Below are 55,516 nucleotides of genomic sequence, written 5' to 3' on the forward strand. Positions count from 1 at the left end.
GGGTCCAGCTTATCGTGGCGATCTGGGTCTCATAATCGACGATCGCCTTGGCGCGGCCCTCGGCATTGGGCTCGCCGGCGAGCGTGAGCATCTTGGCGATGTGCGTCTGATACGCGGCTTTGGCCTCGGCGAGTTTGGCATCCTTGCTCAGATAATAATCGCGATCGGGCAGGCCCAGCCCCGATTGCTGAAGGCCCAGCGCATAGACTTCGGGGTTCTTGTCGTCCTGATTGACGCCGCTCGCGAACGGACCGTCGATGCCGGCGCGGGCGGCCTCGGCGACCAGTGCCGCATAGCCGCCGCGCGTGGCGAGCGCCTTGATCTTGCCGAGCCACGGCTGGATCGGGGCGAGGCCCTTGGCGTCGATCGCGGGCCGATCGAGGAAGGTGGCGTAGGCGGTGCCGATCTTCGAGGCCGGGTCTTTCGCGGCAGCTTCGAGGATGCCGCGCGTGCGCGCCTCGGACAGGTCGGAGAGCAGGTTGAACGACCCGTAGTTCGATTTGTCGGCCGGGATCGGCGTGGTCTTGGCCCAGGTGCCGTTGCCGTAGCGGTAGAAATCGTCGCCGGGCGCGACCGAGCGGTCCATCCCCGCCTCATCGAAGCCGAAGGTGCCGAACTGCGGCTTGGCGGCCGGCGCGGCGGCGGGTGCGGCAGTCTGACTGGCGACCGGGCTGAGCGCGAAGCCGGCCAGGATCGTGGCGGACAGCAGCGCCGCGAGGGTAGAGGATCTGAACATGACGCACCCCGAAAAACCGTTTGGATGCGGTGTTCTACGCGAATGTTACAGAGCTGGTCCAGCCCGGCGCAGCGCGCGGGCGCGCCACTTGCGCACGATCCACCAGCGCCAGCCGAGCGCGCTCGCGGCGAAGCCCGTCACCGCGAAGACGGCGGTGATGGTGAGCAACCCGACGACCAGCGAAGGGCCCGCCTGCGAGACCAGCCAGTGCAGCCAGCCCTCGCCGGCGCGTACGCTCGCCCCCTCGTAGCGGAGCAGGCGGCTGCCGATCCAATAGGCCGCGACCCACAATGGCGGCGTGGTGAGCGGGTTGGTGATGAAGGTGGTGAGCGCCGCGGTCGGAATGTTCGCGCGCACCGGCAGCGCGAGCAGCGCCGACAGCGGCACCTGCGCGACCGGGAACAAGATGCCCGTCACCATGCCGAGCGCGACGCCGCGCGGCACCGAGCGGCGGGTGAACCGCCACAAAGCGGGCGCGAGCACCCGGTGCGCGACCGGGCGGAGCAGGCGATTGCGCTCGAGGGTGTCGCGGGTCGGCAGGTTGCGGTGCGCCCAGGCGGCGGCCCTCGCGAACATCGTCAGCCGCGATCCCGCATCAGGCGGCCCTGCTCGCGCTTCCAGTCGCGCTCCTTGGTCGCCTCGCGCTTGTCGTGATCCTTCTTGCCCTTGGCGAGCGCGAGTTCGACCTTCGCGCGGCCCTTCGAGTTGAAGTAGATCATCAGCGGCACGAGCGTCATGCCCTGGCGCGCGACCGCGCCGTGCATCTTGTTGATCTCGCGCTCATGGAGCAGCAATTTGCGCGGGCGCTTCGGCTCATGGTTGAAGCGGTTGCCGTGGCTGAACTCGGGCACGTTCGAGTTGATGAGCCAGACCTGCCCGTCGCTCACCTCGGCATAGCTCTCCGCGATCGATCCGGTGCCCGAGCGCAGCGATTTCACCTCGGTGCCGGTCAGCGCGATGCCGGCCTCGTACACCGTCTCGATAGAATAATCGTACCGCGCGCGCCGGTTCTCGGCGACGATCTTGGTCTTTTCGAAAGCGGGGGGTTTGGGACGGGCCATAAGAGACGGGCATGTAGGGCGCGGTGCCGGCGATGGGAAGGCCGGAGTTGGTGCGCCTTCAGTCCGTAAGCCGTGCGCCATGTCGGATGCTGAGGATATAGACCTCATCGCCGCTTACGTCGTAGCGGATGACACAGGGCGGAATAATCGTGAGTTCGCGACAGTCACCCGACACTCACCGCCCTCGGTTGGGAAACGCCTGCAAGCTGTCGCAAGCCCGGATCAACCGGAGCGCCATGCGACGCGCGGCTTCGGGATCGAACTGCTGGATATAGCGGCGAATCGGATCGAGATTGGCAACCTCTTCCTGCGTCCAGACTATTTGAACCATTCGGGCGGCGCGGGCACTTCTTGGGGTGTGCCCCACTTGGACAACCAGGCCATGACCTCAGCATGATCAATCACGCGGCCGGCAGCGATATCCGCTCTCGCACGCGCATCCGCCGCGGCTTCGGCGTCTGTGTCCGGGCGTTCATAAATGGCGCGCTCGACGTTCATGCCTCGCTGGTTATCATGAGGTCGTCGATCGGGCCAGCCTCCTCAGGCGATCCCAGCCGCCGCCATCGCCGCATCCACTGCCGCCCGTGCCGCTTCGCTGGGCCAGGTCATCGGCAGGCGCAGGGCGGTGGGGAAGCCGGGGATGACCTTCGACACCGCGTATTTCACCGGCCCAGGCGAGGCGTCTGTAAACATCGCCAGATGCAGCGCGAACAGCCGGTCGTGCAGGCCGAGCGCGGCGGTGTAATCCTCGTCGTCGGTGGCGGCCTGAAACTCGGCGCACAGACGCGGCGCTACGTTGGCGGTCACCGAAATGCAGCCCACCCCGCCCATCGCGTTGAAGGCGAGCGCGGTCTCGTCGTTGCCCGAGAGTTGCGCGAAGGCAGGGCCGCAGGCCGCGCGCTGCTGCGAGACCCGGGCGAGCGCACCGGTCGCATCCTTGACGCCGACGATGCTGTCGGGAAACGCCTTGGCGAGCCGCCCCATCGTCTCGGGCAGGATATCGGTGACGGTGCGGCCGGGCACGTTGTAGAGCAGCACCGGCAGATCGCACGCGTCTACGATCGCGGCGAAGTGGCGGAAGATGCCGTCCTGGCTCGGGCGATTGTAATAGGGCGGCACCATCAGCGCGCAATCGGCGCCGGCGTCCTTGGCGGCGCGTATGTTGCGGATCGCGACGCGGGTATCGTTGCTGCCCGCGCCCGCGATGACCCGCACGCGGCCCCGCGCCTGATCGACGCAGACCTTCACGACGCGGAAATGCTCCTCGAAATCCATCGTCGCGGATTCCCCGGTGGTGCCGCACGGTACCAGCGCGGCGGAGCCTTCCGCGATCTGCCATTCGACGAAGTCGCGGAACGCCCCCTCCACGAAGCCGCCGTCTTCGGCGAAGGGGGTGACGAGCGCTGGGATCGAGCCTGTGAACATCGCGCCGCCCTAGCCGCGCGGACGCCGAAACGAAAGCCTTTAGGCGGTGAAGCGCTTGGTGAAGCCCTTCGGCGCGCGCTCGGTATCGGCGCGGGCCTCGACATTGTCGATCCGCGCCTTCTCCGGCCCCTCGCGGACCGCTTCGATCATGCCGTCCACCGCGGCTTCCTCACCGGCGACGAGCAGTTCGACCCGACCATCGCGCAGGTTGCGCACCCAGCCCGAGACTCCGAAATCGCGCGCGCGGCGCACCGACCAATCACGGAACCCGATATTCTGAACCTTGCCACTCACGAAAACGCGCTGAACGACTTGCATTACGACCTGACTTCCCTTGCACTGGGCCCGCGCACCGCACGCGCCGCCGGCGACGCGTAGCACGCGCCGCCGGCAAGACCATAGAGCCTCGAGCGGCTTGTCGCAAAGCGGGGTACGCCGGTCGCTTGGGTGGAGGCACTGTGCCCGCTCGCCGGACAAGGCGTCCCGCGAAGCCGTATTTGTCGGTGCGTTGCGGATTACCACGCAAGGCCTCTCGCCCTCCATTACCTTCCTAACGAGGCGTTACCTGCCCCGCTCGAGAAAGGCTGTCGAGTACGGTAGCGTTGATCCGATCTATTGCTGTCTTTAGCACAAAAACCGGGTCCGGATGCAGGGCGCAAAGTTTGCAAGAGCCATTTGCCAAAAATCAGGTGTCCCGCAAAATAACTCTACTCCATCGTCAACCATTCGAACCCACGTTGGCAGCATAGCATTAGCAGCATAGGATTCGATCTGCTCTAGTTCGCTTACGGAAGGCACATGACGAACAGATGGTACGGAGATAACGTCGATCCCGCCCCCCACCTGCATAGCTTCTAATTCAATTGCCCGCTCGAACCCTTCCTGTATTGCTCTTAGCGAGCCGTCGAATATCGGCAGGGACGGCCGCCATTCCATCGGCTCGTCCGCTCTCAATGGTGAGTAGATGTACCCGATACCGGCATCTTCAACCAGACATCCGACCACCGCGACCCCCGTAGCGAGGAACCGTTACTGGAGTAGGCCCACTGCGTCATGCCACTTTTACGATCAGCGAGTTGCTGCTCACTAAAAGCCTGCCCTCCGAAGACTGTCCCATGCCATGACACCTGTGTGATAACCGTAGCAATGACCTCGCGGGCAACAGTTAGCGATGACAGCAAATCCGCCCACTTGCCCTGACACATAAATGCCGTCGAACAGTTGCATGAACGCGCGCGCAAAGCGGCTCTCATCCTCAAATCGGCTTGGCACGATGGGGATCGGCACCCTCGCTTCTTCTTCGAGCAATCGGGCCTGCAATGCCCGGTCTCCAATACACGTGCCATGAAGATTAGCCGATATAGTTCCCTCCCAGATCCGCTTGAGCGCGACGCCATCGACGTGAGACGCAACAATAAACTCAAGACCAACCCCGTACGAAGCATATCTTTCTGTCGCCCTTCTGAGGATTTCCTCAACCCCGGAGAGCAACCCACCCGTCAAAATAAGTCTCCTAACCTCCCTGATCGCATCTATGCTTTGGTTGATCAGACCAGCGAACGCGATTGTGACCTTGGAGCTAACGATCACGATCTTTAACCGGCCAGGAAGCATGTCGTGCGACGCACCCGCAGGACGCGAGATCATGGTGTCGGAAGCAATGACGATACTTTCGCCAAAGCACTTTGCAGCGACAAACGTCATTGAATCACGTCCTGAATTGAACGTCAGCCCTCACGCCCGGCCCCATCCCGTCTACAATAGCGAGAACTGAGCAGCGCTCGAAACAAATTGCAAGGAAGCGACAAGACACTTCCTCGCTGATGACATCCTGTTTGCCGTGTGTAGATGGCCGACACTTGTCCAACTGCCTATATCTCGATATTCGCCGGACCGGAGATTGGTTTGTAAGCTACGAAGCGACTTTTTTGTTGCCATTCACGGTTACGATCAACGCTTAACCAGATCGGATAACACCCTCCCTTTCAACCGCTTCCGGATACGAAATCGCGAGCACCTCATACTCGCGCTCGCCCGCCGGCAGCAGCACGCGGCGCAGGTCACCGACCGCCGCGCCCCGTAAAGCGCGGGCGAGCGGCGCGTTCCAGCCGATCCGCCCTGCCCCTGCGTCGGTCTCGTCGTCTCCCACCAGCGTCAACACGCGCTCGACATCGTCCTCATCGACGATGGTGGCGGTCGCGCCGAACCAGATGCGGGTGCGGTCGGCTTGTGCCGAAGGATCCACGATCTTCGCGGCCTTCATACGCCGTGCGAGGAAGCCGAGCCGCCGGTCGATCTCGCGCATGCGCTTGCGGCCATAGATATAGTCGCCGTTTTCCGAACGGTCGCCATTGCCCGCCGCCCAGGCGATGACATCGACCAGTTTGGGGCGCTCGTCGCCGAGCAGCGCGTCATATTCCGCGCGCAGCACCGCATAGCCGGCGGGGGTGATGTAATTGGGTCGATCGGTCATAGGCGCGGCGTGATAGCGCGCGCCGCCCACACTGTCATCGCCCGCGGCCCGGCGGCGTGGATCAGCCGGGCCGGCTCTTGCCGAGATACCAGCTTATCCGGTTCACCCCGCGCGAGCGCGCGTGCTGCGGGTTCATCAGATCATACACCACCGCGTTTTCGAGCACGCGCTGGACGTAATTGCGCGTCTCGTAGATCGGGATCGCCTCGATCCAATCGACGATATCGACGCTGCCGGTGCGCGGATCGCCATTGGCGCGCAGCCATTTGTTCACGTTGCCCGGCCCGGCGTTATACGCTGCGACGGCGAGCGGATAGCTGCCGAACAGATTGTAGATCCGCGCGAAATAGGCCGATCCGACCATGATGTTGTAATCGGTATCGGCCGTGAGGTTGTTCGCATCATAGCCGACGCCGAGCTTGGTCGCGGTTTCGCGCGCGGTGCCGGGCATCAACTGCATCAGCCCGCGCGCGCCGGCATGGCTGATCGCCGCGCGATCGAACTGGCTTTCCTGCCGGGCGATGGCGTGGACCATCACCCAATCGTCGTTCGCGCTGGCGGGCACGCGCACGGTCGGGAAGCCGACCGTCGAATAATCGCTGAGCCCGTTCTGGAGCGCGCTGCGGCCGACCATCACGCCGAGATCGGGGCGGCCGAGCGTACGCGAGAGTTCCGTGGCGAGGACGTGATCGCTGTCGGTCTTGGCGTCGGTGGCGATCTGGCGGACGAACGCGCTCTGATCCTGCCAATTGCCGGCGGTGCCGAGATATTGCGCGGCGCGCACCGTCTCGCGGCTGTAGAAGGCCGCGCGCACGGCCGGATCGACCGGGCGCATCACCGGCGCGGCCGGCGCGGCGAGGACGCGACCGAGCCGTTCGGTGGCGAGCTGGCCGTAGAACATGTCCGGGAAACCGGCGGCCTGATTGTAATAGCCCGTGGCGACGTCGCGCTGGCCGGCGGCTTCGGCGGCGCGACCCGCCCAATAATAGCCCTTCGACTGGGTGGTCGGCGATTTCGAGGCGTGCGCGTAGCGCGCGAACAGCGAGCTCGCATCGGCGGCGCGGCCGAGCTGCTTGAGCGCGGTCTGGCCGGCGAGCCAGACGAGGCTCGTGTAATCGTCGCGCTCTCCGTAGGGGCGTTCGCTGACGTCGGTGCCGGCGGGGTACGCGTCATCGACCTGGCGGGCGATGTCATAGGCGGTGGCATATTGCGCGTCCGCCGCCGCGCCGCGCGCGTTGGTGAGCAGCGCCTCGTACCACGCCTCGACATTGGCCGGGCGCGTCGCGAGCGCGGGCCGCCGGGCGAGCAGTTCGCGCGCGCCGAAGCCGCCGTTGTTGCGCAGCCACGCCGCGCGATCGGCGAGCCAGCCCGGATCGGCCATGCCCCAGCTTTGCGTCGATGCGGCCTGTGCGGCGGCGTCGGGCGCATTGGTGCGGAACGCGAGCCGCGCCGCGAACACCGGCCGCCGCCCCGCACTGGTGAGCGCGAGCTGGCGCTGCGCGGCCGAGGTGGCGCCCTGCCACAACAGCATGTCCATGCGGGTGTCTTGATCGGCCTGGGTCAGCGCGCCCGAAAAGCCGGTGATGATCTTCGCCTCGTCGGTGACGGCGAGATTGCCCGACACCCAGGCGTTGCGCGCGGCGAGATTCGCCTCGTCACGATAGCCCGATGCGGCGAGCGCCTCGGCGAAGCGGACCTTGCCCGCGCCGGTGAGCGGCGCGAAGCGGCGGAAGAACGCGACCGCCGTGGTCGGCGAGACCGGGGTGGTGCCGTCGATCGCGCGCTCGGCGGCGCGGCGCAGCGACATTTCGGCGGGCCAACCGGGGTGCGCGATCAGGAAATTGGCGTAGCTTTCGAACGGGTAGCCGCTGGTCTGCTGAAGCGATTTCCACTGCGCAATCGCGGCGGACAGCGCAGCACCCCGCGCCGGGTCCTGCTGGCTCAACGCCTGGGTGGCGCGCCCCCAGCCGAGTTGCTCCTGCGCGACACCGGCAACGGCGAAGGCGCCGGATGCGCCGGCGGCAAGCAACGCGAATTTCACCACGGCTGGAACCATGTCGTCACTATAAGGAAGCGACGCTAAGTTGTCTCGTATCAAAAGTGAAAATGCGGCGGGCGGTTGGTCGGGCGTGCGACCGGATCGGTGCGGCGTGGCGCGCGATAACACGCCGCGCCACGGCGCAGGATTTCAGCACCGGTCCGCAGCAAGGCGAAGACGGGCTGGCGATCGAGACGAACACGCTCCGACCGCCAGCCCGCGCGCTCAGCGCGTCAGCTTCTTGTACGCCAGGCGGGTCGGGCGATCGGCCGCGTCACCAAGCCGGCGGCGCTTGTCTTCCTCGTAGCTTTCGAAATTGCCCTCGAACCATTCGACATGGCTGTTGCCCTCGAACGCGAGAATGTGCGTGGCAAGGCGATCGAGGAAGAAGCGATCGTGGCTGATGACCACAGCGCAACCAGCGAAACTCTCCAGCGCCTCTTCAAGCGCACGCAGCGTCTCGACGTCGAGATCGTTGGTCGGTTCGTCGAGCAGCAGGACGTTGCCGCCCTCCTTGAGCATCTTGGCCATGTGGACGCGGTTGCGTTCACCGCCCGAGAGCTGACCGACCTTCTTCTGCTGGTCCTGCCCCTTGAAGTTGAAGGCGCCGACATAGGCGCGCGTGCCGAGTTCCTGCTTGCCGAAGCGGAACACGTCGAGACCGTCCGAGATTTCCTCCCAGACGTTCTTGTTCGGATCGAGATCGTCGCGTGACTGATCGACATAGCCGAGCCGCACGGTCGAACCGACTTCCAGCGTACCCTCATCGGGCTGTTCCTGCCCGGTGATGAGCTTGAACAGGGTCGATTTGCCCGCGCCGTTGGGGCCGATCACGCCGACGATGCCGCCGGGCGGCAGCGTGAAATCGAGGTTCTCGAACAGCAACTTGTCGCCGTACGATTTGGTCAGCCCCTTGGCCTCGATCACCTTGCCGCCAAGCCGCTCGGGGATCTGGATGAGGATCTGCGCCTTGCCGATCGAACGGTTCTCCTGCGCCGCCATCAGCTCGTCGAACGCACGGATACGCGCCTTGGACTTGGTCTGACGGGCCTTGGGGGTCTGGCGCATCCAGGCCAGCTCGTCGGCGATCGCCTTCTGCTTGCCCTGCTCCTCACGCTCTTCCTGCGCCAGACGCTGAGATTTCTTTTCGAGATAGCCCGAATAGTTGCTCTCGTAGGTGTAATAGCGGCCGCGATCGAGTTCGAGCACCCAGTTGACGACGTTGTCGAGGAAGTAACGATCGTGGGTGACGAGGATGACGTTGCCGGTGTAATCCTTGAGGAAGTTCTCAAGCCACTGCACGCTCTCGGCGTCGAGGTGGTTGGTCGGCTCGTCGAGCAGCAGGATGTCGGGCTTTTCGAGCAGCAGCTTGCACAAAGCGACGCGGCGCTTCTCGCCGCCAGAGAGATTGGTGACCGGGCTGTCGCCGGGCGGGCAACGCAACGCCTCCATCGCCTGTTCGAGCTGGCTGTCGAGGCTCCAGCCGTCCGCCGCATCGATCTTGGCCTGGAGTTCGCCCATCTCCTCCATCAGCGCGTCGAAATCGGTATCGTCCTTGGGATCGCCCATTTCGGCCGAGATCGCGTTGAAGCGCGCCAGCATGTCCGCGATCGGACCGGCGCCGTCGCGCACGTTGCCGATCACGTCCTTCGTGGGATCGAGCTGCGGCTCCTGCGGCAGATAGCCGACCTTGATGCCTTCGGCGGCCCAAGCCTCGCCGGTGTAATCCTGATCGATCCCGCCCATGATCTTCATGAGCGTCGACTTGCCCGAGCCGTTGGGGCCGATGATCGCGATCTTGGCGTCGGGCAGGAACTGGAGGTGGATGTTGTTGAGAACGGGCTTGGCTGCGCCCGGGAAGGTCTTGGTCAGGCCCTTCATGACATAGGAATATTGGACGGCCATTCGGGGTCGTGCTCCGGGGCTGAAGATTGCGGGATTTGGCTGAGCATTTAGGGATGTCGGGGCCGATTGGCAACGGACGCGCGGGGGGCTAGACTGGCACGATGGAGCGGCTCGAAATTCCGGTGAACGGCGAAAGCGAACCTTGGCTCGACGCGCTGGAGCGCGGCGACGAGGTGGTGTTCGTGCGCGATGGCAAACCGGCTGCGGAGTTGACGGCGTTGCGGGCCCGCAAACGAGGGCCGATCGACCTCGAAGTCCTCGCCGCCGCGCGCGCTGCGATGGCGCCGATCCGAGTTCACGACGCGGCCGCGCTGATCCGGGGCTTGCGCGACGCGGCCGATCATTGAGCGGTACCACGTTGTACTTGGATGCCGGCGTCATTGCTGGCCTCGTTCTCGGCGATATCGATGTCGATCCGATTCTCGCAGCCGTGACCGATGACACATCGCTGATGTACAGCGCGTTCGGCTTCGGTGAAGCCGTGTCAGCCATCTCCGCGCGAACCCGCGCCAAGCACTAGCGACGACGACGCGGCCGAGCGCATCCGACACCTTCAGCGTGTGGTAGCCGATTGGAAGCGCGTCGATGTGATGCCTGGGGATCTGGATCGCGCGATCGTGCTGACCGGGCGCGCTTCGCTCGCATTGAAATTTCCAGATGCGATCCACATCGCGATTGCGGAGCGGCTCGATCATCCCTTACTGACTTCGGACCGCCAGCAGTATCGGGCGGCGCGTTCGCTCGGGCTTTCGCCCATTCTGCCTGCCATATCGGGATAATCCATGACCCCTTTGCGCCTCGCGTTGCTCTGCTGTGCCCTCACTTTCCCCGCCGCCGCGCTGGCGCAGCGCGTCATGCCGGCGCCCGTCGCGCCCGATGCCAAGGTGGCGGCGCTTCGCGATGCCGCGCTGAAGGACGATGTCGCATGGGACATCGTATCGGGGATCACCACCGAGATCGGCCCCCGCCCGGACGGTTCCGCGCAGGAAGCGCGGGCGCGTGACTGGGCGGTGGCGAAGCTCAAGAGCCTCGGTTTCAAGAACGTCCGCGTCGAGCCTTATGAACTCCACAACGTCTGGGAGCGCGGTGCGGAGAGCGCCGAGGTGGTCGCCCCCTTCCCGCAGCCGCTGCGCCTCACCGAGCTCGGCAATTCGGGCGCAACCCCGGCGTCCGGGCTGACCGCGCCGGTCGTGTATTTCGAGACGATCAACGATCTGCTGCTCGCGCCCGACGGCAGCCTCGCGGGCAAGATCGCCTTCGTGTCGAACGCGATGCAGCCGACGCAGGACGGATCGGGCTATGGCACCAACGGCATCGCCCGCTTCCTCGGCCCGACCGCCGCCGCCAAGAAGGGCGCGGCGGCGATCGTGATCCGCTCGATCGGTACCGATCACGGCCGTGGGCCGCATACCGGCACCACAAATTTCGCGGCCGGCGTCGCGCCGATCCCCGCCGCCGCGCTTTCGGTCGCCGACGCGGAGAATCTCGAACGGATGATCAAGCTCGGCAAGCCGGTGACGCTTCACCTGACGTTGACGCCGAAGTTCGTCGGCACGCGCACGTCGGGCAACGTCGTGGCCGAGGTGCCGGGCACCGACCCCAAGGCGGGCATCATCACGATCGGCGGGCATCTCGATAGCTGGGATCTCGGCACCGGCGCGATCGACGACGGCGCCGGCATCGCGATCACCGCGGCGGCGGCCAAGCGGCTGATGGAGGCGGGCAAGCACCGCCGCACGATCCGCGTGGTGTGGTTCGGCGATGAGGAGACCGGCGGGTTCGGCGGCATCGCCTATGCCAAGGCGCACGCCGACGAACGCCACGCGCTCGCCGCGGAATCGGATTCAGGATCGGACCAGGTGTGGAAGTTCAGCACCAGCTTCGCCGCCAGCGCCAAGCCGGTCGAGGATCGGCTCGCGGTCGCGCTCGCGCCGATCGGCGTGCTGCGCGGGCGCGACGCGGTGCATGGCGGCACCGATGTCGAGCCGACGCTCGCGCTCGGCGTAGCTGGAATCGACCTCCACCAATCGGCGCTGCGCTATTTCGACTGGCATCACACGCCCGAGGATACGCTCGACCGGATCGATCCCGAACAGTTGCGCCAGAACGTCGCCGCCTGGACTGCAATGCTCGCCGTCGTCGCGGATGCGCCGGAAGAGATTGCGCCAGCGCCCGCAGCGCAATAAAGCCAGCGCGCGCAAGACGTAACGCACCATAACCACGCTATCCCGATCCAGGGATATGAATGCGATATGGAACGTTACGGCTTCGCGTTGGTTACACTTCGCTTCGCGACGGCATCGGGCTGGCCGCGAAAATACAGACTGCTTTGGGAGCAACCGCATGAAGAAAATCGCCCTTGTTCTCGTCGCCGCCGGCCTGATGTCGCTCGCCGCCTGCAACAAGAACCCGGAAGCCGCCGCCATCGAGAACAACGCCGACATGGTCGCCGACAACATCGATTCGGCCGCCGACAACATGGACGCGATGGCTGACAACACCTCGAACGCTGCCGCTTCGGACATGCTCTCGAACGCAGCCGACAACGCGCACGACACGGCCGACAACGTCCGCGCCGAGGGCGACGCCAAGGCTGACAACGTTACCAAGTAACGATCGTCGGGGCCGCCCCGCGTGGCGGCCACGGTTATGAAGGGCGCTCCGGTTCGGGGCGCCCTTTTTACGGATAGGTTCTTTTCGCCGCTGGGGGGTACACGATGAAGACCATGATTGCCTTCGATCTCGACGGGACGCTCGCCGAGAGCAAGCAGCCGATCGGCGAGGAAATGTCCGTACTGCTCAAGAATCTGCTCGACGTGGCGCAGGTCGCGGTTATTTCCGGCGGCGACTGGCCGCAGTTCGAGAAGCAGGTGGTCGGGCGGATGCAGCCGGACGCCAAGCTCGAACGGCTGTTCATCATGCCGACGACGGGCACCAAGCTGTTCCGGTTCCAGGACGGTGTCTGGAACACGATTTATAACGACGCCTTCACCCCCGAGGAGCGCGACCAGGTGCTCGACGCGCTCAACAAGGCGTGGGATCAGGCCGGGTTCGGCGGCGAGCAGACCTGGGGCGAGCGGATCGAGGATCGCGGCAGCCAGATCACGCTCTCGGCGCTCGGCCAGCAGGCGCCGCTCGAGGCCAAGGAACATTGGGATCCCAAGCAGGAGAAGCGCCGCCAGTTGCAGGCGATTCTGCGCACGATGATCCCCGACCATTCGATCAACATTGGCGGCGCGACCTCGGTCGATATCACCCGCAAGGGCATCGACAAGGCCTATGGCATGCGCCGGCTGTGCGACAATGCCGGCATCGCGTTCGAGAACATCCTGTTCATGGGCGATGCGATCTATCCCGGCGGCAACGACGACCCCGTCCGCGCGGCGGGGATCGATTCGATCAAGGTGCGTGATGTTGCCGACACGTCGGTGGCGATCACGGCGGTGATCGCCTGCCTGAAGGCCTGACGCTTTGACCGTCGCCCTGGCCGACGCCGGGGCGACGTTGGCTCTGGAGGAACGCCGATGCCGCTTTACGCCTTCGAGGGGCAGCAGCCCAAGCTCGGCGAAGGTGTGTGGATCGCGCCTAGCGCGGAGGTGATCGGCGACGTTCGGCTCGGCGAACAGGTGAGCGTCTGGTTCGGGGCGGTGATCCGGGCCGACAACACCACCATCGACATCGGCGCGCGGAGCAACGTGCAGGAGGGGGCGATGCTCCACTCCGATCCTGGCGCGCCGTTGACGGTGGGGGCAGACTGCACGATCGGCCATCACGCGATCCTGCATGGCTGCACGATCGAGGATGGCGTGCTGATCGGCATGGGCGCGCGCGTCCTCAACCACGCGGTGATCGGCGCCGGATCGCTCGTCGGGGCCGGCGCGCTCGTTACCGAGGGCAAGAGCTTCCCGCCGCTTAGCCTGATCGTCGGCAGCCCCGCGCGGGCGGTGCGCGCGTTGAACGAAGAGCAGATCGCGGGGATCGGCGCATCGGCGGCGAGCTATGTCGAAAAGGCGCGGCGGTTCGCGGGCGCGCTGGTGCGGATCGACTGAGCGAGGCGGGTTGCTGCGCGGCGCAGTGCCGCGTATCTGCGCCGGGCCGATCGCGGCGGATGATGTGGGATTGGGATGAACGCGGCGGGCCTAGAAGCCGTCTTTCTGGCGAACCGCGCACTGCTGCTCGGCTTCCTGCGCGCGCATGGCGCCGGCGACGCGGCGGAGGATCTTTTGCAGGATCTGTGGCTGCGCGTGCGCGACGCGCCGGCCGGGCCGGTCGGCCAACCGCTCGCCTATCTATACCGCGCCGCCAACAACCTGATGCTCGACCGCTACCGGTCGCAGCGGCAGGCGACCGCACGCGAACGGAGTTGGAGCGAGGCGGTCGGGCCGACGATCGTCGGCCGATCGGACGATCCGGGCAGCGAGCGGATGCTGATCGGGCGCGAAACGCTCGAGGCGGCGCGCGCCGCGCTCGCGCCGTTGGGGCCGCGCGCCGAGCGGGTGCTGGTCCGCCACCGGGTCGAGGGCGTGCCGCAGCGTGTGATCGCCGAGGAACTCGGGGTGAGCCTCAGCACGGTCGAAAGCGACTTGCGCCGGGCGACGCGCGCACTGATCGAATTTCGTGCGACGCTGGATAAGGGTCCGGCATGACGACTCCGTCATAAGGGTGAGACGATGACCAGCGCACCCGATCCCGATCCGATATCCGAAGCGGCCATCGCCTGGGCGGTGCGCGTCAGCGACCCCGCGTTCGCCGACTGGGAGGCGTTCAGCGACTGGCTCGGCGCGGCTCCGGCGCACGCCGACGCCTATCACGAAGCCGAGACCGCGCTCGCCGATGGCAGCGAGGTGAAGCTCAACGGTGGCACACGGCTGATCGTCGGCGGGCGCGATGCGCGCGCGCTGTCGCTAGGACGCGGCGAGGCGTTGTTCACGGTGAAGCACGATGCCGCGCGGCCCTTCAGCGTGCGCGTCGGCACCGCGTGGGTCGTCGATATCGGCACGCGCTTCGATATCGTGCGCGAGAGCGACACGACCCGGGTCGCGGTTTCGGAAGGTGAGATCGACTGGCGGCGCGGCGGCGTGGCGGTGCGCGTCACCGCCGGCCGGAGCCTGCGCGCGCGTGACGGATCGAACGACGTGCGACTGGCGAACGTCGCCCAAGGCGCGGTCGGGGGCTGGTCGCAGGGGCAGCTTCAATATGACGGCACCGAATTGTCCGAAGTCGCGACCGACCTCGCGCGGACGCTTGGTGTGACGGTGAGCGTCGACGGCGCGATCGAGACGCGACCGGTGCGCGGCGTCGTCCAGCTCGAAGGCGGCGCGCGGGCGGTGTTCCCACGGCTGGCGGCGCTGATCGGGGTGCGCGCGAAGCGCGAAGGGGCGAAATGGCGGTTGCTCGCATCGCCTTGATCCGGGCCGGTCTCGCCGCGCTCGCGCTCACCTCCGCGTCGCCCGCGCTGGCGGCGCGCGCCCCCGTGCTCGATCTGCCTGCGGGGCGGCTCGCCGATGCACTCGCTGCGCTTGGGCGGCAGGCGAGCGTAAGCGTGAGCGTCGATGACGCGAGCCTGTGGCAACGTCATGTGCCCGCGCTGCGCGCCAGCGTTCCGGTCGCGTCGGCGCTGCGGCGGCTGCTGCGCGATACCGGTGCCGAGGCGGTCGAGGTCGTGCCCGGCGTCTGGCGGGTGCGGGTCGCGGCGCGGCCCAAGCCGAAGCCCCGCCCCCTGCCCCCGCGCGCGTCCCCGCCGGCCGAGGCCACCGAGCGCACGGTCATCGTCGTCGCCTCCAAGCGCGACCTGCGGCTGCGCGATTATGCCGGCGCGGTATCCGTGGTCGACGGCGCCGATCTCACGTTCGGCGGCGCGGGCGGTACCGACGCGGTGCTGTCGCGGCTGGCGACGGTGTCCTCGACTTATCTCGGCGCGGGGCGCAACAAGCTGTTCATCCGCGGCATCGCCGATTCGAGCTTCACCGGCCCGACCCAGGCGACGGTGGGGCAATATCTCGGCGACGCGCGGCTGAGCTACAACGCGCCCGATCCCGATCTTCGGCTGTACGATATCCAGTCGGTCGAAGTGCTGGAGGGGCCGCAGGGGACGCTGTACGGCGCCGGTTCGCTCGGCGGGATCATCCGCACGGTGCCGAACGCGCCGGTGCTCGGCGCGACCGGCGGTTCGATCCTGACCGGGGTATCGCTCACCGAGCATGGCGCGCCGAGCGGCGATCTCGCCGGGGCGCTCAACCTGCCGATCGCCGGCGAGCGCGCGGCGCTGCGGCTGGTCGGCTATGGCGTGAGCGATGGCGGCTATATCGACAATCCGCTGCGCCACCGCGACGACATCAACCGGACCAACATCGCGGGCGGCCGCGCGACGCTGCGGATCGATCTCGGCGGCGGCTGGACGACCGACCTCGGCGGCATCGTTCAGGACACGCACGGCGACGACAGCCAATATGCCGATGCCGGCGGCGCGCGGCTGGTGCGCAACAGTCCGGTGGCCGAGGGGTTCGACACCTCGTACCGGCTCGGGCAGGCGGTGATCGCCAAGGAGAGCGGCGCGCTCCGCTTCCGCGCGACCGGCGCGGTGATCGGCCAGCGGCTGACCGAGCGGTATGATGCCACGCCCCCAGGCGGTGACCCGCGCGTGTTCGTCCAGCGCAACACCACGAATCTCGTCACCGGCGAGGCGCGGGTCTGGCAGCCGCTGCACGACCGCTTCGGCTGGGTGATCGGCGCGAGCTATCTGCATAACGAGACGCGACTCGACCGCGCGTTCAACACCCCGGCCGGCAACCCGCGCGCGCCGCTGACCGGGGTCGACAACCGCGTTTCCGAGATGACGCTGTACGGCGAGGCGAGCTATCGGCTGACGCCGTGGCTTACCGCGACCGCGGGCGGACGAATCTCACGGACGCGGCTCGCGGGATCGGCGACCGATGCGCCGGTCGCGCTCACGCTGGTCGAGGCGGCCGAACGCGCGCGGATCGTCAGCGCGCGCGACGCGACCCGCGTCCTGCCCTCGCTCGCGCTGCTGGCCACGCCGCTGCCCGATGTCGCGCTCTACGCGAAATATCAGGAGGGCTTCCGGCCCGGCGGGCTTGCCATCGACAGCGGCTTCGTGCGCCGGTTCCGCGGCGACCGGGTGATGACGGCGGAGGCGGGGGTGCGCTACGGTGTGGCCGGCCGCAGCCCGTTCGACCTCGCGCTGGCGGTATCGCATACCGACTGGCGAGATATTCAGGCGGACTTTCTCGATAATTCCGGGCTCCCGTCGACCGACAATATCGGCAACGGGCGGATCTGGTCGGTGGCGGCGACGCTCGGCTGGCGGCCGGTGCCGGGGCTTCGGCTCGACGCCTCGGTCGCGTTCAATGACGGCCGCGTGACGGAACCGAGCGCGTCGTATCGCGCGCTGATCGCGCTGCTGACGCCGGGGCTGACCAGCACGACCGGCGGCCCGAACGCCACGCTGGTGAGCGGGTGGATCGGACCGGGCGGGATCGACCGTATCCCCAATGTCGCGCGGGTGACGGCGCGGCTCGGAATCGACTGGCAGCATCGTCTGCACGACGACCTCATGCTGCATCTGGGCGGCTGGGGGCGCTATGTCGGCCAGTCGCGGATCGGCGTCGGGCCCGTGCTGGGGGCGGAACAAGGCGACTATGCCGACAGCGCGGCGACGCTGCGTATCGGCACCTCGGCGATGGGGGTGACGCTCGGCGTCACCAACATCGGCGACGCGATCGGCAACCGCTTCGCGCTCGGCACCCCGTTCGCGACCGGACGGTCGCAGATCACGCCGCTGCGGCCGAGGACGGTGCGGCTGGGCTTCGACCTTTCGTTCTGACGCACTTGCATCCGTGTCCGGTGCGCGGGAGGCCGCGTGCGGGCACGGGGCTTCGACGCCGCCTTTCGAAAATTGACGATCGACCAAGGGTTCCGCCGCACGGGTCCGTCATGGGAGGAATACAGGAGTATCCCAATGACATTCTATGCCGAGGCGAAACGGCTCCGCGAGGATAGCCGGCCCGCCGAGACGACGCCCTTCCCGCTCCCGCCACGCGCAGCGCCCGAGGCCAAGACTCCCGACCCCGCGCCCGCCGCCCAGCCTTCGTGGTTCGGGCGGTTGCTACGGCGTCCGCTGTTCCTCGCGGCGGTGGTCGTGCCAAACGTGGCGTCCGTGTTGTATTTCGGGGTGATCGCGGCGCCGGTCTATACATCGACCGCCGCGCTGATGGTGCTCAATCCCAAGCAAAACGGGCCAAGCCTGTCCTCGCTCCTGTCCGGCGCATCTGGCGACAGTTCGGAACAGGGCGGGTATATCCTCAAGGAATATTTCGCCTCGTGGGACGCGTTCCGCAAGGTCGAGACGCCGCTCGCCCTCGCCGAGAATTTCGGCAAGGGCGATCCGATCGGCCGGTTCGGCGGGGTGGCGACGGGCTTCCGCACCAACGACGTGGCGCTATGGCGCTATTTCCAGAAGCAGGTCGATGTGAAGATCGACCAGAAGAGCGGGATCGTCGCGCTCAACGTCAGCGCATGGGACGCGGCCTATGCGACCCGGCTGACCAAGGTGCTGCTCGCCGCCGCGATCGCGCACATGGACGCGATGAACGCGCAGCAGCAGGGCGATTTCCTCAAGAGCGCGGTGGCGCGCAAGGCGGCGATCGAGGCGGCGTTGCGCAGCGATCTGGCCGCGCTGGCGCAGTTCCGCAACCAGACCGGCACCTATGACCCCAAGGAACTCTACCTCTCCAATCTCGCGCTGATGAACAGCCTGACGATGAAGGCGACCGAGCTGAAATCGCAAGGCCAGGCGCTTTCGGCGGCAACGCCCAACAACCCGCAGGTCGAGAATCTCGCGAGCGCGACGCGATCGGTACGGCAGGATATCGCCACCACCGCGAAGAGCTTCCCGGCGATGGCGCGCAGTTCGTCGCGCTACGAGAAGCTGCTCGTCAGCCGCGACAACAATATCACGCTGCTCGGGCAAGCCAACCTCGCGCTTCAGGAGGCGCAGGCGGCGGCGGAGAAGAACCGCTATTATCTCAACGTCATCAGCAGCCCGTCCGAGCCGCAGACGCCGGAGGGGCCGGAGCGGCTGATGTGGATCGGCGGCGTGCTGCTCGCGACCCTGCTGCTGTGGGGGCTGATCCGATGAGCGCGCGGTTGCGGACCGCCACCGTCGCGTCGCTGCTCGCGCTATCGGCCTGTTCGGCGCTGCCCGGCGGCGGTCCCTCGGCAGGGACGATGCGCAAGGCGCCCGAAGTCGACGTCGTCGCGGTGACGCCGGAACTCGCCGCGGCGGCGCGCGAGCGCACCGCGCTGGAGCGCGACACGGCGCTTGCCAACGCGCTCGCGCGGCTGCGCGGGGCGGCGCTGGCGCCCGAATTCCGCTTCGCGCCGGGCGACGTCGCGGCGGTAAGCGTGTGGAGCTTCTCGCCCTGGCCGGGTAGCGGCGCGGGTATGGCGGGCGGGCCAAACCAGATCGACCTCGGCAGCTTCACGCTGGCGAACGACGGGACGGTGATCCTGCCCTATGCCGGGCGGCTGGCGCTTGCGGGCATGACGCTCGCGCAGGCGCAGCAGGCGATCGCGGCGCGCTATGTCACGCTGCGAATTCTTCAGCGGCCAAGCGCGCTGGTGAAGGTAAGCGCCTCGCCGCACAGCGACATTCTCGTCACCGGTGCGGTCGGCCAGCCGCGTACGGTCGGCTGGTCGGCGGCGGGCGTCACGCTCGCGCAGGCGGTGACGCAGGCGCTCGGCGACGGCAATGCGACGCTCGGCGCCGGCGATCTCTCCGCCACACGCGCGGCGGTGCGGGTGGCCGTGCTGCGCGAAGGCGCGGCCCCAGTCGAAATCCCGGTCGCGGCCGCGCTCGAGGAGCGGATCGCACTCCAGCCCGGCGACCGCGTGGTGGTGCGCAAGGCGCCGTCGGTCGAGGTGACGATGCTCGGCGGGGGCACGCGCCGCAACGGCGTGATCGGCTTCGCCAAGCAGCCCGCGCTTGCCGAGGCGCTCGCCGAGGCGAACGGGCTCGACGGCAATACCGCCAACGACCATGCCGTGTTCGTGCTGCGCCGGCGCGAGGGCGCCAAGCCGGTGCTGTACGATTTCGCATGGAAGCGCGGCGCGGGGCTCGTCGCCGCGCAGGACTTCCCGCTCGATAATGGCGACGTCGTCTATGTCTCGGAAGCGCCGATCGTCTCGATCCAGAAGGTGATCGGGCTGCTCTTCCAGGTGACGCTGCCGGCGCAGGTGCTCAAGTGATCGCACCCTTCGAGGAATATCTGCGTCACGTCGTCATCCAGGCGCCGCGCCGGCGCAGGGTGGAGAGCTGGGACGCGCTGGCCGCGACGCTCGACGCCGACGAAGCCCCGCCGCTCCAACCGCCGCCGCGCCGGCAATCGCTCGCCGCGCCACGGCTCGACCTGTCGTGGAAGCACAATGTGCGCGCGGCGTTCGGGAGCGGTCCGGCGGTGGAGCAGCCGGGCTGGCAGCGGGTGGTGGAATATCGCCAGCGCGTGTGCCTGGTGCTGACGATCGCGATGACGGCGGGCATCCTGTTCCTGTCCGACATCATGTTGCGCGCGCAGCAGATGCCGCCGGTCACGCATCAGCTCTATCTGGCGGTGTACGGGGTGATGACATTCTTCCTCGCCGCCAATTTCTTCAAGATGATGCTCGGCACCTGGTACATGCTGCGCGGCGCGAAGGGCAATCCGTGGCACCCGGCGCACACCGCCTGCGATCCGCCGGAGGATGCGCGCGTCGCGATCGTCTTTCCGGTCTATCACGAGGATGTGCCCCGCGTCGCGGCGGGGATCGCGGCGACATGGCAGTCGATCGCGCGCCGCCATCCCGATCTGGCGGGGCATTTCGATACCTTCCTGCTCTCCGACAGTCGCGATCCCGCGTACCGGATCGCCGAGGAAGCGGCGATCCACGCGCTGCGCGAGAGCTTCCCGCACGGGCGGTTCTTCTATCGCTGGCGACCGAGCAACCGGAACGCCAAGCTCGGCAATATCGGCGATTTCTGCCGGCGGTGGGGCGGCGACTATACCTACATGCTGGTGATGGACGCCGACAGCGTGATGGACGGCGACGCGATCGTCGCGCTGTTGCGGATGATGGCGGGCAAACCCAGGCTCGGCATCCTCCAGACCAATCCGCGGCCGATCCTGCGCACCAGCCTGTTCGGGCGGATGCAGCAATTCGGCGCGCGGCTCTACGGCTCGGTGTTCTCCTACGGGTTGCAGGCGATGTACATGGGCAATGCCAGCTACATCGGCCACAATGCGATGATCCGCATGGCGCCCTTCGTCCGCCACTGCCTGCTGCCCGAGTTGAGCGGGCCCAAGCCGTGGGGCGGCAAGCCGCTGAGCCACGACATCGTCGAATCGGCGATGATCGTACGCGCCGGTTATGAAGTGTGGTTCCTCGCGGATATGGACGGCAGTTACGAGGAGATGCCGGCCAATATCCTCGCCTTCCTGATCCGCGAGCGGCGCTGGATGCAGGGCAACCTCCAGCACTTACGCTTCGTGTTCCTGAACGGCCTGCGCTCGATCCACCGCGAGACCTTCATCAACGGATCGATGGGCTATCTTTCAGCGCCGCTGTGGGCGGCGTTTCTGGTGATTTCGGCCTATGGGATGATAAATTTCCTTCAGCATGGGCTGCTGGCGATCGGCAGTTTGCGGTCGATCGAGATGCCGATGCTGATGCTGCTGATCTCGTCGCTCGTCTTCCTGTTCCTGCCCCGCCTGATCGCGATCGGCGTCAACGTCGCGAGCGGACGCGCGCGAACGTTCGGTGGCAAGGACAAGCTCATCTGGTCGGTGGCGCTGGAGACTTTGTTCTCGTTCTTCTTCTCGCCGTTGATGATGGCGTTCATCAGCCGCTTCCTATGGCTGTGGGTGAAGCGAAAGGGCATCAACTGGGATACGCAATCACGCGGCGACGAGCCGCTGCTCTGGCACGATTGCGTGCGCTATTTCGGCTGGGTGAGCGTGCTCGGCGCGGCCTGCCTGGCGTTGATGGCGTGGCAATTGGCGACCGTGCCGTGGACGCAGCAGGTGCTGCTCTCGGCGGTATCGGGCGGACTGATCGAGCCGCTCGACCTGGTGTTATGGTATTCTCCGATCCTGCTCGGTTTCACCTTCAGCGTGTGGATCGCGCGGGTGACGAGCCGGACGTTTCCGCTGCTCGCGGCGCGCAAGCTGTTCAGCATCCCCGAGGAAATCGACGTGCCGCAGGTGGTGACGGCGCTTCAGCGCTACGAGACGCGCTTCCGGGCGGTGCTGCCCGATCCGCGCGCGGGCGAGACGGTGGCGGCGGCGGTGCGCGACCCGGATTTCTACGTCCGCCACCGGCGCGAGACGCGCGCGCGGGCACGCCCGCCGGAGCGGCTGCTGGCGAAGATCGCCCGTGCCGAACGGCTCGAGCGCGCCGAAGTGAACCTTGCGCTCAGCGATCGCGCGAGCTTCGACGCGCTCCACCGCTCCGGCGCGCGCTCAATTTCCTGAAGGGAGAATGTTTTTCTCAACGTCTGGACAGCGCCAGCATCCTGTGGTGTGATCTCGACTCGCGGACCCGGAGCTTGGCTCCGCAGGTAGCGTCTGTCGTTCGGCCGTGGCGGGAGCTGCGCGGCCGTCCGATTCGGGAAAAACAGGGAGCGCATGATGACGACCGATCTACTCGACCGCGAAGCGCGGGAAGACCTTCACGACCGCGGCTATTCGCGCCGGCAGATCGGCCGTATCGCGATGCTGCTCGGCGCGGGCGCGACGGCCAGCCAGTTCATCACCAGCGGTGCGCAGGCGCAGCAATCCGCCAAGGCGCTGGTCGGTGCGGTGCGGATCGGCTCGAACGAGTGCTGGACCGGGCCTTTCCCCGAAGGTGTGCAGGCGGCCGCCGCGATCGCCTCGGTCGGCAACCGCTACGAACCCGACAACGAACATGCCAAGCTCGCCGCCGCGGTCGCGCAGGTCGAGGGCGTCACGCCCGAGTGCATCCTCGCCTGGCCGGGGTCGAGCGACCCGCTCAACCGCGCGGTCATCACCTTCTGCTCGCCGCAGAAGGGGCTGGTGACGGCGAACCCGACGTATGAACAGAGCTGGCGGACGGCGGCGTGGCTCAGCGTCAAGCCGACGCGGGTGCCGCTCACCGCCGATTACCGCCACGACGTGAAGGCGATGCTCGCCGCCGATCCCAACGCCGGCCTCTATTACATCTGCTCGCCCAACAACCCGACCGGCACGCTGACGCCGATCGCGGACATCGAGTGGCTGCTCGCCAACAAGCCGAAGGATTCGGTGGTGCTGGTCGACGAGGCGTACATCCACTTCGCCGGCGCGCAGAGCGCCGCCAAGCTCGCCTGCACGCGCAACGACGTGATCGTGATGCGGACCTTCTCCAAGCTGTTCGGCATGGCGGGGATGCGGCTCGGCCTCACCATCGCGCATCCCGATCTCTACAAGAAGATGATGCGTTATGACGGCGGACAGGTGACCAACATGCTGCCGATGACCGCGGTCGCGTGCGGTACCGCCGTGCTGCCGCTCGCCGAGAAGATCACCGCGCGTCGCAACGAGATGATCGCGGTTCGCGAGGAGACGTTCGCGCACCTGAAGAAGCGCGGGCTGAAATACATTCCGTCGCAGGCGAACATGTTCATGGTCGATTGGGGCGCTGGCAAAGACCCCAAGGCGATGCAGGCCGCGTTCGTCGCGCAGGGTGTGCAGATCGGCCGGTCCTGGGACGCCTATCCCACGATGAGCCGCGTGACGGTCGGTTCGGCGGAGGACATGGCGAAGTTCCGGTCCGCGCTCGACAAGATCATCAAAGCCTGACGCACCCGGGCGCGGTCGGCGACGACCGCGCCCGATACCTCACCCGAGGCGGCGCGACTCGAACGCGTCGAGCGCCTCCACCAGCGGCAGATCGGCGGGCGGCATCGCCAGATCGCGCAAGGCGGCCGGGCGCCGCCAATCGAGCGCATCGGCGTCGATCGGCCGCGGCGCACCCGACCAGCGCTCGCACCGATAGAGCAAGAGCAAGAGCGTGCGTTCGCCAATCGGCGCGGTGGCGAAGGCGAGCGCGGTGAGATCCGCCGCCGCTACGGCAACGCCGAGTTCCTCGGCCAGCTCGCGCACCAGCGCGGCCTCGGGCGCCTCGCCAGATTCGACCTTGCCGCCGGGAAACTCCCACAGCCCCGCCATCGCCCTGCCCGCGGACCGGCGCTGAACGAGGATACGTCCGTGCGGATCGGTCAGAGCCGCCGCGACGACGAGCAAGATGCCGTTATTTGCTGTCACCCCCCGCCTTTCACGATGCGATATCAAGAACGTTCCGCCAGAGCGGGAAATCGATGGCGAGAGCAAGGTGTAAGTGGCCGAAACGGCGAACCCGAGAACACAGAGCGGCAGGAATGCCGCCGCACCAGAAAAGTTCCCGGCCCTGCTTAAACTTTTATCAAGACTGGTCGCCTAGACGGCTCTCGCTGGCCCGGTAGATCCGGTTCGGCCGGGTAACTGAAGCTACTAAACCACTGGAGACCGGACACATGCAGAGCATCCGCAAGTTCATCAAGAACAACAAGGGCGCGACCGCCATCGAATACGGCCTGATCGCCGCCCTGATCGCGGTTGCCGCGATTGCCGCCATGAAGGGCATCGGCACGCAGCTCACCAACACATTCGAGAACGTCTCGTCGAATATGAAGACGACAACGGGCGCGTAAGCTCAAGCTCTTCGGAAGAAGATCGGGCGGCGGAACAACGTTCCGCCGCCCGTTTTATTCGCGGAAACGTTCAAGACCGCGCAATTCTCATCTGGCCGATTAGAAGCGGCCCATCGCCAAAAACTTCTCCCGCCGCGCCCGCCGCAGCGCGTCGGCATCGAGCCCGCTCAACTCAGCAAGCGACTCGGCGAGCGCATTGCCCAGCGCACCGATCGCCGCGACCGGATCCCGGTGGGCGCCGCCGAGTGGTTCAGGCACGATCGTGTCGATCACGCCCAGCCCCTTCAGATCCTGCGCGGTCACCTTCATCGCCTCGGCCGCGTCCGCCGCGCGTTCGTTGGTGCGCCACAGGATCGCCGCGCAACCCTCGGGCGAGATCACCGAATAGACCGCATTCTCGAACATCAGAACGTGGTTCGCCGCCGCGAGCGCGATCGCGCCGCCCGAGCCGCCCTCGCCCACGATCGCCGCGATCATCGGCACGCCGAGCGCGAGGCATTGCTCGGTCGAGCGCGCGATCGCCTCGGCCTGGCCGCGCTCCTCGGCCTGAACGCCGGGGAACGCCCCCGAGGTATCGACCAGCGTCAGCACGGGCAGGCCGAAGCGATCGGCCAATTGCATCAGCCGAATCGCCTTGCGATAGCCCTCGGGCTTGCCCGAGCCGAAATTGTGCCGGATGCGCGTCGCGGTGTCATGGCCCTTTTCGTGGCCGATCACCATCACCCGCTGGCCGCGAAACCGCGCGAAGCCGCCGAGGATCGCCTGATCGTCGCCGAAGCCGCGGTCCCCGGCGAGCGGCATGAACCCGTCGAACAGCCCGGCGACATAATCGCGGAAATGCGGCCGTTCGCCGTGCCGGGCGACGAGCGTCTTCTGCCACGGCGTGAGTTTGGCATAGGTGTCGCGCAGCAGCTTGTCGGATTTGGCCTGGAGCCGCCCGACATCGGCGGAGATATCCACCGTGCCGCCGTCGGCGGTTGCGCGCAGATCGTCGATGCGAGCCTGGAGCTCCGCGATCGGCTTTTCGAAGTCGAGGAAGGTTGCCATCAGGTCGCGTCGGTTACGGTGTGGGCGCGAACTTGGCAATGGTTCGTGATGCGAGGAGTAGCGGTCACGCGGGCTTCACCGAGGCCAGCTTCCCATCGGCGCGGGCGCGGGCCTCGGCGAGCGGATGGCGCTGGTTGACGAGGCTGACCAGCCGGCTGGCATCGACATGGGTGTAGATTTCGGTAGTGGCGATGTCCGCATGGCCGAGCATCGTCTGGAGCGCGCGCAGGTCGGCGCCGCCGGCGAGCAGGTGCGTGGCGAAGGCGTGACGCAGCACGTGCGGGCTGATCCGGTCGGGCGGGATACCCGCCTCGGCGCCGAGCGCGCGCAGCAACTGGAACAGCCGCACACGCGACAGGAAGCTCTTGCCCGAGGGGAACAGCCACGGCTGATCGGCGGGAACATACATGCGCCACGCGGCGACGGCGGCGCGCGCGCGATCCGAGATCGGGACCAGCCGTTCGCGCCCGCCCTTGCCGCGCAGGATGCAATAGGGCCGATCGGGCGCGACCGCGTTTCTCGGCAGCGACACCAGCTCCGTGGCGCGCAAGCCCGAGCCGTAGAGCAGTTCGACCAAGGCGGCGAGCCGCAGGTCGCGGATGTCGAGCGGGTCGGCGGCGAGCCGCTCGGCGATCACCGCGAACAGCCGGTCGACATCGGCGACGCTCAGCACCTTGGGCAGCGGCCGCCGCGTGCCGGGACGGGGTAGCGCCGCGCCGGGGTCGTCGGGGCGATGCCCTTCATCGGCGAGGAAGGCGAAGAAGCGCCGGAGCGCGGCGGATTTGCGCGCCACGGTGGCGTGCGAGAGATCGCTCCAGCTCGCCGAAAGACGGGTGAGATCGGCGGCGCTCGCGGCCACGAGCGCGCCTTTCAGGACATCGGACGCGAGCGCGAGATCGCTGCGATAGGCAGCGAGCGTGTTCCTGGCGGCACCCCGCTCCGCCGCCATCATCTCGAGAAACCGCTCGATCAGCGCGCGATCGGCGCCGGGCCGCGCCGTATCGGTCAAAGCCGCGCGATCGCCTCGGCGGCGATCATCCGCGCCTCGCCCTCCAACCCAACGGCGCGCAGCGCGGCGACGATGTGATACAGCGCTTCGGGCGACACGCCCGACCACGCCGGCGTCTGCATGCCGACGGCCGCGAGCAACACCACCGTCCCCGGCTGGTTCGCCGTCGCGGCGCGGGTGAGCGCGCGGGTCCAGGCGTTCTCCTGCCCGATCCGCACGTCCAACGTCTGCGCGCCCTGCTCGACATCACCGGCCGACAGGCGTCCCAGCCCGGCGAGGCCGGCGAAGAACATCTTGCGCTTGAGCGTCGCATCGCCGGTGCCAGCGTAATTGCTGACCGCCGAATAGCGGTAGCGCCGCCCCTCGGGATCGGCGAGCGCGAGCATCGCCCACGCATCGCTCGACGTCGCCACGGCCCCGCGCCACTTCTGTGCGGTCACGTCATGCCCCGCCGCGAGCATCGACGCGACGAGCCGATCGGCGTCCGCGCCTTGCGCACCGACCGGCACGCGCGCCGCGGCACCCGCCGTCAGCACCAGCCGCGCATAGCGCGCGTTCGCGCTCTTCGGCGCATCCCACAGCGAGTTGATCGCCCCTAGCCGGGTCGGCACGTCCCCGCCGCTATAGGCGGTCTGGAGATCGCGTGCGATCGCGGCTTCGGGCAGCGAATCATCGCCTTCTTCCGTCACCGCGCCGTAGAGATCGACCAAGGCCGCGCTGGAGAATACGCCGCGTGCCGCCGCGATCTCGGCGGCCGGCGCGCGAACGTGCGCCGCGAGCATCGGCGACTGCGCGCGCCACGCCATGACGTTTCGCGAGGCGCCGTCGAGCAGCGGTGCCGGGATCTCGGTCGCCGAGGCCATCGCGAGGCCGTAGCGCCAGGCGGTGAGACGATCGACATCGTCCCATTCGATCGTCACGGCCTGTCGGCCGCGCGCCCCCGAGCCGGCGATCTTCTGCGCGAGCAGCAGGTCGATCCCGGTCGCGACCCGACTCTTGGCGGCGGCTGCGATCAGCGGCTGGGCGTTGCCGGGAAGGCCGGCCAGCCCGGCGCACATCGCCCGTGCCAGCACCCACCCGCGTTCGAAGCCGAGCGCATAGCCCCCCTCGACGATCGGGCACAGCTCCGCCGGATCGCCATTGGCGAGCGCCGACTGCATCGCGATCTCATAGAGCTTGGGCGTGTAATCCTGATTATCGACGCTCTGCACCACCGCGCGCCCGGCGACCGATTCGCCCATGCGGAGCAACAGCCAGGCCCGCTCGGCGGCGAAATCCGCGCCGTTGACGCCTACGGGCGTATCGACGCGCGACACCAATGCGCGCCGCAGCGCGATCGACATCCAGCGCGAGGCGATCGGCAGGTTGAGCCCGCGCATCAGCGCCTCGACATACCGGCCGGGCGCGTTGCCGAACGCAGTGGCGGGCAAACCGCCGGCGGCGAGGTCGATCGGGCCGACCCGGCCGATCCACCGGCGCGCATAGGCGGGCATGTCGTACCGCACCGGAATCGCGATCACGCCGGGCGTCGGCGTGCCGCTCGGCGTCGGCGTCGGCGTCGCGGCGGCGAGCGGGAGCGGCGGCGCGCCGTTGCCGTCCGGCAGCGGCGGCGCGAGCGGGGTCGGCGCGGTACGGACCACCGCCCCACCGCTCGCGGTTTCGCGCGGAGACGGGCGCGGCGAGGGCGTTGGGGCCGGCTCGCCGAACCCAGGCGGAAGGATCGACTGCGGCGAATTCTGGCCGAGCGCGGGTATCCCCACGCCCAACGCGATCACCCCCGCCAATGCGACGAGCGGAAGATCAGCCCTGGAGATTCGCAAGCGTGACAACCTTCTCGACATGGGTCAGGGGCTTTTCGTGCGCACGGCCCGCGAGCAGAAACATTCCGCCGACGAGCACGACGACCACGACCAGAAGCACAACCAGCGAGCGGGACATTGGCAAACCTTGTAACAAATGGGCGAAACCGGCCCGGCAGGCCCTTTTGCCCGAGCGGCAGGTGCGCTGTATAGCCCGTTTCCCATGTTGCAAAGCCCCGCTCCCACCCCTGTCTGGCACGGCCAGCCGATCGTCCTCGTCGGGCTGATGGGCGCGGGCAAGTCGACCGTCGGCCGCCGCCTCGCGCAACGGCTGCATTTACCCTTCGTCGATGCCGATACCGAGATCGAAACCGCGGCGGGGATGACCGTCTCCGACATTTTCGCGCGTTTCGGCGAAGCGCACTTTCGCGACGGCGAACGCCGTGTGATCGCGCGGCTCATCACCGGCGAGCCGCGCGTGATCGCGACCGGCGGCGGCGCCTTCATCCAGGATGAGACGCGCGCGCTGATCCTGAACAACACGCTGTCGGTGTGGCTCGATGCCAGTCCCGATGTGTTGGTGGCGCGCGTCGGGCGGCGCGACACCCGTCCGCTGTTGCGCGACGGCGACCCGCGCAAGATCCTCGAAGAACTGGCACGGGTGCGCAATCCGATCTACGCGCAGGCCCACCTCCGCATCGTCAGCCAGCACGCGCCGCACGATGCCACTGTCAACGCCATCCTCAAGGCCATTGGATTATGACGACCGTCCGCGTCGGACTCGGCGAACGCAGTTATGATGTGGTGGTCGAGGCCGGGCTGCTCGCCCGTGCCGCCTCCGCCCTCGCGCCGCTCGCGCGCGGACGGGTGATGCCGATCGTCACCGACGAGAACGTCCTCCCGCATCTCGCGGCGCTGCGCGCGAACTTGGCGGCGGCGGGCATCGCCAGCGAGGCGATCGTGCTGCCGCCGGGCGAATCGACCAAGAGTTGGGCGATGCTGGAGCAACTCAGCGACCGGTTGCTCGATCTTGGCGTCGAGCGCGGCGATCATGTCATCGCGCTTGGCGGCGGGGTGATCGGCGATCTGGTCGGCTTCGCGTGCAGCATCCTGAAGCGCGGCTGCGGGTTCGTCCAGGTGCCGACCACCTTGCTCGCGCAGGTCGATTCGTCGGTGGGCGGCAAGACCGCGATCAACACGCGGGCGGGCAAGAACCTGATCGGCGCGTTCCACCAGCCCGCCTTGGTGCTGATCGACCCGATCGTGCTCGAGACGCTGCCGCCGCGCCAACTGCGCGCCGGCTATGCCGAGGTGGTGAAATATGGACTGATCGACGATGCCGATTTCTTCGCATGGTGCGAGGCGAACGGCGCGGCGCTGCTCGCCGGCGATCTGCGCTCGCGCGAATATGCGATCGCCTATTCGGTCGCCGCCAAGGCGCGAATCGTCGCCGAGGACGAGCGCGAGACGCGCGGGCGGCGGGCGTTGCTCAACCTTGGCCATACCTTTGGGCACGCGCTGGAGGCGGAGACCGGCTTTTCGGACCGGCTGTTCCACGGTGAGGGCGTCGCGGCGGGGATGGCGCTGGCTTATGGTTTCTCGGCGGCGCAGGGGATCGCGCCGCGCGCCGCCGCCGCGCGCGTGGCCGCGCATCTGCGCGCGGTCGGCCTGCCCGACGGGCTCGCAGCGGCGGGGATCAGTGCGAGCGGCAAGACGCTGGTTGGGCATATGCTTCACGACAAGAAGATGGATGCGGGCACCCTGCCCTTCCTGCTCGCGCGCGACATCGGTGAGAGCTATGTCGACAAGGTGGTCGATCTCGGCGCGGTAGAGGCGTTTCTCGACGCGCAGCCGCGGTGATGCCGGACGAGCGGCTGCCGTTACCCAAACCGTTCGCACTGAGCGAAGTCGAAGTGCGTGCCGCAGGCGTAACGCTCCGGACACGTCCTTCGACTTCGCTCAGGACGAACGGTGATACACGAAAGTCCGGCTTGAAGAGTGCGCTCCTCGCCGCATCGCTGCTGACCATGAGCGGATGCGTCACCATCCCGCGCGAGCCGTTCACGCAGGCCGACCATGCCATCGCCTACCCGGTCGGCTTCCCGCACGTCCGCTACGAGATCAACGATCCCGCTGTACGCGCGATGTTCCGGCCCGACGCTGCCGGCACCCCGCCGACGATGCTCGCGCTATCGGGCGGCGGGGCGAATGGCGCGTTCGGCGCTGGCGTGCTGTACGGCTGGACGCAGGCGGGCACCCGGCCGGAGTTCAGCGTGGTGACGGGGGTGAGCACCGGCGCGCTGATCGCCCCGTTCGCGTTCCTCGGGCCGAAGTGGGATGCCGAACTGAGGAAGGGCTTCACTGACGGCGAGGCATCGCACCTGTTGCCTTTCCCGTTCGTCCACCCGCTGTTCCGCGACAGCATCTACACCGGCAAACGGCTGCGTGCGCTGGTGGACAGTTTCATCACGCCCGCGCTGATGGCGGCGGTGGCGCGCGAACAGGCGCGCGGGCGGCGGCTGCTGGTCGCGACCACCGATCTCGACAGCCAGGATCTCGTGGTATGGGACATGGGCGCGATCGCCGCGCGCGGCGGGCCGGCGGCGCGCGACCTATTCGCGACCGTGCTCACCGCCTCGGCGGCGATTCCCGGCGTGTTCCCGCCGGTGATGATCGACGCGCAGATGGGCAGCCACCGCGCGCACGAACTCCATGTCGATGGCAGCACGATCGGCGCGTTCTTCGCGCTGCCCGACACCGCGCTGATCCTGCCGCCCGGGCAGACATCGGGCGGGAGCATCTACGTGCTGGTCAACGGCAAGGCGGACGACGAGTTCGCGGTCACCAAGCGATCATTGTTGTCGCTACTGTCGCGCAGCTTCGACACCGCGAGCAAGGCGACCCAGCGCACCTCGCTCGCCACCGTCGCGGCGTTCGGCCAGCAGAACCATGTCGCGACCTTTGTCGCGGCGGTACCGCCTGACGAGACATCCTCATCGCTCGATTTCCGTCAGCCGGCGATGCAGGCGCTGTTCGAGCTTGGCCGTGCGCGGATGATGGCGGGAACGGCATGGGCGGACCTGCCGGCGTCGTTGAAGAGTCCGGCGAAAGCGCCCTGATCGCGGCTCAGCCGCGCACCATCGCGAGCGTCCGCAGCGCCGCCTTGAGGTGCGGCAGGTCGTACATCTTGCCGTCGATCCCGATCGTGCCGATGGACGGCTCGGCCTCGAACGCGGCGACGATGCGGCGTGCGAAGGCGATCTCCTCGTCGCTCGGCGAGAAGGCGGCGTTGATGCCGGCGACCTGCGCGGGGTGGATCGCGAGGCGGCCCGAGAATCCTTCCGCGCGGGCGGCGCGGCTGGCGGCGCGAAGCCCGTCGTCGTCGCGGAAGTTGACGTATAACGTGTCGATGGCGGGGACGCCGGCGGCATGCGCGGCGAGCAGGGTCAGCGAGCGCACCATCTGATAGGTGAACGCCCACGTACCGTCCGGACCGAGGTTGGTGCTGGCACCGAGCGCTGCGGACAAATCCTCCGCGCCCCAGGTGAGACCCGCCAGCCTCGTGAGGCCAGCGGTGGCGAAATCGCCGAGCCGGAACGGCGCGATCGGCGTCTCGGTCGCGACCGGCAGGACGCGGATCGCGCCGGAGGCGAGGCCGTGTTCGGCCTCCAGCGCATCGAGTTGGCCGGACAACGTTCTGACATCCGCCGGGCCGTCGATCTTGGGCTGCATGATGCCGTCGGGATCGCCGGGGACGATCGCGGCGAGATCGTCGGCGGTGAGGCCGGTGTCGAACGGATTGACGCGAACCCAGAGTTGCACGGTGCGAGCGGCGCGCGGGCGCGCCTTGAGGAAGGCGGCGACCAGATCGCGCGCCGCGCGCTTGTTGGCGGGGGCGACCGAATCCTCGAGATCGAGGATTACCGCATCGGCGCCGCAGCCATCGACCTTGGCGAGCTTCTTCTCGCTGTCGCCGGGGACGAACAGCAGCGAACGCAGCGGCCTCATGCCGGCCGCTTGCGTTGCAGGCCCGAGCGGCGGCACGAGGCGACCAGTTCGTCGCGCTGGTTGTAGGCGCGGTGGATAAAGGTGACGATGCCCGCGTCGGGGCGCGATTTCGACTCGCGCAATTCGGCGACTTCGGTCTCGGTCCGCAACGTATCGCCGATGAACACCGGCGCAGGGAAGCGCACCTCGTCCCAGCCGAGGTTGGCAATCGCCGTGCCGAGCGTGGTGTCGCCGACCGACACGCCGACCATCAGCCCGAGCGTGAAGGTCGAATTGACGAGGATGCGGCCATAGTCGCTGTCCTTCATATATTCGGCGTCGAGGTGAAGCTGCGCGGGGTTGTGGGTCAGCGTCGAGAACAGCAGGTTGTCGGTCTCCGTGACCGTCCGCCGGATCGCGTGGCGGAAGACCTGGCCGATGCTCAACTCGTCGAACCACAGGCCGGCCATCAGCGCTGGCCTCCAGCGATTGGGTTGCCGGTCATGGTCCTGCTCCTCATGTGTGTTGAACGCGAGCTATAGCGGCGATCGGGCTGCTTCTCCACCCGAGCCAATATCGCGACCCCTACTCAGCACGAGCGGAGTTGAAACAAACCACCGCGTCAGAGACCGAGCAACACGTCGCGATCGGCGGTAGCCGCGCCGACGAGCCAGTCGACAAAGGCGCGGGTGCGCGGCAGCGCGAGCACGTCGCGATGGGTGGCGAGCCAGAACGACCGGGTGATTCGCACCTCGTCGAGCACGCGGACGAGGTTGGGGTCGGTATCGCCGATGAAGCAGGGCAGCACCGCCACGCCCGCCCCGGCGGCCGCCATGCGATGCTGCGCGTTGATGCTCGACGAGCGCAGCCGCGGGCTCAATTGCGGATCGATCTCTTCGAGATAGTCGAGCTCGGGCGCGTAGAGGAAATCGGGAATGTAGCCGATCAGCGGATGCGTGCGCAGCGCCGCCTTCGAGGCGATCGGCGCGCCCTCGACATAGGCACGTGATGCGTAGAGGCGCAGCGCATAATCGGTCAGCCGCCGCGAGACGAGCGGGCCTTTGCGCGGGCGCGCGAGCACGATCGCAATGTCGGTCTCGCGCCGCGACGGGCTGAGGAAGCCGCTGTTCGCGACCAGATCGACGTTCAGCCGTGGATAGGCCGCGCTGAACCCGCCGAGCCGTGGCGCGACGAACCACGTGCCGAACCCTTCCGACGCGCTGACCCGCACCACACCCTCGAGCGGATGCGCACCCTGTTCGGTCACGTCCGACATCGCACGTTCGAGCGCGTCGGCCTTGGCGGCGAGCCGCTCGCCCATTTCGGTAAGGTGCTGCCCGTCGCGACGCTGCTCGAACAGCGTGTGGCCGAGCGACTGTTCGAGCCGGCGGATTCGCCGGGTGACGGTAGTGGCATCGACGCCGAGCTGGGCGGCGGCGCGCGCGATCTGCCCCGTGTGGGTGACGGCGAGGAAGAAGCGCATGTCGTCCCAGTTCATCGAGCTGCACTATTGCAGCTTCGCTTTGCAAGTCCACCCGTTGCTTTTGCAGCCCCGTGCGCCGAAAAAGCGCGCGACACAGAACGCGTCCAAGGAGAGTATCGGCATGGCAAGTGCGATCCGCGACATCGACCATCTCATCGTCGGCGGCGCTGCCGGCGCATCGGCGCGGACCGGCGACGTGTTCGATCCCAACACTGGCGCGGTGCAGGCGCGCGTCGCGCTCGGCACGCAGGCCGATCTCGACCGCGCGGTTGCCGCCGCGCAGAAAGCGCAGCCGGGCTGGGCCGCGACCAACCCTCAGCGCCGCGCACGCGTGATGTTCAACTTCAAGGCTTTGGTCGAGAAGAACATGGAGGCGCTGGCGCATCTGCTCTCCTCCGAACACGGCAAGGTGATCGCCGACGCCAAGGGCGACATCCAGCGCGGGCTCGAGGTGATCGAGTTCTGCTGCGGCATTCCGCATGTCCTGAAAGGCGAATATACCCAGGGCGCCGGCCCCGGCATCGACGTCTATTCGATGCGGCAGCCGCTCGGCATCGGCGCGGGCATCACCCCGTTCAACTTCCCCGGCATGATCCCGCTGTGGATGTCGGGCGTGGCGATCGCGACCGGCAACGCCTTCATCCTCAAGCCGTCCGAGCGCGACCCGTCGGTGCCGGTGCGGCTCGGTGAATTGTTCCTCGAAGCGGGGCTGCCCGAGGGTATCTTGCAGGTCGTCCACGGCGATAAGGAAATGGTCGACGCGATCCTCGACCATCCTGCGATCAGCGCGGTGAGCTTCGTCGGCTCGTCGGACATCGCGCACTACGTCTATTCGCGCGGCGTCGCGGCGGGCAAGCGCGTGCAGGCGATGGGCGGGGCCAAGAACCACGGCATCGTCATGCCTGATGCCGATCTCGACCAGGTCGTCGCCGATCTGTCGGGCGCCGCGTTCGGATCGGCGGGCGAACGCTGCATGGCGCTGCCGGTCGTGGTGCCGGTCGGCGAGAAGACCGCCATCGCGCTGCGCGAGAAATTGATTCCCGCGATCGAGAACCTGCGTGTCGGCGTCTCGACCGACAGCGACGCGCATTATGGCCCGGTCGTCACCGCGATCCACAAGAAGCGGATCGAGGACTGGATTCAGACCGGCGTCGACGAGGGCGCCGAACTGGTGGTCGACGGGCGCGGCTTCGAACTGCAAGGCCATAAAGGCGGCTTCTTCGTCGGGCCGACGCTGTTCGACCACGTCACCACCAGCATGAGCGCGTACAAGGAGGAGATTTTCGGCCCGGTCCTCCAGATCGTCCGCGCTCAGGATTTCGAACATGCGGTGCGGCTGCCGAGCGAGCATCAGTACGGCAACGGCGTCGCGATCTTCACCCGCAACGGCCATGCCGCGCGCGAATTCGCCGCGCGAGTCAACGTCGGCATGGTCGGCATCAACGTGCCGATCCCGGTGCCGGTCGCCTACCACACCTTTGGCGGCTGGAAGCGCTCGGCGTTCGGCGACACCAACCAGCACGGCATGGAGGGCGTGAAGTTCTGGACCAAGGTCAAGACGGTCACGCAGCGCTGGCCCGATGGCGGGGTTGGCGATACGGCGAACGCCTTCGTCATTCCGACGATGGGGTAAGTATGAACCAGTTCGACCTGACCGACGACCAGCGCGAGATCCAGGAGCTCGCCCGGCGCTTCACCGCCGATCGCATCACGCCGTTCGCGGCGGAGTGGGACGAGAAGCACATCTTCCCGCGCGACACGATCCGCGCGGCGGCGGAGCTTGGCTTCGGGGCGATCTACGTCTCCGAGGCGAGCGGTGGCATCGCCCTCGGGCGGCTGGAGGCGGCGCTGATCATGGAGGCGATGGCCTATGGCTGCCCCTCGACCTCGGCGTTCATCAGCATCCACAACATGGCGTCGTGGATGATCGACACCTACGGCGGCGCCGAGGTGAAGGCGAAGTATTTGCCCGATCTGGTCGGCATGGCGCGGATTGCCAGCTATTGCCTGACCGAGCCGGGTTCGGGATCGGATGCGGCGGCGCTCAAGACGCGCGCGGTGCGCGACGGCGGCTCGTATGTCGTGACCGGGACCAAGCAGTTCATTTCGGGCGCGGGGGAGAACGAAGTCTATGCGGTGATGGTCCGCACCGGCGAGGATGGCCCCAAGGGCATTTCGTGCCTCGTCATCGAGAAGGACATGCCCGGCGTCAGCTTCGGCGCGCAGGAGCGCAAGCTCGGCTGGCATTCGCAGCCGACCGCGCAACTGATCCTCGACGGCGTGCGCGTGCCGGCGGAGAATTTGCTCGGCGCGGAGGGCGAAGGTTTCAAGATCGCGATGAGCGGGCTGGATGGCGGGCGGCTCAATATCGGCGCATGTTCGCTGGGCGGCGCGCAGCGCTGTCTCGATGAGGCCGTGACGTACACCAAGGATCGCAAGCAGTTCGGCAAGGCGATCGCCGAGTTCCAGAACACCCAGTTCACGCTCGCCGACATGGCGACCGACCTGGAGGCGGCGCGCGCATTGCTCTACATGGCGGCGGCGAAGGTGAGCGACGGTGCGCCGGACAAGACTCGGTTCGCGGCGATGGCGAAGCGGCTCGCGACGGATACGGGATCGGCGGTGGCCGATCGCGCGCTGCAACTGCACGGCGGCTATGGCTATCTGATGGACTATCCGATCGAGCGCTTCTGGCGGGACTTGCGGGTGCATTCGATCCTGGAGGGCACCAACCAGGTGATGCGGATGATCGTCGGGCGGGATTTGCTGAAATGAGGGTGTGGCGTGTTCCTCTCCGGCACGGAGAGGTGGCGCGCGTAGCGCGACGGAGGGGGGCTTCCACCCACGGTATCGCTTGGGGAAGCCCCCCTGCACCAGCCTTCGGCTGGTCCCCCTCGTTCCGGGGAGGGTTTTGATGGACGTCCTCACCTTTTCAGATGGCGCCGTTCTGCGCATCCGGCTCAACCGACCCAAAGCGATCCATGCGCTCAGCACCGGCATGTGCGCGGCGATGCTCGACGCTCTCGACGCCACCGAACGCGATCCGGCGATCGAGGCGGTGCTGATCGACCATGCCGAGGGGCGCGGATTCTGCGCGGGCGGGGATATCCGCATGATCGCCGAGAGCGGCGCTGGTGACGGTTCGGCCGCGCGCGCGTTCTTCCGCGTCGAATACCGACTCAATCACCGGCTGTTCACCTATCCCAAGCCGATCGTCGCGTTCATGGACGGGATCACGATGGGCGGCGGGGTTGGCATCTCGCAGCCGGCGCGGTTCCGGGTCGCGACCGAGAACACCAAATTCGCGATGCCCGAGACCGGCATCGGCCTGTTCCCCGATGTCGGCGGTGGCTGGTATCTGTCGCGGCTGCCCGGGCGGCTTGGCCAGTATATCGCGCTGACCGGCTATCGGCTGGACGGCGCGGAATGCCTCGCGCTGGGCCTCGCCACGCATTTCGTTGCTGCCGCCGCGCTCGATGGCGTCAAGGCCGCGATCACCGCGACGCCGCAGGCCATCGCATCGATCCTAGACGATGCGAGCACAACCGCCCCCGACGCAGCGATCCTCGCGCACCGCGACGAGATCGACCGGCTGTTCGCATCCAACCGGCTGGAGGACGTGCTGGCCGCGCTCGAGGCCGATCCGGGCGAATGGGCGGCGGCGCAGCGTGCGACGCTCGCCAGCAAGTCTTCGCAGGCGATGAAGGTGTCGCTTCGGCTGCTCGCCGAGGGCGCGGGGATGACCGACTTCGCCGACGAGATGCGGCAGGAATATGCGGTCGCCGCGCGCGTCGCGCAGTTGCCCGACTTCCTCGAGGGCGTCCGCGCGCTAATCATCGACAAGGACAACGCGCCGCGCTGGAAACCCGCCACGCCCCAAGGCGTGACCGACGCCGCCGTGGATGCGATCTTCGCCCCCCTCCCCGCACATGAGGCCTGGACACCGCAATGACCTATCGGAACATCCTCGTCGAAACGCACGACGCTGTTACCCTCATCACGCTCAACCGGCCGCAGGCGCTCAACGCGCTCAACACCGAGGTGTTGGCCGACCTGATCGACGCCTTCGCGGCGTTCGACGCCGATCCGGGCCAGCGCTGCGCGGTGCTGACCGGCAGCGGCGAGAAGGCGTTCGCAGCCGGCGCCGACATCAAGGAGATGGTCGACAAGCCCGCCGCAGACTTCTTCCTGCAGGATTTCTTCTCCGGCTGGCAGAGCGGCGTGGTTGGCACGCGCAAGCCCTGGATCGCTGCGGTCAACGGCTTCGCGCTCGGCGGCGGCTGCGAATTGGCGATGATGGCCGATTTCATCCTCGCATCGGACACCGCGAAGTTCGGCCAGCCCGAGATCAAGCTCGGCGTCGCGCCGGGCATGGGCGGCTCGCAGCGGCTCACGCGCGCGGTCGGCAAGGCCAAGGCGATGGAGATGTGCCTGACCGGGCGGATGATGGACGCGGTCGAAGCGGAGCGTTCCGGGCTGGTCGCGCGGATCGTGCCTGCCACCGATCTGCTCGCCGACGCGCTCAAGACCGCCGCGACGATCGCCGCCATGCCGCCGCTCGCGGCGATGGTGAACAAGGAAATGGTCAACCTCGCGTTCGAAAGCGGACTGGCGCAGGGCATCCATAGCGAACGCCGGCTGTTCCAGCTTCTCGCCGCGACCGAGGACAAGCGCGAGGGCATGACCGCCTTTGTGGAGAAACGACCGGCCGTTTGGGTGGGGCGCTAACCACTCCGCGTTCGTCCTGAGCGAAGTCGAAGGACATGTCGCAAGCGTGCCGTTTGGGGCACGCACTTCGACTGCGCTCAGTGCGAACGGACTGGTGTGAGCACACTTTAGGAGAGAGACATGGCACGCATCGGCTTCATCGGCCTCGGCAACATGGGCGGCGGCATGGCCGCGAATCTCGCGAAGCACGGCCACCAGGTGCGGGCGTTCGATCTCTCCTCGGAAGCGCTTGATCGCGCAAAGGCGGCGGGGTGCGTACCCCTCGCCAGCGCGGCCGAAGCGTGCGAGGGCGCCGACGCAGTGGTGACAATGCTGCCCGCCGGGCGGCACGTCGAGACGGTGTATGGCGAGAGCGTGTTCGCCGCCGCGCCGCAAAGCGCGCTGCTGATCGATTGCTCGACGATCGACGTCGCCACCGCCAAGCGCGTCGGGGAAAGTGCCGCCGCCCGAGGGTTCGCGATGGTCGACGCGCCCGTCTCCGGCGGGATCGCGGCGGCGAATGCGGGCACGCTGACCTTCATGGTCGGCGGCAGCGAGGATGCGTTCGCGCGCGCGCAACCGTATCTGGCGCAGATGGGCAAGGCGGTGATCCATGCCGGGGCGAGCGGCGCAGGGCAATCGGCCAAGATTTGCAACAACATGGTGCTCGGCGCGGAGATGATCGCGACCTGCGAGGCGTTCCTGCTCGCCGACAAGCTCGGCCTCGATCCGCAGAAATTTTTCGAGATCGCCAGCGTCAGCTCGGGGCAAAGCTGGTCGCTGACGAGCTATGCGCCGTGGCCGGGCGTCGGCCCCGAGACGCCGGCCGATCGCGGCTATCAGGGCGGCTTCGCGACCGCACTGATGCTCAAGGACTTGAAGCTGGCGATGGAAGCGGCGGCGTCGGTGGGCGCCGATACGCCGATGGGCGCGCGGGCGGCTGACCTGTACCAGCGATTCGCGGATGCGGGAAACGGCGGCCTGGATTTCTCGGCGATCGTGCGGCTGCTGGACAGGAAGCCGGCAGGATAGACCCCTTATCCGTTCGTGCCGAGCGTAGTCGAGGCACGTGCCCGGAGCGGGACGCTTGTGGCACGCACTTCGACTTCGCTCAGTGCGAACGGTTGGGTTTTGGACCAGACGCGCAGATCACGAGCGTACCGGCTAAATTCCATTCGTCCCGAGCGCAGTCGAGGGGCAGGCCCGGAGCACAGATGCCTCGACTTCGCTCGGCACGAACGGCTGTGATTTACCGATGTCGCTCGCGCTTCGAGCTCGCCTTTCCTACCGCGCCGCGCTCCACGCGAGCCAGACCCATGCCGCGATCAACAGCACGCCGCCGACCGGCGTGATAGCGCCCAGCCATCGTGGCAGCCCGAGCGCCATCAGGTATAGCGTGCCCGCGAACACGAGGGCGCCGGCGACGAACAGCCAGCCCGGCCCGCGCGCGCCGATCTGCGCCGCGACCAATGCCGCGACCGCGTGGATCAATTGATACTCGCCGCCCGTCTTGAGCCACGCCTGCGCCTGCCCGCTCGCGCCATGCGCACCGAACGCACCCGCGCCAACCGCGAGCGCGCCCGAAAGCGCCGCCGCCACCACCAGCCAGTTCATCAGCCGCCCTCCCGCAATTCCTCACGCGCATCCTGCACCAGCATCCGCGCCTCCTGCGTGCGGAAATCGCCGGTCTCGAGCTGCGCCTTGAGTCGTTCCTTGTCGCGCGCGCGGTAATGCGCCTCGCTGCGGTTGATCTCCTCGCTGTCGATCTCGAGGCTCGCCATCGCGAGCCGCGCCATCTTCACCGCCGATTCGAGCACCTCGCGCACCACCGCCGTCGCCGGGCTGCCCCGGAGCTTGATGAGCGAACGCCGATCATAGGCGCGCACGAAGATGCCAGCCTTGGGGAAAGCGGTATGGACCGCCTCGACCAGATCGGCCGTGACCTGATCCTTGTCGATGCAGAACATGATGAGCTCGGCCTCGCTCGCGCCGGCCTGGCGGAGCAGGTCGAGCCGGGTGCCGTCGCCATAATAGACCTTGGCGCCAAATTCGCTGGCGATGTCGATCATCTCGATGTCGGTGTCGATCAGCGTGACCGGAATGCCCTGCGCGATCAGCATCTGCGCGACCGTCTGGCCGAAACGCCCGTAGCCGACGATCAGCGCGTTCGCGCCGTCGGCGCGTGGCCCCTCGCGCTCGCCGGTGGCGACGATCGGTTCGGTGCGCAGCCGCTTGGTCAGCGCCATCAGGAAGGGGGTGGTCGCCATCGACAGTGTGACGATGGCGCCGAACAGGCTCGCCGCCTCGGGCTTGATCAGCCAGGCGTTCTGCGCCTGCGCGAACAGCACGAAGCCGAATTCGCCGCCCTGGCTGAGCAACAGCCCGAGCGCGAACGCCTGGCGCCAGGTCATGCGGAACAGCAGGCCGATCGCCATGATGATCGCGGTCTTGGTGACGATCAGCGCCGCCGCCATCCCCATCACGAACAGCGGGCGCGCGGCGATCGCGTGGAGATCGAGCATCATGCCGACCGCGACGAAGAACAGGCCGAGCAGCACCGACCGGAACGGTTCGACATCGCTTTCGATCTCGTGGCGATAGGGGCTGTCCGCGAGCATCACGCCGGCGACGAACGCGCCGAGCGCGGTCGACAGCCCGAGCGCCTCCATGATCGCCGCCGCCGCGACGACGGTGAACAGCGCCGCGAACACGAACATCTCGCGCTCGCCGAGATTGCCGATCGCACGGAACATCGGCCGCATCAGGAAGCGCCCGGCGAGCACCAGCCCGACGATCGCGAGAACGGTATAGAGGAACAGTTGCCAGCCAGGCGGCCCCTGCGCATCCGCCGGGTTGCGCGACAGCACGGTGACGATCGTGATGAGCGGGACGATCGACAGATCCTGGAACAGCAGGATCGAGAAGGCGCGCTCGCCGAACGGGGTGCGCAACCGCCCGGCGGATTGCAGCATCGGCAGCACCTGTGCGGTCGAGGACAGCGCCAGCGGCAGGCCGAGCGCGATCGCCGACGCGATCGAGAAGCCCGCGAACGCCCAGACCACGCCGGTCACCGCCAGACCGCAGAGCACGACCTGAAGCACGCCGAATCCGAAAATCTCCTTACGCAAGCTCCACAGCCGCGCGGGATTGAGCTCGAGCCCGACGATGAACAGCAGCAACGTGATGCCGAGTTCGGCCACGCCGATCTTCTGTTCGGCATCGCCGACCAGCCCCAGCACCTGCGGGCCGACCACCGCGCACGCGACGAGATAGCCCAGCGTCGCACCCAGCCCGAGCCGGCGGAAGATCAGCACGAACAGCAGCCCGAAGCCGCCGAGCACGGCGCCGGCGCCGAGCAGGCTCTCCGTCATGCCGCGCGCTGCAGCGACGCCGCCGCTGCCGCTTCCGCCGCCGCTTCGAACGCGAGCCGGATCGAGGGATGGCGCGCGCTGTGCGGCAGCGCCGGAGTGAAGATGTCAATGCCCGGCCAGTCCGGCACTGGGCCTGAACCCGCGAGCCACGCGGCGAGCGCGTCGCGCGCGGTCGCTAGTTCGTCCGGAGAACGGCCGATCACATTCGCGGCCAACAGCGACGAGGACGCCTGCCCCAGCGCGCAAGCCCGCACCAGCATGCCGACCTGGCTGACGCGGCCTTGGGCATCGGTATTGACATCGACCGTCACGCGGCTGCCGCAGATCGGCGAGCGCTTTTCGGACGATGCCATCGGATCGGCGAGCCGCTCCTGATACGGGATGGTCGCGGCGAGGCGGAGAATCTCGGTATTGTAGAGCGGTGCGGTCATATGGCCGATGTAAGGCCGGATCGGGCGCCCGTCACCCCGCCGCCGGGAACAATGCCGCCATCGCAACGATTTTCGCGCCCTTCCTCACCACGGCACGGTCTGTCCGAAGCGATCGAGGTAGCGCAGGCCCGGCATGCCGCGTGCCGCCAGCAGAAGATCGACCAGCACCGGCACGCTCTCCTCCAGCGTGAACGGGGCGTCGGGGCCGCCGAGATCGGTCCTGATCCAGCCCGGTGCGAGCAACAGCATCGCGCGCTTAGGCTCCGGCTGACGCGCGGCGAAGCTGCGCATCAGCATGTTGAGTGCCGCTTTGCTGGCGCGGTACACCTCGCGCAGCCCCGTCTCGTTGTTGGCGATGCTGCCCTGCCCCGACGACATGACGCCGATCAGGCCGGTTGCGGGAACGAGATCCGCGAACGCCTCGACGACGCGCATCGGACCGAGTGCGTTGGTCACCATCACGCGGGTGAACTCCTCGGTGCTCACCATGCCGCCGCGGACATGCTCGTCGCGGGTGGTGGTGCCCGCGTTGACGAACAGCGTTTCGAGCGTGGCGCCGGACAGGCGTTCCCGCAGCGCGGCGATCTGGTCGGGCACGTCGATGTCGAGCGTCTCGATGGTGACGCGGCCAGGATGCGCGTCGGCGAGGTCGTGCAACGGGGTGCGCGCGTCCGAGCGGACGGTGCCGATCACGTTCCAACCGCGCGCCACATAGGCGCTCGCGATGCCGTGGCCGAGGCCGCGCGAGGCGCCGGCGATGAGGATGGTGGGGGCGGTCGCAGTCATGGTCGGCACGTCCTTTCCCGAGCAACGTCAGTCGGTGCGGTTCGCCGCCCGTTCGGTGGCAAGCGGCGCTGTCTGGCCGAACACCGGCAGCCCCTTGCGGCGGCGATCGACGAAATCGGCGATGCCCGCGCTGGTCGCGTTGAGCAAGGGATAGGTCTTCGAGGTCGTCAGCCAGTCGGGCCGGTGCGCCGGGCCGCCGTGCACGGTATCTGTCATCAGCACGACGAGCAGGAAGGCGAGGCTCGTCAGGATGAGCCCCTTGAGCGCGCCGAAGCCGAAGCCGAGCGCGCGATCGAGCGGGCCCACGACCGAATCGCGGATACGCCCACCGATCGATCGCGCGACCAGCCGCCCGCCGAAATAGGTGACGCCGGCGAGGATCGCGAAGGCGAGCACCGCCGCGCCCGTCACCGTGCCGACGATGCCGGTCAGCGCGTGCGCCACGGGGACATGGAACAGCTTGACCGCGAACACGATCGCCACCCACGCGAACAGCGACAGCACCTCGGTCACGAAGCCGCGCACCAGCCCCAGCACGGCGGCGCCGCCGATGGCGAGAAGAACGATGATGTCGAGCGCGGTCAGTCCCATCGGCGCGCGCTTACGATGACGAGGCGGTGCGTGTCGAGTGTGGTGTTCGCATAGCTCACCTTGTCCATCGCGTCTCAGGACGTCACGCGTCGCCCAACAAACATCCGTCCATGTCGAATGCTTAGGTTGGTTGCTGGCAAGCCAGCCGCTCGACGTTGCAACGCAAGTGCTCCGCGCCGTCCCGCGACTTCGCGGAGGTACGGGCCGCCATATGTCAACGCCCGAGCATATACTCGACCAACTGGCCAAGCGTGCGGAAGCCGGTGAGCGACAATATGGTCTTCTCGCCCGTGCTCGCCGCCGGCACCAGCGCGCGTTCGAAGCCGAGTTTGGCGGCTTCCTTCATGCGCAGCGGGCCATGCGCGACCGGGCGAACCTCTCCCGACAAAGCGATCTCGCCGAACGCGACCGCGTCCACCGCCACGGGCCGTTCGGACAGCGCCGACACCAGCGCCGCCGCCACCGCCAAATCCGCGGCGGGATCGGCCACGCGGTAGCCGCCGGCGATGTTGAGATAGACTTCGCAGGCCGAAAAGCTGAGCCCGCACCGCGCCTCCAGCACGGCGAGGATCATCGCCAGCCGCCCGCTGTCCCAGCCGACCACCGCGCGGCGCGGCGTCGCACCGCTGGCGAGCCGGACCACCAGCGCCTGGATCTCGACCAGCACGGGGCGCGTGCCTTCGAGCGCGGGGAAGACGGTGGTGCCGGTCACGCCTTCGTCGCGCTGGGTGAGGAACAGCGCCGATGGGTTGGAAATCTCGGTCAGCCCCTCGGCAACCATCGCGAACACGCCGATCTCGTCGGTACCGCCGAAGCGGTTCTTGATCGCGCGCAGGATGCGATATTGGTGGCTGCGCTCGCCCTCGAAGCTCAGCACGGTATCGACCATATGTTCGAGCACGCGCGGTCCGGCGATGCTGCCGTCCTTGGTGACATGGCCGACCAGCACGACGGCGGTGCCGCGTTCCTTGGCGAAACGAATCAGTTCCTGCGCCGAGGCGCGCACCTGGCTGACCGTACCCGGCGCGCCTTCGATCAGGTCCGAATGCATCGTCTGGATCGAATCGATCACCAGCAGATCCGGCGGCGAGCCTTGCGACAGCGTCGTCAGGATGTCGCGTGTCGAGGTGGCGGAGGCGAGTTGCACTGGCGCGGCGCCCAGCCCGAGCCGCCGCGCGCGCAGCCGCACCTGATCGGCCGCTTCCTCGCCCGAGACGTAGGCGACGCTCTTGCCGGCGAGCGCCATCTTCGCCGCCGCCTGGAGCAGCAGGGTCGATTTGCCGATACCGGGATCGCCGCCGATCAGCGTCGCCGAGCCTTCGACGAAGCCACCACCGAGCGCGCGATCGAACTCGGCTATGCCGCTCGCCATCCGCTCGGGCAGTTCGACCTCGGCGTCGAGACCCGACAGCATGATGAACCGGCCGCCACCTTGCAGGTTGTGCTTGGCCTGGAACGGCGTGACCACCGCGCCCGCTTCCTCGACCAGCGTGTTCCATTCGCTGCAATCGCCGCACTGCCCCGCCCAACGATGCGAGACCGAGCCGCAGGACTGGCAGACATAGCGCTTCTGAGGTTTTGCCATGTGCCCACGTTAGCCAGAACGGAACGATAGGGGAACAAAATTCTTGGATGCGCCGGACCGGGGATGGACAGCCCCGCCAAAGTGGGGAATGGGCCGGCCATGCCCACCACCGCCAAGATTTGCGGCCTGTCCACGCCGGCCACGCTCTATGCCGCCGTAGCCGGCGGCGCGAGCCATGTCGGCTTCGTGTTCTTCGCACCCTCGCCGCGCAACCTGTCGCGCGATCTGGCGGCGCACCTCGCGGCGCGCGTGCCGGGGCATGTCGCGCGGGTCGGCGTGTTCGTCGATCCCGACGATGCGCTGATCGACGCGGTGATCGACGCCGGGCGGCTCGACGCGCTTCAACTTCACGACACCAGCCCTGCCCGCGCCGCCGCGATCCGCGCGAAAACCGGGCGCGAGATCTGGGCTGCCGTGGCCGTGCGCACCAGAGCCGACCTCGATGGTGCCGCCAGCTTCGCCGGCGCGGCCGACCGCATCCTCTACGACGCCAAGACTCCGCCGGGCGCGGCGCTGCCCGGCGGAATGGGTGTGCGGTTCGACTGGAGCCTGCTCGACGGTTTCCATCATCCGCTGCCGTGGGCGCTGTCGGGCGGTCTCGATCCGCTCAACGTGGGCGCGGCGATTGCGCGCACCGGCGCGGCGCTGGTCGATGTGTCTTCGGGCGTGGAAAGCGCGCCCGGCGTGAAAGACGTGACCAAGATCGCCGCGTTTCTGGGCGCGGTAAAGTCGGCATGACCGTCGCCCCGGCGCAGGCCGGGACCGCTGCTGCCTAGGAGGATCGATCGCCCGATACACAACGGCCCCGGCCCGCGCCGGGGCGACGGCGTGGGGCGTGACAGCGCGCCCGCCCCGCTTTAAGGCGTCGCGTCTATGAACGCCCCCAACTCCTTCCGCACCCAGCCCGACGATCGCGGGCATTTCGGTGATTTCGGCGGTCGCTACGTCGCCGAGACGCTGATGCCGCTGATCCTCGAACTCGACGTCGCCTATCGGGACGCCAAGGCCGATCCGGCATTCCAGGCACAGTTCGACGACCTGCTCGAACATTATGTCGGCCGTCCCAGCCCGCTCTATCACGCCGAACGGCTCACCGATACGCTGCGCGAGTCGGCGCCGGAAGGCTATGGCGCGCAGGTCTGGTTCAAGCGCGACGAACTCAACCATACCGGCGCGCACAAGATCAACAATTGCATCGGCCAGATCCTGCTCGCGATGCGGATGGGCAAGACGCGCATCATCGCCGAAACCGGCGCGGGCCAGCATGGCGTGGCGACCGCCACCGTCTGCGCGCGCTTCGGCCTTCCCTGCGTGATCTACATGGGCGCCAAGGACATCGCGCGGCAGGCGCCCAACGTGTTCCGCATGAAGCTTCTGGGCGCGGAAGTGCGGCCGGTGACGAGCGGCTCGGCCTCGCTCAAGGACGCGATGAACGAGGGGTTGCGGGACTGGGTCGCGAACGTTCACGACACCTTCTACATCATCGGCACCGCCGCCGGCCCCCATCCCTATCCCGAGCTGGTCCGCGATTTTCAGAGCGTGATCGGCAAGGAAGCGCGCGCGCAGATGCTCGCGCGTATCGGCCGCCTGCCCGACCTGCTCGTCGCCGCGATCGGTGGCGGATCGAACGCGATCGGGCTGTTCCACCCGTTCCTCGACGATGGCGACGTGATGATGCTCGGCGTCGAGGCGGCCGGGCGCGGGCTCGACAAGGAGCATGCCGCCAGTCTCGCCGGGGGCGCGCCGGGCATCCTCCACGGCAACAAAACCTATCTGTTGCAGGACGAGGACGGCCAGATCACCGAGGCGCACTCGATCTCGGCGGGACTCGACTATCCGGGCATCGGCCCCGAACATAGCTGGCTGCATTCGATCGGCCGTGTCGAATACACCGCCGCCACCGATGCCGACGCGCTCGACGCGTTCCAGTTGCTGTGCCGCACCGAAGGGATCATCCCCGCGCTCGAGCCGAGCCACGCCATCGCCGCCGTGACGACGCGCGCGCGCGAGATGCGGCAGGATCAGATCATCCTCGCCAATCTGTGCGGGCGTGGCGACAAGGACATCTTCACCGTCGCGGAAGCGCTGGGGGTGGCGATATGATCAGTGTGCGGAACCTTCTTACCGGGATCATCGTCGGCGCCGTCGCCGCCGCTCTCGTTCGCGAACTCAACCAATATGGTCTGGCGTTCGCCAACTGGAGCCTCCGCGTTCCGCGCATCGGCGAAGCGCTCGCGACTGGCGCGATCGTCGGTGCTGTCTCGCAGATCGTCGCGCAATCGGGGGGGCGTCGATGAGCATCCTCTCCGCCGCCTTTGCTCAAGGGCGCCCCGCGCTCGTCGCCTTCGTCACCGCAGGCGATCCTTCGCCTGCCGCCACCCCGGCCATTCTCGACGCGCTCGTCGCGGGCGGGGCCGACGTGATCGAGCTGGGCATGCCCTTTACCGATCCGATGGCGGATGGCGCGGCGATCCAATCCGCCAACCTGCGCAGCTTCGCGGCCGGCACCAAGACCGCCGACGTGTTCGCCATCGCCAAGCGTTTTCGCGCACGGCACCCCAACGTGCCGCTGGTGCTGATGGGCTATGCCAATCCGATGACGGTGCGCGGGCCCGAATGGTTCGCGGCAACCGCCGCCGATGCTGGCGTAAGCGGCGTCATCTGCGTGGATATTCCGCCCGAGGAGGATGCCGAACTCGGCCCGGCGTTGCGCGCCGCCGGGATCGACCTCATCCGCCTCGCCACCCCCACCACCGATTCGGCACGGCTTCCGCAGGTGCTGGATGGCGCATCGGGCTTCCTTTATTACGTCTCGGTCGCGGGCATCACCGGCAAGCAGCAGGCCGCCCAGGCCTCGATCGAACAGGCGGTCGCCCGGCTCAAGGCCGCGACCGACCTGCCCGTCGCGGTCGGGTTCGGCATCCGCACCCCCGAACAGGCCGCCGCCGTCGCGCGCGTCGCCGATGGTGTCGTGGTCGGCTCGGCGATCGTCGAACTGGTCGGCCAGCACGGCGTTGATGCGCCAGAGCCGGTACGCGCCTATATCGCTTCCCTCGCCGCCGCCATCGCGTCGGCCCGTCAGGAAATCGCCGCATGAGTTGGCTCAGCAACGTCCGTAACGCACTCTCGCTCGTCGTCCCCAAGAAGGAAGACACGAGCACCGACAATCTCTGGCACAAGTGCAAGGGATGCGGGCAGATGGTGTTCGTCAAGGAACTGGAGGAGAACCTCCACGTCTGCCCGCACTGCGATTTCCATGAGCGGATCGGCCCCGCGCTACGCTTCGAATATACGCTCGATCCCGGCTATACCGTGCTGCCGATCCCCAAGGTGCCGGAAGACCCTCTCAAGTTCCGGGATACCAAGCGCTATACCGATCGCCTTAAGGCGGCGCGCACCGCGACCGACGAGGTCGACGCTCTCGCCACCGCGAAGGGGCGGATCGAGGGCCTCAAGGTCGTCGTCGGCGTGCAGGATTTCGCCTTCATGGGCGGATCGATGGGGCTCGCCGTCGGCGAGGCGTTCGTGCGCGGCGTCGAGGCCGCGATCGCCGAGAACTGCCCGTACATCATCTTCACCGCCGCCGGCGGCGCGCGCATGCAGGAGGGCATCCTCAGCCTGATGCAGATGCCGCGCTCGACCGTGGCAATCCAGATGCTCCACGATGCCGGCCTGCCCTATATCGCGGTGCTGACCGACCCCACGACGGGCGGCGTGACCGCGAGCTACGCGATGCTGGGGGACGTCCAGATCGCCGAGCCAGGCGCGCTGATCGGCTTCGCGGGCCAGCGCGTGATCGAACAGACCATCCGCGAGAAGCTGCCCGAGGGCTTCCAGCGCGCCGAATATCTGCTCGAACATGGCATGCTCGACATGGTCAAGCACCGCAGGGATTTGCGCGCGACGCTCGCGAGCGTGGTCGATTTCCTCGGCGCTAAGGCCGCAGCTTAGGCATAGGGAAGCCCTCTTCCCCGTGGGAGAGGGCGTCAGGTCGTCTATATGCCCGATCACGCCAGTTCCTCCGCGCCTGCCGTACAGGCCCAACTCGACCGGCTATGGGCGCTGTCGCCGGGTGCGGACGTCCTGGGGCTGGAGCGGATCACCGCCCTGCTCGCGCGGCTCGGCGACCCGCATATACGGTTGCCGCCGGTCCTCCACGTCGCCGGTACTAATGGCAAGGGCTCGACCTGCGCGTTCCTGCGCTCGGCGATCGAGGCGGCGGGCCTCAGCGTGCATGTCTACACCAGTCCCCACCTCGTCCGCTTCAATGAACGTGTTCGCATCGCCGGGCGGCTGATCGACGACGAAGCGCTCGCCGTATTGCTGTCCGAGGTGCTCGACGCGGCCGGAGAGGGAGCCGACGGCATCGGCGCGAGCTTCTTCGAGGTGACGACCGCCGCCGCCTTCCTCGCCTTCGCGCGCGCGCCAGCGGACGCGTGCATCATCGAGGTGGGCCTGGGCGGTCGGCTCGACGCGACCAACGTCATCCCCGCCCCCGCCGTCACCGGCATCGCGCAGCTCGGTATCGATCATCAGGCGTTCCTCGGGAACACTGCCGAGGACATCGCCGGCGAGAAGGCAGGCATCGCCAAACTTGGGGTACCGCTCGTGACGATGGCGTATGCGCCGAGCGTGACCGAGCGAATCGAGCACGCCGCCGCGCGTGCCCATGCGCCGGTGATCGCACTCGGCCGAGACTGGCGCTACAGCGTCGGCGACCAGCTTCGCTACGAGGACGCGGCCGGCGTTCTCACTTTGCCGCTGCCGCGCATGGCCGGGCCGCACCAGCCAGGCAATCTCGCGCTCGCGACCGCGATGCTGCGCCACCAGCGCGCGCTCGACATCCCCACGCAAGCCTATCGCGCGGCGGCACGCGATACCGCGTGGCCAGCGCGGATGCAGCGTCTCGCGCCAGGGCCGCTCGTCGATCTGCTGCCGCCGGGGAGCCAACTCTGGCTCGACGGCGGGCATAATCCGGCGGCGGCGGGCGCGATCGCGACGACCCTGGAAACGCTGGCGCATCCCGGTACCGGACGCGCCGAGGTACATCTCGTGCTCGGCATGCTGGCGAACAAGGATGTCACCGGGCTGCTCGCCCCTTTCGCATCGCTCGCGACCACCGTCTATGCGGTACCCGTCCCGGATCACGAGCATCACGCCCCCGCCACGCTCGCTGCGGCAGCGCGTTCACTCGGCATCGCCGCGCATACCGCCGAGGATGTTCCTGCCGCACTCGCCGATATCACGCGGATCGCCGACCCGGCGGAGCCTCCGATCGTGCTGGTTCTTGGCTCGCTGTATCTTGCCGGCGACGTGCTGAATGCGAACGACGAGCGCCCGACTTAATTGCGATTGACTTGCAATAGCTGAAGCATCAATCTCTCCGCATCGCAGGAGAGCAGTTGATGACGATCGCCCCGACCACCGCGCTGACGCTTCAAGACATGCCGGATTGCGACCATGCACGGCTGTTCCTGTTCGCCTTCCGCCGAATGGGCGCGCATGGGCTGAACGATGCTGTCGCGGCGCACGCGATGCTGCGGGCGTTCGGCACCGCCTATCGCCGCCCCCTGATGCTGATGCGCGCGCTGATGGACGACATCGCCACCCATACCGGCGCGACCATCGCGATCGCGCCGTGCTGCTTCGCACGCATCACCCACGCCGAGGCGGCGATGCTCACCGTGGTCGCCCGCGTCGAACGCGAACCGGCGGCGGCGGCGCTGCTGCTCGCCGACCTGCTCGGCATGCGTCGCCCGGAGGGCGTGCTTGCGAGCACCGCATCGGTGGCGGCGGCGTTCGCGGATGCGGGGCGTCCGATCGGGCGGGGGTGAACTTCGGCGACTTCCCGCCGCATTCAGCCGTGCTCGCCGCGGCGGAGGCGGCCGCGCACACGCGATAATCTCCGAGAGGTGGTCTGGGGGGTATGGTCCGGCTCGGCGTTGGTGGAGCGATGTGCGGCGAAACCGGCTTCGGCCCCAGCCAGCGCCCGATAACCCAGAACACCGCACGCACGCCGATGCTGGCACCCGCGATGTACAGGAGGGGCGGCCAGCCAGTCACGCGGCCTCCCCCGTCCCCCCGACTTCAGCCGCGCGCGCGACTCGCGAGGCACGCCACCATTCGAGCAGCACGAACACGATCGCCAGCAACCCGACCGCCGCGACATAGCGGAACACCGTCGCATAGCCGAGTTTGTCGAACATCTCGCCGGCGAGGCCCCGCCCGAGCGAGCCGATCAGGAAGGTCAGCGAAGACAGCACCGCATATTGCACGGCGGCGAACTTCTTGCTGACGATGCTTGAGAGGTACGCAACGAACGCCGCGAGCGCGAGCCCGGTCGAAACGTTCTCGTAGCAGATCGCCAGCAGCAGCCGCGCCATCCGCTCGTCGCTGCCGAGCGCGACCGCGAGATGATCGAGTTGGAGCGCGCCCAGCACCATGTCGATGTAGGGCGAGCCATCGGCGAGATCGGCATAGAGGAAGTTACCGAAGATCGGCAGGATCGCGCCGACCAGAACGGTAGGGAAGCGGCCCACCTTGACGAACAGGAACCCGCCGAGCGCAGTGCCGAGGATCGTCATGATGATACCGAACACCTTGGAGGCGAATGCCACCTCGTCCTTCGTGTAGTGCAGGAAATCGAGGTAGAACGGATAGGCGAACGATGCCCACACGTTGTAGCAGAGCGCATAGGTCAGGATCAGCCCGATCACGATCAACACGCCCCAGCCGAGCCGCTCGGCGAGATCGGCGAGCGGGGCGATCAGCGCGCCGTAGAGGTGGTTCGCAACCGTCCGCAGCGGCGAATGCGTGACATCCGCCTTAGCCTGCACGCCATGCCCACGCGCTTTGAGCCAATTGACCCAGCCCGCGACGCCAAGCGGCACCAGCACCGTCGCGACGACGATCGCGGGGCCGTAGAACTTGAGGAAATCGGCGGGCGACGGACGCGGCACACCGGGCGTCGGCTCGGCCAGCATCGAAACCATGAAGCTCACCAGCGACACGATCGCCCACGTCCAGCTCGCACCGACGATCAGCAGCGCGATCGCGCGCAGCCCCGGCTTCACTTCGCCCGCGTCCGCGAGCGCGTCCACCACCGCATTCGAGGCGCGCTGCGTATCGGGCGCGGCGAGCGCGAGGAGGAGCATCACCGCCATGATCCCGGCCATGACGAGATAGACCGTCGGCCACGACATACGTGAGGCCATGTAGAGTGCGATCGCGCCGCCGACGATGCTCGCCACCCGGTAGCCGAGCTGGTTGATCGCCGAGAGCAGTTCGACCGGAGTCGTCTCGTCGGCAACGTCGATCCGCCAGCCGTCGATCGCGATGTCCTGCGTCGCGAACGCGACCGCGCCGAGGAAGGCGAATGCCGCGAAACGGGCGATATTCGTGGTCGGATCGGTCGTCACCAGCCCGAGCAACGCGATGATGATGATCGACTGGCATAGCACGATCCAGCTCTTGCGCCGCCCGAGCCGCCCGAGCAGCGGCAGCCGCAGCCGATCGACCAGCGGCGACCACAGGAATTTGAACGCGGTCGCCAGCCCGATCCACGACAGCACGCCGATCGTCGCGAGCGTGATGCCGACCTCGCCCAGCCACGCGTTGAGCGTGCCGATCAGCAGCGCGAACGGCAACCCCGAGGAGAAGCCCAGCGCCAGCATCGACGCCGATTTTCGTGTCCTGAGCGCCGCGACGAACAGCCGCCAGCCCTTTGGTCGTTCAACCGCCAACCTTCACCCCCGCAAATACAATCGCACGGGTTTAGGGTGTGGCGACGATCAGAGCAACGGGCGGGGTCAGTCCTTCACGCGCCGCGCGCTCACCACGGTGACCGGCGCCTCGGGCACCTGCCCCTGAAATGCGCCGCGCCGGGTCGCCGTGGGCGAAACCGGCGCGTCGAGGATCTTCACCACCACGTCCATCCCCTCGACGACATGGCCGAACGCGGCATAGCCCTGACCGTCCTCGGGTTGGCCGTGCCCGGCATCGAGCGAGGCGGTCTGATCGCCGACGCTGATCGTGAAGTCGCCGCGCGCGGTGCCCAAGCCCAGCCGCGCGACCGAGATCGTGCCGTCGGTATGATGGAGCCCGGTTTCGCTGGTCGGTTCGTGCTTGATCGGCGGCAGCGTGCGCTTGGCGTCGCCGTCGGTGCCGAACTGGATGAAGCCGAAGCGATCGGCGACCTTGACGTCGCGGTAGAACACGACACCATCGAGCTTCTTCTGATCGACGTAACGCAGGAAATTGGCGGCGGTGACCGGTGCCTTGACCGTCTCCAGCTCGATCACGATCCGTCCCGCGCTCGTCTCCAGCGCCACGCGCGGCAGGGTGGGCGCAGGCGTCGCGAGCGGCGCGGGGCTGGTTTGCGCGGCCGCCGGCAGCGCAAGCGCCGCCAGCAGTCCGGCCACGACCAGCCGCCGGATCATGCCAGCGCCGTCCTGAGCAGTTCGTTGACGACCTGCGGGTTGGCCTTGCCGCCCATCGCCTTCATCGTCTGCCCGACGAAGAAACCGAACAGCGCCTCCTTGCCACCCTTATACTGCGCCACCTTGTCGGCATTCTTGGCGAGCACGTCGGCGATCACCGCCTCGATCGCGCCGGTGTCGCTGGTCTGCTTGAGACCGCGTTCCTCGACGATCGCGCCCGCGCCCTGCCCGGTTTCGAGCATGATCTCGAACACCTGCTTGGCGAGCGTACCCGACAGCGTGCCGTCCGCCACCAAGCCGAGCAGTTCCGCCGCCTGCGCCGGGCTGACCGGCGAGTCCTCGATGCTCTTGCCGGTGCGATTGAGCGCGCCGAACAGCTCCGATGTCGTCCAGTTCGCAGCCGCTACCGGCTTGGCGCCAGCCTCCAGCAGCGCATCGAACCAGCGCGCCGCCTCGACTTCTGCGGTCAGCACCGCCGCCTGATACGGGGTGATGCCGCCCGCCTCATAGCGCTTGCGCTTGGCGTCGGGCAGTTCGGGCAGGCTCGCGCGGCATTCCTCGAGGAACGCCTCGTCGAGTTCGAGCGGGAGCAGATCGGGATCGGGAAAATAGCGATAGTCGTGCGCGTCTTCCTTCGACCGCATCGAGCGCGTCTCGTTGCGATCGGGATCGTAGAGGCGCGTTTCCTGAACGATGCGCCCGCCGCTTTCGAGCACCTCGATCTGTCGCTTGGCCTCCTGCTCGACCACCGCCATAACGAAACGCACCGAGTTGACGTTCTTCGTCTCGGTACGCGTGCCGAACTCGGCGCCGGGCTTGCGCACCGAGACATTGACGTCGGCGCGCATCGAGCCCTGGTCCATGTTGCCGTCGCACGACCCGACATGGCGCAGGATCGAGCGCAGCTTGGCGAGATACGCGCCGGCCTCCTGCGGCGAGCGCATGTCGGGCTTGGAGACGATCTCCATCAGCGCCACGCCCGAGCGGTTGAGATCGACATAGGAGCGAGTCGGATGCTGATCGTGCATCAGCTTGCCCGCATCCTGCTCGACATGGATTCGCTCGATCCCGATAGTCTTGACGCTGCCCTCCGGGTTCTTCTCGTCGAGGCTGATGTCGAGCGAACCCTCGCCGACGATCGGGTGGTAGAGCTGGCTGATCTGATAGCCCTGCGGCAGATCGGCATAGAAATAGTTCTTGCGATCGAACCGCGACCACTTGTTGATCTGCGCGTCGATCGCCATGCCGGTGCGCACCGCCTGGCGAATGCACTCGCGGTTGGGCACCGGCAACATCCCCGGCATCGCCGCGTCGACCAGGCTGACCTGCGTGTTCGGCTCCGCCCCGAACGCGGTCGCCGCGCCCGAGAACAGCTTGGCGTTGGACGTGACCTGCGCATGGACTTCGAGGCCGACCACGACCTCCCAATCGCCGGTTTCGCCTGTGATGGTGTAGGTGGATTCAGTCATGGTCTGTCTCGGGTGTCACAAGAAGTAGATCGGGGAAATAGCGACGATATCGGCGCGGGTCACGTGTCAGCAGCGTCGCACCTTCGGCGAAGGCATGCGCGCCGATCAGAAAGTCGGCGAGCAGCTTGTCGCGACCCCCACCGGCAGCGCGATACGCACGTTGCGCGTGCCCGGCTTGAAAAGCAGCACGCCGCGACACGGGGCTAATGGAGATGCCAAGATCGGCCACGAAACTCGCGATGTCGGCTTCATTCGACCCGCCGGCCGCAAGTTCCCCGAACACGATTGCGCTGATCGCGACATCATCGGCGATTTGCGCGATGGCCAGCGCGCGCTTCGACCAGGGGTGCCAGGTGGGATCGCGTTCGCGAATGTCGATCAACACGTTCGTATCGGCCATCATCATGGCGGAAACGGATCGTCACCGCGGATATC

Annotated in this window: 60 protein-coding genes (2 of these 60 only partly in view); 30 read left to right on the plus strand and 30 right to left on the minus strand. The window is 67.6% G+C overall.

What is annotated here, in order from left to right:
• From PX554_RS10875 to ettA, 11 genes are all read right to left on the minus strand, one after another.
• Positions 1-736, minus strand: the 5' portion of a protein-coding gene (locus PX554_RS10875; RefSeq protein WP_275501634.1) for a M13 family metallopeptidase. The gene continues 1,313 nt to the left of window position 1, outside the view; 736 of the gene's 2,049 nt are visible here — the first part of the coding sequence; the start codon lies at positions 734-736; its stop codon lies beyond the left edge, outside the window.
• Positions 737-781: 45 nt separating this feature from the next.
• Positions 782-1,312 (minus strand): DUF2062 domain-containing protein, encoded by a 531-nt coding sequence (locus PX554_RS10880; RefSeq protein WP_275501636.1) that lies wholly within the window; start codon positions 1,310-1,312, stop codon positions 782-784.
• A 2-nt stretch (positions 1,313-1,314) separates the two neighbouring features.
• Positions 1,315-1,797 carry an SsrA-binding protein SmpB gene (smpB, locus tag PX554_RS10885; protein WP_093219770.1) on the minus strand — a complete coding sequence of 161 codons (483 nt, stop codon included), beginning with the start codon at positions 1,795-1,797 and terminating at the stop codon, positions 1,315-1,317.
• 175 nt (positions 1,798-1,972) lie between these two features.
• The gene (locus PX554_RS26665) at positions 1,973-2,128 is read right to left on the minus strand and encodes a type II toxin-antitoxin system RelE/ParE family toxin (protein ID WP_420833447.1); all 156 of its coding nucleotides are present in this window, start codon (positions 2,126-2,128) and stop codon (positions 1,973-1,975) included.
• A complete protein-coding gene (locus PX554_RS10890) occupies positions 2,116-2,295 on the minus strand; it encodes an antitoxin (protein ID WP_275501640.1) in 180 nt (59 codons plus the stop codon). The genes PX554_RS26665 and PX554_RS10890 overlap by 13 nt, the downstream gene beginning before the upstream one ends.
• A gap of 42 nt (positions 2,296-2,337) precedes the next feature.
• Complete coding sequence (gene dapA, locus PX554_RS10895) at positions 2,338-3,222, minus strand: 4-hydroxy-tetrahydrodipicolinate synthase (protein WP_275501642.1); 885 nt, start codon at positions 3,220-3,222, stop codon at positions 2,338-2,340.
• A gap of 39 nt (positions 3,223-3,261) precedes the next feature.
• Positions 3,262-3,516 carry an acylphosphatase gene (locus PX554_RS10900; RefSeq protein ID WP_338061584.1) on the minus strand — a complete coding sequence of 85 codons (255 nt, stop codon included), beginning with the start codon at positions 3,514-3,516 and terminating at the stop codon, positions 3,262-3,264.
• Positions 3,517-4,308: 792 nt separating this feature from the next.
• Positions 4,309-4,926, minus strand: coding sequence for a hypothetical protein (locus PX554_RS10905; RefSeq protein WP_275501647.1), 618 nt, complete (start codon positions 4,924-4,926; stop codon positions 4,309-4,311).
• Between the two features lie 253 nt (positions 4,927-5,179).
• A complete protein-coding gene (locus PX554_RS10910) occupies positions 5,180-5,695 on the minus strand; it encodes a GreA/GreB family elongation factor (RefSeq protein ID WP_275501649.1) in 516 nt (171 codons plus the stop codon).
• Positions 5,696-5,756: 61 nt separating this feature from the next.
• Entirely contained in the window at positions 5,757-7,751 is a 1,995-nt protein-coding gene (locus PX554_RS10915; RefSeq protein ID WP_275501651.1) for a lytic transglycosylase domain-containing protein, read from the minus strand.
• 207 nt (positions 7,752-7,958) lie between these two features.
• Positions 7,959-9,638: an energy-dependent translational throttle protein EttA gene (gene ettA / locus PX554_RS10920; RefSeq protein ID WP_093219783.1), complete on the minus strand. Its 1,680-nt coding sequence runs from the start codon at positions 9,636-9,638 to the stop codon at positions 7,959-7,961.
• 101 nt (positions 9,639-9,739) lie between these two features.
• Between ettA and PX554_RS10925 the strand changes: the two genes are divergently transcribed.
• The 14 genes from PX554_RS10925 (at position 9,740) to PX554_RS10990 (ending at position 23,488) form a co-directional block, all read left to right on the plus strand.
• Positions 9,740-9,985 carry a hypothetical protein gene (locus tag PX554_RS10925; protein WP_093219784.1) on the plus strand — a complete coding sequence of 82 codons (246 nt, stop codon included), beginning with the start codon at positions 9,740-9,742 and terminating at the stop codon, positions 9,983-9,985.
• On the plus strand, positions 9,982-10,158 hold the full coding sequence (locus tag PX554_RS10930) for a hypothetical protein (protein ID WP_176786974.1): 177 nt from the start codon (positions 9,982-9,984) through the stop codon (positions 10,156-10,158). The genes PX554_RS10925 and PX554_RS10930 overlap by 4 nt, the downstream gene beginning before the upstream one ends.
• The gene (locus PX554_RS10935) at positions 10,112-10,417 is read left to right on the plus strand and encodes a PIN domain-containing protein (RefSeq protein ID WP_143023264.1); all 306 of its coding nucleotides are present in this window, start codon (positions 10,112-10,114) and stop codon (positions 10,415-10,417) included. Before PX554_RS10930 ends, PX554_RS10935 begins: the two co-directional genes overlap by 47 nt.
• Before the next feature lie 3 nt (positions 10,418-10,420).
• A complete protein-coding gene (locus PX554_RS10940; protein WP_275501657.1) occupies positions 10,421-11,824 on the plus strand; it encodes a M20/M25/M40 family metallo-hydrolase in 1,404 nt (467 codons plus the stop codon).
• 157 nt (positions 11,825-11,981) lie between these two features.
• The gene (locus tag PX554_RS10945; protein WP_093219792.1) at positions 11,982-12,251 is read left to right on the plus strand and encodes a hypothetical protein; all 270 of its coding nucleotides are present in this window, start codon (positions 11,982-11,984) and stop codon (positions 12,249-12,251) included.
• Positions 12,252-12,355: 104 nt separating this feature from the next.
• Positions 12,356-13,105, plus strand: a complete 750-nt coding sequence (locus PX554_RS10950) for an HAD-IIB family hydrolase (RefSeq protein WP_093219795.1) — start codon at positions 12,356-12,358, stop codon at positions 13,103-13,105.
• Between the two features lie 57 nt (positions 13,106-13,162).
• On the plus strand, positions 13,163-13,687 hold the full coding sequence (locus PX554_RS10955; RefSeq protein ID WP_093219798.1) for a gamma carbonic anhydrase family protein: 525 nt from the start codon (positions 13,163-13,165) through the stop codon (positions 13,685-13,687).
• A 75-nt stretch (positions 13,688-13,762) separates the two neighbouring features.
• Positions 13,763-14,284 carry an RNA polymerase sigma factor gene (locus PX554_RS10960; protein WP_093219801.1) on the plus strand — a complete coding sequence of 174 codons (522 nt, stop codon included), beginning with the start codon at positions 13,763-13,765 and terminating at the stop codon, positions 14,282-14,284.
• 24 nt (positions 14,285-14,308) lie between these two features.
• Positions 14,309-15,046: a FecR family protein gene (locus PX554_RS10965; RefSeq protein ID WP_275501660.1), complete on the plus strand. Its 738-nt coding sequence runs from the start codon at positions 14,309-14,311 to the stop codon at positions 15,044-15,046.
• Positions 15,022-17,481 carry a TonB-dependent receptor gene (locus PX554_RS10970; RefSeq protein WP_275501661.1) on the plus strand — a complete coding sequence of 820 codons (2,460 nt, stop codon included), beginning with the start codon at positions 15,022-15,024 and terminating at the stop codon, positions 17,479-17,481. The genes PX554_RS10965 and PX554_RS10970 overlap by 25 nt, the downstream gene beginning before the upstream one ends.
• Before the next feature lie 135 nt (positions 17,482-17,616).
• Positions 17,617-18,795, plus strand: coding sequence for a KpsE/RkpR family capsule polysaccharide export protein (locus tag PX554_RS10975; RefSeq protein WP_275501664.1), 1,179 nt, complete (start codon positions 17,617-17,619; stop codon positions 18,793-18,795).
• A complete protein-coding gene (locus tag PX554_RS10980; RefSeq protein WP_275501666.1) occupies positions 18,792-19,904 on the plus strand; it encodes a polysaccharide biosynthesis/export family protein in 1,113 nt (370 codons plus the stop codon). The genes PX554_RS10975 and PX554_RS10980 overlap by 4 nt, the downstream gene beginning before the upstream one ends.
• Positions 19,901-22,162, plus strand: coding sequence for a glucans biosynthesis glucosyltransferase MdoH (gene mdoH, locus PX554_RS10985; protein ID WP_275501667.1), 2,262 nt, complete (start codon positions 19,901-19,903; stop codon positions 22,160-22,162). Before PX554_RS10980 ends, mdoH begins: the two co-directional genes overlap by 4 nt.
• A gap of 156 nt (positions 22,163-22,318) precedes the next feature.
• Positions 22,319-23,488: a pyridoxal phosphate-dependent aminotransferase gene (locus PX554_RS10990; RefSeq protein ID WP_093221684.1), complete on the plus strand. Its 1,170-nt coding sequence runs from the start codon at positions 22,319-22,321 to the stop codon at positions 23,486-23,488.
• Between the two features lie 39 nt (positions 23,489-23,527).
• Here PX554_RS10990 and PX554_RS10995 read toward each other — a convergent pair whose 3' ends face one another.
• Entirely contained in the window at positions 23,528-23,953 is a 426-nt protein-coding gene (locus PX554_RS10995; protein WP_256326018.1) for a (deoxy)nucleoside triphosphate pyrophosphohydrolase, read from the minus strand.
• A 248-nt stretch (positions 23,954-24,201) separates the two neighbouring features.
• Here PX554_RS10995 and PX554_RS11000 point away from each other — a divergent pair, with 248 nt between their 5' ends.
• On the plus strand, positions 24,202-24,378 hold the full coding sequence (locus tag PX554_RS11000; protein WP_093219820.1) for a Flp family type IVb pilin: 177 nt from the start codon (positions 24,202-24,204) through the stop codon (positions 24,376-24,378).
• Positions 24,379-24,477: 99 nt separating this feature from the next.
• Here the strand turns inward: PX554_RS11000 and PX554_RS11005 are convergent, their stop codons facing one another.
• From PX554_RS11005 to PX554_RS11020, 4 genes are all read right to left on the minus strand, one after another.
• On the minus strand, positions 24,478-25,425 hold the full coding sequence (locus tag PX554_RS11005) for an acetyl-CoA carboxylase carboxyltransferase subunit alpha (RefSeq protein ID WP_093219822.1): 948 nt from the start codon (positions 25,423-25,425) through the stop codon (positions 24,478-24,480).
• A 64-nt stretch (positions 25,426-25,489) separates the two neighbouring features.
• Positions 25,490-26,434: a tyrosine-type recombinase/integrase gene (locus tag PX554_RS11010; protein ID WP_093219824.1), complete on the minus strand. Its 945-nt coding sequence runs from the start codon at positions 26,432-26,434 to the stop codon at positions 25,490-25,492.
• Positions 26,431-28,254, minus strand: a complete 1,824-nt coding sequence (locus PX554_RS11015) for a hypothetical protein (RefSeq protein WP_275501673.1) — start codon at positions 28,252-28,254, stop codon at positions 26,431-26,433. The genes PX554_RS11010 and PX554_RS11015 overlap by 4 nt, the downstream gene beginning before the upstream one ends.
• Positions 28,235-28,372 (minus strand): hypothetical protein, encoded by a 138-nt coding sequence (locus tag PX554_RS11020; RefSeq protein WP_176786975.1) that lies wholly within the window; start codon positions 28,370-28,372, stop codon positions 28,235-28,237. The genes PX554_RS11015 and PX554_RS11020 overlap by 20 nt, the downstream gene beginning before the upstream one ends.
• An 84-nt stretch (positions 28,373-28,456) precedes the next feature.
• On the opposite strand from PX554_RS11020, the gene PX554_RS11025 reads away from it, so the two are divergent.
• From PX554_RS11025 to PX554_RS11035, 3 genes are all read left to right on the plus strand, one after another.
• Positions 28,457-28,996, plus strand: coding sequence for a shikimate kinase (locus PX554_RS11025; RefSeq protein ID WP_275501971.1), 540 nt, complete (start codon positions 28,457-28,459; stop codon positions 28,994-28,996).
• Positions 28,993-30,093, plus strand: coding sequence for a 3-dehydroquinate synthase (aroB, locus tag PX554_RS11030; protein ID WP_275501680.1), 1,101 nt, complete (start codon positions 28,993-28,995; stop codon positions 30,091-30,093). The genes PX554_RS11025 and aroB overlap by 4 nt, the downstream gene beginning before the upstream one ends.
• A 131-nt stretch (positions 30,094-30,224) precedes the next feature.
• A complete protein-coding gene (locus tag PX554_RS11035) occupies positions 30,225-31,352 on the plus strand; it encodes a patatin-like phospholipase family protein (RefSeq protein WP_275501681.1) in 1,128 nt (375 codons plus the stop codon).
• 7 nt (positions 31,353-31,359) lie between these two features.
• On the opposite strand, the gene PX554_RS11040 is transcribed toward PX554_RS11035, so the two are convergent.
• From PX554_RS11040 to PX554_RS11050, 3 genes are all read right to left on the minus strand, one after another.
• Positions 31,360-32,241: an HpcH/HpaI aldolase/citrate lyase family protein gene (locus tag PX554_RS11040; protein WP_275501682.1), complete on the minus strand. Its 882-nt coding sequence runs from the start codon at positions 32,239-32,241 to the stop codon at positions 31,360-31,362.
• Positions 32,238-32,690, minus strand: coding sequence for a MaoC family dehydratase (locus PX554_RS11045; RefSeq protein ID WP_275501684.1), 453 nt, complete (start codon positions 32,688-32,690; stop codon positions 32,238-32,240). The genes PX554_RS11040 and PX554_RS11045 overlap by 4 nt, the downstream gene beginning before the upstream one ends.
• Before the next feature lie 152 nt (positions 32,691-32,842).
• Positions 32,843-33,718, minus strand: a complete 876-nt coding sequence (locus PX554_RS11050; RefSeq protein WP_275501686.1) for a LysR family transcriptional regulator — start codon at positions 33,716-33,718, stop codon at positions 32,843-32,845.
• Between the two features lie 118 nt (positions 33,719-33,836).
• On the opposite strand from PX554_RS11050, the gene PX554_RS11055 reads away from it, so the two are divergent.
• The 5 genes from PX554_RS11055 (at position 33,837) to mmsB (ending at position 39,442) form a co-directional block, all read left to right on the plus strand.
• Positions 33,837-35,336 carry a CoA-acylating methylmalonate-semialdehyde dehydrogenase gene (locus PX554_RS11055; protein ID WP_275501973.1) on the plus strand — a complete coding sequence of 500 codons (1,500 nt, stop codon included), beginning with the start codon at positions 33,837-33,839 and terminating at the stop codon, positions 35,334-35,336.
• Between the two features lie 2 nt (positions 35,337-35,338).
• Entirely contained in the window at positions 35,339-36,478 is a 1,140-nt protein-coding gene (locus tag PX554_RS11060) for an acyl-CoA dehydrogenase family protein (protein ID WP_275501689.1), read from the plus strand.
• Between the two features lie 139 nt (positions 36,479-36,617).
• Complete coding sequence (locus PX554_RS11065) at positions 36,618-37,655, plus strand: enoyl-CoA hydratase/isomerase family protein (RefSeq protein WP_275501692.1); 1,038 nt, start codon at positions 36,618-36,620, stop codon at positions 37,653-37,655.
• Positions 37,652-38,431, plus strand: a complete 780-nt coding sequence (locus PX554_RS11070; protein WP_275501693.1) for an enoyl-CoA hydratase-related protein — start codon at positions 37,652-37,654, stop codon at positions 38,429-38,431. The genes PX554_RS11065 and PX554_RS11070 overlap by 4 nt, the downstream gene beginning before the upstream one ends.
• A gap of 120 nt (positions 38,432-38,551) precedes the next feature.
• Positions 38,552-39,442: a 3-hydroxyisobutyrate dehydrogenase gene (gene mmsB / locus PX554_RS11075; RefSeq protein ID WP_093219851.1), complete on the plus strand. Its 891-nt coding sequence runs from the start codon at positions 38,552-38,554 to the stop codon at positions 39,440-39,442.
• Positions 39,443-39,694: 252 nt separating this feature from the next.
• Here mmsB and PX554_RS11080 read toward each other — a convergent pair whose 3' ends face one another.
• The 6 genes from PX554_RS11080 to radA form a co-directional block, all read right to left on the minus strand.
• Positions 39,695-40,024 carry a DUF423 domain-containing protein gene (locus tag PX554_RS11080; RefSeq protein WP_275501696.1) on the minus strand — a complete coding sequence of 110 codons (330 nt, stop codon included), beginning with the start codon at positions 40,022-40,024 and terminating at the stop codon, positions 39,695-39,697.
• Positions 40,024-41,781 carry a cation:proton antiporter domain-containing protein gene (locus tag PX554_RS11085; protein WP_275501697.1) on the minus strand — a complete coding sequence of 586 codons (1,758 nt, stop codon included), beginning with the start codon at positions 41,779-41,781 and terminating at the stop codon, positions 40,024-40,026. The genes PX554_RS11080 and PX554_RS11085 overlap by 1 nt, the downstream gene beginning before the upstream one ends.
• On the minus strand, positions 41,778-42,212 hold the full coding sequence (locus PX554_RS11090) for an iron-sulfur cluster assembly scaffold protein (protein ID WP_093219857.1): 435 nt from the start codon (positions 42,210-42,212) through the stop codon (positions 41,778-41,780). Before PX554_RS11090 ends, PX554_RS11085 begins: the two co-directional genes overlap by 4 nt.
• Before the next feature lie 84 nt (positions 42,213-42,296).
• Positions 42,297-42,998, minus strand: a complete 702-nt coding sequence (locus PX554_RS11095) for an SDR family NAD(P)-dependent oxidoreductase (RefSeq protein WP_275501701.1) — start codon at positions 42,996-42,998, stop codon at positions 42,297-42,299.
• A 27-nt stretch (positions 42,999-43,025) separates the two neighbouring features.
• The gene (locus PX554_RS11100) at positions 43,026-43,589 is read right to left on the minus strand and encodes a CvpA family protein (protein WP_275501702.1); all 564 of its coding nucleotides are present in this window, start codon (positions 43,587-43,589) and stop codon (positions 43,026-43,028) included.
• A 214-nt stretch (positions 43,590-43,803) separates the two neighbouring features.
• On the minus strand, positions 43,804-45,174 hold the full coding sequence (gene radA / locus PX554_RS11105; RefSeq protein ID WP_275501704.1) for a DNA repair protein RadA: 1,371 nt from the start codon (positions 45,172-45,174) through the stop codon (positions 43,804-43,806).
• 99 nt (positions 45,175-45,273) lie between these two features.
• Here radA and PX554_RS11110 point away from each other — a divergent pair, with 99 nt between their 5' ends.
• From PX554_RS11110 to PX554_RS11140, 7 genes are all read left to right on the plus strand, one after another.
• Entirely contained in the window at positions 45,274-45,912 is a 639-nt protein-coding gene (locus tag PX554_RS11110; RefSeq protein ID WP_275501706.1) for a phosphoribosylanthranilate isomerase, read from the plus strand.
• Positions 45,913-46,047: 135 nt separating this feature from the next.
• On the plus strand, positions 46,048-47,277 hold the full coding sequence (gene trpB / locus PX554_RS11115; RefSeq protein WP_275501708.1) for a tryptophan synthase subunit beta: 1,230 nt from the start codon (positions 46,048-46,050) through the stop codon (positions 47,275-47,277).
• Positions 47,274-47,471, plus strand: coding sequence for a hypothetical protein (locus tag PX554_RS11120; RefSeq protein ID WP_093219868.1), 198 nt, complete (start codon positions 47,274-47,276; stop codon positions 47,469-47,471). Before trpB ends, PX554_RS11120 begins: the two co-directional genes overlap by 4 nt.
• Positions 47,468-48,271 carry a tryptophan synthase subunit alpha gene (trpA, locus tag PX554_RS11125; RefSeq protein ID WP_093219870.1) on the plus strand — a complete coding sequence of 268 codons (804 nt, stop codon included), beginning with the start codon at positions 47,468-47,470 and terminating at the stop codon, positions 48,269-48,271. The genes PX554_RS11120 and trpA overlap by 4 nt, the downstream gene beginning before the upstream one ends.
• On the plus strand, positions 48,268-49,125 hold the full coding sequence (accD, locus tag PX554_RS11130; RefSeq protein ID WP_093219873.1) for an acetyl-CoA carboxylase, carboxyltransferase subunit beta: 858 nt from the start codon (positions 48,268-48,270) through the stop codon (positions 49,123-49,125). Before trpA ends, accD begins: the two co-directional genes overlap by 4 nt.
• Before the next feature lie 48 nt (positions 49,126-49,173).
• Positions 49,174-50,520, plus strand: coding sequence for a bifunctional folylpolyglutamate synthase/dihydrofolate synthase (locus tag PX554_RS11135; RefSeq protein ID WP_275501712.1), 1,347 nt, complete (start codon positions 49,174-49,176; stop codon positions 50,518-50,520).
• Between the two features lie 59 nt (positions 50,521-50,579).
• A complete protein-coding gene (locus PX554_RS11140) occupies positions 50,580-51,008 on the plus strand; it encodes a DUF6628 family protein (RefSeq protein WP_093219878.1) in 429 nt (142 codons plus the stop codon).
• A 225-nt stretch (positions 51,009-51,233) separates the two neighbouring features.
• On the opposite strand, the gene PX554_RS11145 is transcribed toward PX554_RS11140, so the two are convergent.
• The 5 genes from PX554_RS11145 to PX554_RS11165 all read right to left on the minus strand — a co-directional run.
• Positions 51,234-52,916 carry an AmpG family muropeptide MFS transporter gene (locus PX554_RS11145; RefSeq protein WP_275501715.1) on the minus strand — a complete coding sequence of 561 codons (1,683 nt, stop codon included), beginning with the start codon at positions 52,914-52,916 and terminating at the stop codon, positions 51,234-51,236.
• A gap of 66 nt (positions 52,917-52,982) precedes the next feature.
• Positions 52,983-53,612, minus strand: a complete 630-nt coding sequence (locus tag PX554_RS11150) for a peptidylprolyl isomerase (RefSeq protein WP_275501717.1) — start codon at positions 53,610-53,612, stop codon at positions 52,983-52,985.
• Positions 53,609-55,081 (minus strand): Asp-tRNA(Asn)/Glu-tRNA(Gln) amidotransferase subunit GatB, encoded by a 1,473-nt coding sequence (gene gatB / locus PX554_RS11155; protein WP_275501719.1) that lies wholly within the window; start codon positions 55,079-55,081, stop codon positions 53,609-53,611. Before gatB ends, PX554_RS11150 begins: the two co-directional genes overlap by 4 nt.
• The gene (locus PX554_RS11160) at positions 55,074-55,487 is read right to left on the minus strand and encodes a type II toxin-antitoxin system VapC family toxin (protein ID WP_093219886.1); all 414 of its coding nucleotides are present in this window, start codon (positions 55,485-55,487) and stop codon (positions 55,074-55,076) included. The genes gatB and PX554_RS11160 overlap by 8 nt, the downstream gene beginning before the upstream one ends.
• Positions 55,484-55,516: the 3' portion of an AbrB/MazE/SpoVT family DNA-binding domain-containing protein gene (locus tag PX554_RS11165; protein WP_256326019.1), read on the minus strand. The gene runs 375 nt beyond the window's last position; only the last 33 of its 408 coding nucleotides appear in the window; its start codon lies beyond the right edge, outside the window; it ends in the stop codon at positions 55,484-55,486. The genes PX554_RS11160 and PX554_RS11165 overlap by 4 nt, the downstream gene beginning before the upstream one ends.

The sequence above is a fragment of the Sphingomonas pollutisoli genome, assembly GCF_029167165.1.
GTDB classification, from domain to species: domain Bacteria; phylum Pseudomonadota; class Alphaproteobacteria; order Sphingomonadales; family Sphingomonadaceae; genus Sphingomonas; species Sphingomonas pollutisoli.

Bases quoted from the DNA above. Each gene is read 5' to 3' on its own strand.
- PX554_RS10880 (WP_275501636.1), bottom strand. From the start codon at position 1,312: ATGTTCGCGAGGGCCGCCGCCTGGGCGCACCGCAACCTGCCGACCCGC.
- smpB (WP_093219770.1), bottom strand. From the start codon at position 1,797: ATGGCCCGTCCCAAACCCCCCGCTTTCGAAAAGACCAAGATCGTCGCC.
- PX554_RS26665 (WP_420833447.1), bottom strand. From the start codon at position 2,128: ATGGTTCAAATAGTCTGGACGCAGGAAGAGGTTGCCAATCTCGATCCG.
- PX554_RS10890 (WP_275501640.1), bottom strand. From the start codon at position 2,295: ATGAACGTCGAGCGCGCCATTTATGAACGCCCGGACACAGACGCCGAA.
- dapA (WP_275501642.1), bottom strand. From the start codon at position 3,222: ATGTTCACAGGCTCGATCCCAGCGCTCGTCACCCCCTTCGCCGAAGAC.
- PX554_RS10905 (WP_275501647.1), bottom strand. From the start codon at position 4,926: ATGACGTTTGTCGCTGCAAAGTGCTTTGGCGAAAGTATCGTCATTGCT.
- PX554_RS10910 (WP_275501649.1), bottom strand. From the start codon at position 5,695: ATGACCGATCGACCCAATTACATCACCCCCGCCGGCTATGCGGTGCTG.
- PX554_RS10915 (WP_275501651.1), bottom strand. From the start codon at position 7,751: ATGGTTCCAGCCGTGGTGAAATTCGCGTTGCTTGCCGCCGGCGCATCC.
- ettA (WP_093219783.1), bottom strand. From the start codon at position 9,638: ATGGCCGTCCAATATTCCTATGTCATGAAGGGCCTGACCAAGACCTTC.
- PX554_RS10925 (WP_093219784.1), top strand. From the start codon at position 9,740: ATGGAGCGGCTCGAAATTCCGGTGAACGGCGAAAGCGAACCTTGGCTC.
- PX554_RS10940 (WP_275501657.1), top strand. From the start codon at position 10,421: ATGACCCCTTTGCGCCTCGCGTTGCTCTGCTGTGCCCTCACTTTCCCC.
- PX554_RS10945 (WP_093219792.1), top strand. From the start codon at position 11,982: ATGAAGAAAATCGCCCTTGTTCTCGTCGCCGCCGGCCTGATGTCGCTC.
- PX554_RS10950 (WP_093219795.1), top strand. From the start codon at position 12,356: ATGAAGACCATGATTGCCTTCGATCTCGACGGGACGCTCGCCGAGAGC.
- PX554_RS10955 (WP_093219798.1), top strand. From the start codon at position 13,163: ATGCCGCTTTACGCCTTCGAGGGGCAGCAGCCCAAGCTCGGCGAAGGT.
- PX554_RS10960 (WP_093219801.1), top strand. From the start codon at position 13,763: ATGAACGCGGCGGGCCTAGAAGCCGTCTTTCTGGCGAACCGCGCACTG.
- PX554_RS10965 (WP_275501660.1), top strand. From the start codon at position 14,309: ATGACCAGCGCACCCGATCCCGATCCGATATCCGAAGCGGCCATCGCC.
- PX554_RS10970 (WP_275501661.1), top strand. From the start codon at position 15,022: ATGGCGGTTGCTCGCATCGCCTTGATCCGGGCCGGTCTCGCCGCGCTC.
- PX554_RS10975 (WP_275501664.1), top strand. From the start codon at position 17,617: ATGACATTCTATGCCGAGGCGAAACGGCTCCGCGAGGATAGCCGGCCC.
- PX554_RS10980 (WP_275501666.1), top strand. From the start codon at position 18,792: ATGAGCGCGCGGTTGCGGACCGCCACCGTCGCGTCGCTGCTCGCGCTA.
- PX554_RS10990 (WP_093221684.1), top strand. From the start codon at position 22,319: ATGACGACCGATCTACTCGACCGCGAAGCGCGGGAAGACCTTCACGAC.
- PX554_RS11000 (WP_093219820.1), top strand. From the start codon at position 24,202: ATGCAGAGCATCCGCAAGTTCATCAAGAACAACAAGGGCGCGACCGCC.
- PX554_RS11005 (WP_093219822.1), bottom strand. From the start codon at position 25,425: ATGGCAACCTTCCTCGACTTCGAAAAGCCGATCGCGGAGCTCCAGGCT.
- PX554_RS11020 (WP_176786975.1), bottom strand. From the start codon at position 28,372: ATGTCCCGCTCGCTGGTTGTGCTTCTGGTCGTGGTCGTCGTGCTCGTC.
- PX554_RS11025 (WP_275501971.1), top strand. From the start codon at position 28,457: ATGTTGCAAAGCCCCGCTCCCACCCCTGTCTGGCACGGCCAGCCGATC.
- aroB (WP_275501680.1), top strand. From the start codon at position 28,993: ATGACGACCGTCCGCGTCGGACTCGGCGAACGCAGTTATGATGTGGTG.
- PX554_RS11040 (WP_275501682.1), bottom strand. From the start codon at position 32,241: ATGAGGCCGCTGCGTTCGCTGCTGTTCGTCCCCGGCGACAGCGAGAAG.
- PX554_RS11045 (WP_275501684.1), bottom strand. From the start codon at position 32,690: ATGGCCGGCCTGTGGTTCGACGAGTTGAGCATCGGCCAGGTCTTCCGC.
- PX554_RS11050 (WP_275501686.1), bottom strand. From the start codon at position 33,718: ATGAACTGGGACGACATGCGCTTCTTCCTCGCCGTCACCCACACGGGG.
- PX554_RS11060 (WP_275501689.1), top strand. From the start codon at position 35,339: ATGAACCAGTTCGACCTGACCGACGACCAGCGCGAGATCCAGGAGCTC.
- PX554_RS11065 (WP_275501692.1), top strand. From the start codon at position 36,618: ATGGACGTCCTCACCTTTTCAGATGGCGCCGTTCTGCGCATCCGGCTC.
- PX554_RS11070 (WP_275501693.1), top strand. From the start codon at position 37,652: ATGACCTATCGGAACATCCTCGTCGAAACGCACGACGCTGTTACCCTC.
- mmsB (WP_093219851.1), top strand. From the start codon at position 38,552: ATGGCACGCATCGGCTTCATCGGCCTCGGCAACATGGGCGGCGGCATG.
- PX554_RS11080 (WP_275501696.1), bottom strand. From the start codon at position 40,024: ATGAACTGGCTGGTGGTGGCGGCGGCGCTTTCGGGCGCGCTCGCGGTT.
- PX554_RS11085 (WP_275501697.1), bottom strand. From the start codon at position 41,781: ATGACGGAGAGCCTGCTCGGCGCCGGCGCCGTGCTCGGCGGCTTCGGG.
- PX554_RS11090 (WP_093219857.1), bottom strand. From the start codon at position 42,212: ATGACCGCACCGCTCTACAATACCGAGATTCTCCGCCTCGCCGCGACC.
- PX554_RS11095 (WP_275501701.1), bottom strand. From the start codon at position 42,998: ATGACTGCGACCGCCCCCACCATCCTCATCGCCGGCGCCTCGCGCGGC.
- PX554_RS11100 (WP_275501702.1), bottom strand. From the start codon at position 43,589: ATGGGACTGACCGCGCTCGACATCATCGTTCTTCTCGCCATCGGCGGC.
- radA (WP_275501704.1), bottom strand. From the start codon at position 45,174: ATGGCAAAACCTCAGAAGCGCTATGTCTGCCAGTCCTGCGGCTCGGTC.
- PX554_RS11110 (WP_275501706.1), top strand. From the start codon at position 45,274: ATGCCCACCACCGCCAAGATTTGCGGCCTGTCCACGCCGGCCACGCTC.
- trpB (WP_275501708.1), top strand. From the start codon at position 46,048: ATGAACGCCCCCAACTCCTTCCGCACCCAGCCCGACGATCGCGGGCAT.
- PX554_RS11120 (WP_093219868.1), top strand. From the start codon at position 47,274: ATGATCAGTGTGCGGAACCTTCTTACCGGGATCATCGTCGGCGCCGTC.
- trpA (WP_093219870.1), top strand. From the start codon at position 47,468: ATGAGCATCCTCTCCGCCGCCTTTGCTCAAGGGCGCCCCGCGCTCGTC.
- accD (WP_093219873.1), top strand. From the start codon at position 48,268: ATGAGTTGGCTCAGCAACGTCCGTAACGCACTCTCGCTCGTCGTCCCC.
- PX554_RS11135 (WP_275501712.1), top strand. From the start codon at position 49,174: ATGCCCGATCACGCCAGTTCCTCCGCGCCTGCCGTACAGGCCCAACTC.
- PX554_RS11140 (WP_093219878.1), top strand. From the start codon at position 50,580: ATGACGATCGCCCCGACCACCGCGCTGACGCTTCAAGACATGCCGGAT.
- PX554_RS11150 (WP_275501717.1), bottom strand. From the start codon at position 53,612: ATGATCCGGCGGCTGGTCGTGGCCGGACTGCTGGCGGCGCTTGCGCTG.
- gatB (WP_275501719.1), bottom strand. From the start codon at position 55,081: ATGACTGAATCCACCTACACCATCACAGGCGAAACCGGCGATTGGGAG.
- PX554_RS11160 (WP_093219886.1), bottom strand. From the start codon at position 55,487: ATGATGATGGCCGATACGAACGTGTTGATCGACATTCGCGAACGCGAT.